At 61.3% G+C, this 57,061-nt stretch carries 52 protein-coding genes (2 of these 52 running past the window's edge); 19 read left to right on the top strand and 33 right to left on the bottom strand.

Going from position 1 to position 57,061, the window contains the following annotated elements; translation table 11 throughout:
* The 5 genes from purU to VNS12_RS15240 all read right to left on the bottom strand — a co-directional run.
* Positions 1-626 carry the 5' portion of a formyltetrahydrofolate deformylase gene (purU, locus tag VNS12_RS15260; RefSeq protein ID WP_325488710.1) on the bottom strand. Its footprint begins 229 nt before the window's first position, so only the first 626 of its 855 coding nucleotides appear in the window; it begins with the start codon at positions 624-626; the stop codon falls past the left edge of the window.
* 180 nt (positions 627-806) lie between these two features.
* The gene (metH, locus tag VNS12_RS15255; RefSeq protein ID WP_325488709.1) at positions 807-4,577 is read right to left on the bottom strand and encodes a methionine synthase; all 3,771 of its coding nucleotides are present in this window, start codon (positions 4,575-4,577) and stop codon (positions 807-809) included.
* A 239-nt stretch (positions 4,578-4,816) separates the two neighbouring features.
* Complete coding sequence (gene cydX, locus VNS12_RS15250; RefSeq protein ID WP_325488708.1) at positions 4,817-4,942, bottom strand: cytochrome bd-I oxidase subunit CydX; 126 nt, start codon at positions 4,940-4,942, stop codon at positions 4,817-4,819.
* A gap of 15 nt (positions 4,943-4,957) precedes the next feature.
* Positions 4,958-6,106 (bottom strand): cytochrome d ubiquinol oxidase subunit II, encoded by a 1,149-nt coding sequence (cydB, locus tag VNS12_RS15245; RefSeq protein ID WP_325488707.1) that lies wholly within the window; start codon positions 6,104-6,106, stop codon positions 4,958-4,960.
* Positions 6,107-6,119: 13 nt separating this feature from the next.
* Complete coding sequence (locus VNS12_RS15240) at positions 6,120-7,730, bottom strand: cytochrome ubiquinol oxidase subunit I (RefSeq protein ID WP_325488706.1); 1,611 nt, start codon at positions 7,728-7,730, stop codon at positions 6,120-6,122.
* Positions 7,731-7,870: 140 nt separating this feature from the next.
* Here VNS12_RS15240 and cydD point away from each other — a divergent pair, with 140 nt between their 5' ends.
* From cydD to VNS12_RS15225, 3 genes are read left to right on the top strand one after another with little or no spacing between them, the layout of a single operon-like run.
* Positions 7,871-9,619 carry a thiol reductant ABC exporter subunit CydD gene (cydD, locus tag VNS12_RS15235; RefSeq protein WP_325488705.1) on the top strand — a complete coding sequence of 583 codons (1,749 nt, stop codon included), beginning with the start codon at positions 7,871-7,873 and terminating at the stop codon, positions 9,617-9,619.
* Entirely contained in the window at positions 9,616-11,280 is a 1,665-nt protein-coding gene (gene cydC, locus VNS12_RS15230; RefSeq protein ID WP_325488704.1) for a thiol reductant ABC exporter subunit CydC, read from the top strand. Before cydD ends, cydC begins: the two co-directional genes overlap by 4 nt.
* Positions 11,277-11,783: a hemerythrin domain-containing protein gene (locus VNS12_RS15225; protein ID WP_325488703.1), complete on the top strand. Its 507-nt coding sequence runs from the start codon at positions 11,277-11,279 to the stop codon at positions 11,781-11,783. The genes cydC and VNS12_RS15225 overlap by 4 nt, the downstream gene beginning before the upstream one ends.
* Before the next feature lie 58 nt (positions 11,784-11,841).
* Here the strand turns inward: VNS12_RS15225 and VNS12_RS15220 are convergent, their stop codons facing one another.
* Positions 11,842-12,579: a Crp/Fnr family transcriptional regulator gene (locus VNS12_RS15220; protein ID WP_325488702.1), complete on the bottom strand. Its 738-nt coding sequence runs from the start codon at positions 12,577-12,579 to the stop codon at positions 11,842-11,844.
* A 228-nt stretch (positions 12,580-12,807) separates the two neighbouring features.
* Between VNS12_RS15220 and VNS12_RS15215 the strand changes: the two genes are divergently transcribed.
* The 4 genes from VNS12_RS15215 to VNS12_RS15200 are packed head-to-tail and all read left to right on the top strand — an operon-like array spanning position 12,808 to position 16,836.
* Entirely contained in the window at positions 12,808-13,770 is a 963-nt protein-coding gene (locus tag VNS12_RS15215; protein ID WP_325488701.1) for a metal ABC transporter solute-binding protein, Zn/Mn family, read from the top strand.
* Positions 13,755-14,540, top strand: a complete 786-nt coding sequence (locus VNS12_RS15210) for a metal ABC transporter ATP-binding protein (RefSeq protein WP_325488700.1) — start codon at positions 13,755-13,757, stop codon at positions 14,538-14,540. The genes VNS12_RS15215 and VNS12_RS15210 overlap by 16 nt, the downstream gene beginning before the upstream one ends.
* A 2-nt stretch (positions 14,541-14,542) precedes the next feature.
* Positions 14,543-15,670 (top strand): metal ABC transporter permease, encoded by a 1,128-nt coding sequence (locus tag VNS12_RS15205; protein WP_325488699.1) that lies wholly within the window; start codon positions 14,543-14,545, stop codon positions 15,668-15,670.
* Positions 15,667-16,836, top strand: coding sequence for a metal ABC transporter permease (locus VNS12_RS15200; RefSeq protein WP_325488698.1), 1,170 nt, complete (start codon positions 15,667-15,669; stop codon positions 16,834-16,836). Before VNS12_RS15205 ends, VNS12_RS15200 begins: the two co-directional genes overlap by 4 nt.
* On the opposite strand, the gene VNS12_RS15195 is transcribed toward VNS12_RS15200, so the two are convergent.
* The 5 genes from VNS12_RS15195 to VNS12_RS15175 all read right to left on the bottom strand — a co-directional run bounded on the left by VNS12_RS15195 (position 16,826) and on the right by VNS12_RS15175 (position 21,834).
* Complete coding sequence (locus VNS12_RS15195) at positions 16,826-18,097, bottom strand: glycerate kinase type-2 family protein (RefSeq protein ID WP_325488697.1); 1,272 nt, start codon at positions 18,095-18,097, stop codon at positions 16,826-16,828. The genes VNS12_RS15200 and VNS12_RS15195 overlap by 11 nt on opposite strands.
* Before the next feature lie 55 nt (positions 18,098-18,152).
* Complete coding sequence (locus VNS12_RS15190; protein WP_325488696.1) at positions 18,153-19,418, bottom strand: glycerate kinase type-2 family protein; 1,266 nt, start codon at positions 19,416-19,418, stop codon at positions 18,153-18,155.
* Between the two features lie 76 nt (positions 19,419-19,494).
* Positions 19,495-20,376, bottom strand: coding sequence for a 2-hydroxy-3-oxopropionate reductase (locus tag VNS12_RS15185; protein ID WP_325488738.1), 882 nt, complete (start codon positions 20,374-20,376; stop codon positions 19,495-19,497).
* 130 nt (positions 20,377-20,506) lie between these two features.
* Positions 20,507-21,385: an HpcH/HpaI aldolase family protein gene (locus tag VNS12_RS15180; RefSeq protein WP_325488695.1), complete on the bottom strand. Its 879-nt coding sequence runs from the start codon at positions 21,383-21,385 to the stop codon at positions 20,507-20,509.
* Positions 21,386-21,540: 155 nt separating this feature from the next.
* Entirely contained in the window at positions 21,541-21,834 is a 294-nt protein-coding gene (locus VNS12_RS15175) for a putative quinol monooxygenase (RefSeq protein ID WP_325488694.1), read from the bottom strand.
* A 203-nt stretch (positions 21,835-22,037) separates the two neighbouring features.
* On the opposite strand from VNS12_RS15175, the gene VNS12_RS15170 reads away from it, so the two are divergent.
* The 3 genes from VNS12_RS15170 (at position 22,038) to VNS12_RS15160 (ending at position 25,015) form a co-directional block, all read left to right on the top strand.
* Entirely contained in the window at positions 22,038-23,030 is a 993-nt protein-coding gene (locus VNS12_RS15170) for a TRAP transporter substrate-binding protein (RefSeq protein ID WP_325488693.1), read from the top strand.
* A gap of 176 nt (positions 23,031-23,206) precedes the next feature.
* Positions 23,207-23,725, top strand: coding sequence for a TRAP transporter small permease (locus VNS12_RS15165; protein ID WP_325488692.1), 519 nt, complete (start codon positions 23,207-23,209; stop codon positions 23,723-23,725).
* A 12-nt stretch (positions 23,726-23,737) separates the two neighbouring features.
* Positions 23,738-25,015, top strand: a complete 1,278-nt coding sequence (locus VNS12_RS15160) for a TRAP transporter large permease (protein WP_325488691.1) — start codon at positions 23,738-23,740, stop codon at positions 25,013-25,015.
* Positions 25,016-25,092: 77 nt separating this feature from the next.
* Here VNS12_RS15160 and VNS12_RS15155 read toward each other — a convergent pair whose 3' ends face one another.
* The gene (locus VNS12_RS15155; RefSeq protein ID WP_325488690.1) at positions 25,093-25,902 is read right to left on the bottom strand and encodes a FadR/GntR family transcriptional regulator; all 810 of its coding nucleotides are present in this window, start codon (positions 25,900-25,902) and stop codon (positions 25,093-25,095) included.
* 452 nt (positions 25,903-26,354) lie between these two features.
* On the opposite strand from VNS12_RS15155, the gene VNS12_RS15150 reads away from it, so the two are divergent.
* On the top strand, positions 26,355-27,272 hold the full coding sequence (locus tag VNS12_RS15150; RefSeq protein WP_325488689.1) for an NAD(P)-dependent oxidoreductase: 918 nt from the start codon (positions 26,355-26,357) through the stop codon (positions 27,270-27,272).
* A gap of 61 nt (positions 27,273-27,333) precedes the next feature.
* Positions 27,334-28,524: a LysR family transcriptional regulator gene (locus VNS12_RS15145; protein WP_325488688.1), complete on the top strand. Its 1,191-nt coding sequence runs from the start codon at positions 27,334-27,336 to the stop codon at positions 28,522-28,524.
* On the opposite strand, the gene VNS12_RS15140 is transcribed toward VNS12_RS15145, so the two are convergent.
* From VNS12_RS15140 to VNS12_RS15125, 4 genes are all read right to left on the bottom strand, one after another.
* Positions 28,521-29,582 carry a 4-oxalomesaconate tautomerase gene (locus tag VNS12_RS15140; protein WP_325488687.1) on the bottom strand — a complete coding sequence of 354 codons (1,062 nt, stop codon included), beginning with the start codon at positions 29,580-29,582 and terminating at the stop codon, positions 28,521-28,523. The genes VNS12_RS15145 and VNS12_RS15140 overlap by 4 nt on opposite strands.
* Positions 29,575-30,246, bottom strand: a complete 672-nt coding sequence (locus VNS12_RS15135; RefSeq protein WP_325488686.1) for a 4-carboxy-4-hydroxy-2-oxoadipate aldolase/oxaloacetate decarboxylase — start codon at positions 30,244-30,246, stop codon at positions 29,575-29,577. The genes VNS12_RS15140 and VNS12_RS15135 overlap by 8 nt, the downstream gene beginning before the upstream one ends.
* Positions 30,246-30,977 (bottom strand): PIG-L deacetylase family protein, encoded by a 732-nt coding sequence (locus VNS12_RS15130; RefSeq protein WP_325488685.1) that lies wholly within the window; start codon positions 30,975-30,977, stop codon positions 30,246-30,248. The genes VNS12_RS15135 and VNS12_RS15130 overlap by 1 nt, the downstream gene beginning before the upstream one ends.
* A 211-nt stretch (positions 30,978-31,188) precedes the next feature.
* The gene (locus tag VNS12_RS15125) at positions 31,189-31,734 is read right to left on the bottom strand and encodes a PadR family transcriptional regulator (protein ID WP_325488684.1); all 546 of its coding nucleotides are present in this window, start codon (positions 31,732-31,734) and stop codon (positions 31,189-31,191) included.
* A gap of 432 nt (positions 31,735-32,166) precedes the next feature.
* Between VNS12_RS15125 and VNS12_RS15120 the strand changes: the two genes are divergently transcribed.
* Positions 32,167-33,402 carry an MFS transporter gene (locus VNS12_RS15120; RefSeq protein ID WP_325488683.1) on the top strand — a complete coding sequence of 412 codons (1,236 nt, stop codon included), beginning with the start codon at positions 32,167-32,169 and terminating at the stop codon, positions 33,400-33,402.
* 41 nt (positions 33,403-33,443) lie between these two features.
* On the opposite strand, the gene VNS12_RS15115 is transcribed toward VNS12_RS15120, so the two are convergent.
* The gene (locus tag VNS12_RS15115) at positions 33,444-33,869 is read right to left on the bottom strand and encodes a Ros/MucR family transcriptional regulator (protein WP_325488682.1); all 426 of its coding nucleotides are present in this window, start codon (positions 33,867-33,869) and stop codon (positions 33,444-33,446) included.
* 837 nt (positions 33,870-34,706) lie between these two features.
* On the opposite strand from VNS12_RS15115, the gene VNS12_RS15110 reads away from it, so the two are divergent.
* Genes VNS12_RS15110 through VNS12_RS15095 form a run of 4 tightly spaced genes read left to right on the top strand, consistent with a single transcriptional unit; the run spans position 34,707 to position 38,149 of the window.
* Positions 34,707-35,357, top strand: coding sequence for an ABC transporter permease (locus tag VNS12_RS15110; protein WP_325488681.1), 651 nt, complete (start codon positions 34,707-34,709; stop codon positions 35,355-35,357).
* Between the two features lie 13 nt (positions 35,358-35,370).
* Positions 35,371-36,483, top strand: a complete 1,113-nt coding sequence (locus VNS12_RS15105) for an ABC transporter ATP-binding protein (RefSeq protein WP_325488680.1) — start codon at positions 35,371-35,373, stop codon at positions 36,481-36,483.
* Positions 36,476-37,216: an ABC transporter permease gene (locus VNS12_RS15100; protein WP_325488679.1), complete on the top strand. Its 741-nt coding sequence runs from the start codon at positions 36,476-36,478 to the stop codon at positions 37,214-37,216. The genes VNS12_RS15105 and VNS12_RS15100 overlap by 8 nt, the downstream gene beginning before the upstream one ends.
* A gap of 48 nt (positions 37,217-37,264) precedes the next feature.
* Positions 37,265-38,149, top strand: a complete 885-nt coding sequence (locus VNS12_RS15095) for a glycine betaine ABC transporter substrate-binding protein (protein ID WP_325488678.1) — start codon at positions 37,265-37,267, stop codon at positions 38,147-38,149.
* Positions 38,150-38,226: 77 nt separating this feature from the next.
* Here the strand turns inward: VNS12_RS15095 and aceA are convergent, their stop codons facing one another.
* The 4 genes from aceA to VNS12_RS15075 all read right to left on the bottom strand — a co-directional run bounded on the left by aceA (position 38,227) and on the right by VNS12_RS15075 (position 43,354).
* On the bottom strand, positions 38,227-39,522 hold the full coding sequence (gene aceA, locus VNS12_RS15090; RefSeq protein ID WP_325488677.1) for an isocitrate lyase: 1,296 nt from the start codon (positions 39,520-39,522) through the stop codon (positions 38,227-38,229).
* Between the two features lie 164 nt (positions 39,523-39,686).
* Positions 39,687-39,908: a hypothetical protein gene (locus VNS12_RS15085; protein WP_325488676.1), complete on the bottom strand. Its 222-nt coding sequence runs from the start codon at positions 39,906-39,908 to the stop codon at positions 39,687-39,689.
* 309 nt (positions 39,909-40,217) lie between these two features.
* On the bottom strand, positions 40,218-41,144 hold the full coding sequence (locus tag VNS12_RS15080; RefSeq protein ID WP_325488675.1) for an SMP-30/gluconolactonase/LRE family protein: 927 nt from the start codon (positions 41,142-41,144) through the stop codon (positions 40,218-40,220).
* A gap of 188 nt (positions 41,145-41,332) precedes the next feature.
* Entirely contained in the window at positions 41,333-43,354 is a 2,022-nt protein-coding gene (locus tag VNS12_RS15075; RefSeq protein WP_325488674.1) for a DUF4139 domain-containing protein, read from the bottom strand.
* 156 nt (positions 43,355-43,510) lie between these two features.
* On the opposite strand from VNS12_RS15075, the gene VNS12_RS15070 reads away from it, so the two are divergent.
* Positions 43,511-44,089 (top strand): hypothetical protein, encoded by a 579-nt coding sequence (locus tag VNS12_RS15070; protein ID WP_325488673.1) that lies wholly within the window; start codon positions 43,511-43,513, stop codon positions 44,087-44,089.
* Positions 44,090-44,092: 3 nt separating this feature from the next.
* On the opposite strand, the gene VNS12_RS15065 is transcribed toward VNS12_RS15070, so the two are convergent.
* Both VNS12_RS15065 and VNS12_RS15060 read right to left on the bottom strand, forming a co-directional pair.
* The gene (locus tag VNS12_RS15065) at positions 44,093-44,335 is read right to left on the bottom strand and encodes a hypothetical protein (RefSeq protein WP_325488672.1); all 243 of its coding nucleotides are present in this window, start codon (positions 44,333-44,335) and stop codon (positions 44,093-44,095) included.
* 17 nt (positions 44,336-44,352) lie between these two features.
* Positions 44,353-45,681 (bottom strand): sugar transferase, encoded by a 1,329-nt coding sequence (locus tag VNS12_RS15060; RefSeq protein WP_325488671.1) that lies wholly within the window; start codon positions 45,679-45,681, stop codon positions 44,353-44,355.
* 344 nt (positions 45,682-46,025) lie between these two features.
* Here VNS12_RS15060 and VNS12_RS15055 point away from each other — a divergent pair, with 344 nt between their 5' ends.
* Entirely contained in the window at positions 46,026-47,189 is a 1,164-nt protein-coding gene (locus VNS12_RS15055) for an O-antigen ligase family protein (RefSeq protein ID WP_325488670.1), read from the top strand.
* A gap of 13 nt (positions 47,190-47,202) precedes the next feature.
* On the opposite strand, the gene VNS12_RS15050 is transcribed toward VNS12_RS15055, so the two are convergent.
* From VNS12_RS15050 to VNS12_RS15005, 10 genes are all read right to left on the bottom strand, one after another.
* Complete coding sequence (locus VNS12_RS15050; protein WP_325488669.1) at positions 47,203-48,405, bottom strand: hypothetical protein; 1,203 nt, start codon at positions 48,403-48,405, stop codon at positions 47,203-47,205.
* A 54-nt stretch (positions 48,406-48,459) separates the two neighbouring features.
* Positions 48,460-49,173, bottom strand: coding sequence for a GntR family transcriptional regulator (locus tag VNS12_RS15045; protein ID WP_325488668.1), 714 nt, complete (start codon positions 49,171-49,173; stop codon positions 48,460-48,462).
* A 43-nt stretch (positions 49,174-49,216) separates the two neighbouring features.
* On the bottom strand, positions 49,217-50,236 hold the full coding sequence (locus tag VNS12_RS15040; RefSeq protein WP_325488667.1) for a uroporphyrinogen decarboxylase family protein: 1,020 nt from the start codon (positions 50,234-50,236) through the stop codon (positions 49,217-49,219).
* Between the two features lie 210 nt (positions 50,237-50,446).
* A complete protein-coding gene (locus VNS12_RS15035; protein ID WP_325488666.1) occupies positions 50,447-51,439 on the bottom strand; it encodes a Bug family tripartite tricarboxylate transporter substrate binding protein in 993 nt (330 codons plus the stop codon).
* A gap of 21 nt (positions 51,440-51,460) precedes the next feature.
* Positions 51,461-52,471, bottom strand: a complete 1,011-nt coding sequence (locus VNS12_RS15030) for a uroporphyrinogen decarboxylase family protein (protein ID WP_325488665.1) — start codon at positions 52,469-52,471, stop codon at positions 51,461-51,463.
* Positions 52,472-52,481: 10 nt separating this feature from the next.
* A complete protein-coding gene (locus VNS12_RS15025) occupies positions 52,482-53,264 on the bottom strand; it encodes an SDR family NAD(P)-dependent oxidoreductase (RefSeq protein ID WP_325488664.1) in 783 nt (260 codons plus the stop codon).
* Between the two features lie 28 nt (positions 53,265-53,292).
* Positions 53,293-54,804, bottom strand: coding sequence for a tripartite tricarboxylate transporter permease (locus VNS12_RS15020; RefSeq protein WP_325488663.1), 1,512 nt, complete (start codon positions 54,802-54,804; stop codon positions 53,293-53,295).
* Between the two features lie 24 nt (positions 54,805-54,828).
* The gene (locus VNS12_RS15015) at positions 54,829-55,308 is read right to left on the bottom strand and encodes a tripartite tricarboxylate transporter TctB family protein (protein WP_325488662.1); all 480 of its coding nucleotides are present in this window, start codon (positions 55,306-55,308) and stop codon (positions 54,829-54,831) included.
* A 30-nt stretch (positions 55,309-55,338) separates the two neighbouring features.
* The gene (locus VNS12_RS15010) at positions 55,339-56,325 is read right to left on the bottom strand and encodes a D-cysteine desulfhydrase family protein (protein WP_325488661.1); all 987 of its coding nucleotides are present in this window, start codon (positions 56,323-56,325) and stop codon (positions 55,339-55,341) included.
* Positions 56,326-56,420: 95 nt separating this feature from the next.
* Positions 56,421-57,061: the 3' portion of a PLP-dependent cysteine synthase family protein gene (locus VNS12_RS15005; RefSeq protein ID WP_325488660.1), read on the bottom strand. 511 nt of this gene lie beyond the right edge of the window; the window shows 641 of its 1,152 coding nt (coding positions 512-1,152); the start codon falls outside the window, past its right edge; it ends in the stop codon at positions 56,421-56,423.

The following is a 57,061-nucleotide window of genomic DNA, read 5'->3' as shown; positions in this document are numbered from 1 at the left end:
TGCGCCTGATGATAAGGCTTGGCACCCTTGAAGCTGGGAAGAAACGAGTGGTGGATATTGATCACCTTGCCGAACAGCCGCGTCGACAACTGATCCGAGAGAATCTGCATATAGCGGGCCAGCACCACCAGATCGGCATCCGCATCCAGAATAACTTTGAGAACGTCGGCTTCCTGTTCCGCCTTATTCTGCTTGTTCACCCGCAAATAATGAAAGGGGATATTCTCCGCCGCAGCTATTGCACGAGCGTCTTCGTGGTTTGAAATGATCGCCGCCACTTCAGCGCGAAGCCAGCCCACGCGGATCTGATACAACAGATGCCGCAACGCGTGATCGAACCGCGATACCATGATGATCATCCGCGGCACACGCGCTTCGTCGGCAACCGCGGTTTTCATGTCGAACCGCTCGACTACCGGGCGCAACATGCGCTCGATCATATCCTTGGTGACAGTTTCCGGAGCGCCAAACGCGATGCGCATGAAGAACCGCCCCGTATCCCGATCCCAGAACTGGTTGGACTCGGCGATATTGGCGCCCAGGCCGAACAGCTCACTCGTCACACCGGCAACGATCCCCGGCTTGTCGGTGCACGACAGGGTCAAAACGAAATTGGGCACGAACATGAGACCCCCCGGGCTGGAGCAACCAGAACCTCAAAAAAAAGGTGGAGGAAGCCCCAAAGTCTTGTTTTTCAACCGTTCCGGTGCGGGTTTTCCACCCGCCCTTTCAGGAACGACTCTGGAATTCACCCGGGTTCATAATCACTTGCGTCGCCAATGTCGAGACGGCGAAAGAAGCAGGTCTTACCCTGCTTCCTGATCGCTGCCGGCAATGTAGTTGAGAACCGGCCCCAACCAGCGCTCCACTTCGCTGACCGCCATGCCCTTGCGCTGGGCATAATCCTCGACCTGATCACGCTCGACCTTGGCAACACCAAAATAGTAGCTTTCAGGATGGGCATAATAGAGGCCCGAGACCGAAGAGCCCGGCCACATGGCGTAACTCTCGGTCAATTGCACGCCAATCTCCTTTTCCGCGTCCAGCAGCCGGAACAGCGTGGTTTTTTCGGTGTGGTCCGGCTGAGCGGGATAACCCGGAGCGGGCCGGATACCGTTGTAAGGCTCAGCAATCAATTCGGACGGCGCATAGTTCTCATCCGGCGCGTAGCCCCACAGTTCCTTGCGCACCTTTTCATGCATGCACTCGGCCAGCGCTTCCGCGTATCTGTCTGCAAGTGCCTTCACCAGAATAGACGAGTAATTGTCGTTTTCCGCGTCAAACCGGTCGGCGATCTCGATTTCCTCGAATCCTGCCGTGACGCAGAACCCACCGATATAATCGGGCGTTCCTGCTTCGGCCATGAAATCGGCCAGGGCCACGTTGGGTTTGTTGCCGGACTTGGATAGTTGCTGCCGCAGCGTGAAGAACCGCGCCAGTTCCTCTGTACGCCCTTCATCGGTGAACAGCTGGATATCATCGCCGACGCGATTGGCAGGCCAGAAACCGGCGATTGCCTTGGGCGTAAACCACTTCTCATCGATGATACGCTTGAGCATGGCCTGCGCATCCGCGAACAGCTGCCGCGCCGCCTCTCCCTGCCGCTCATCGTCGAGAATCTTGGGATAGACGCCTTTAAACTCCCAGGACTGGAAGAAGGGAGTCCAGTCAATGTATTCCGCCAGGTTGCCGAGATCCCAATCATGGAAGGCCTTTGTGCCCAGAAACGACGGCTTTGTCGGGGTGTAATTTGACCAATCGACCTTGTAGCCATTCTCGCGCGCGGCCTCGATGGTTGTGCGCCGCTTGGTTGCCTCGCTCCGACGGTGCTTTTCGGCCACCGTCTGATACTCCTGCTGCACGGTCTTGACGTAATCATTGGCCGCGTCTTTCGACAGCAGCTTGGAGACCACGTTCACCGCCAGCGACGCATCCTTCACGTATACCGCCGCGCCCCGGTTATAGCGTGGGAAAATCTTCACAGCCGTGTGGACGCGCGACGTGGTCGCTCCCCCGATCAACAGCGGAATATCAAAGCCTTCGCGCTCCATTTCCGCCGCGACATGCACCATCTCGTCGAGGGATGGCGTAATCAGCCCGGACAGCCCGATGGCATCGACCTTTTCGCGGCGCGCTGTCTCCAGAATGGTCTGGCTCGGAACCATCACGCCAAGATCGATGATCTCGTAGTTGTTGCAGGCCAGAACAACGCCGACGATATTCTTGCCGATATCGTGCACGTCCCCCTTCACCGTTGCCATCAGGATCTTTCCGGCGCTTTGATGCGAACCGTCGGCGGCATCTTCCATGAAGGGAAGCAGATAGGCGACAGCCTGTTTCATCACGCGGGCGGATTTCACGACCTGCGGCAGGAACATCTTGCCCGAACCAAACAGTCCGCCCACGATGTTCATCCCGTCCATCAACGGGCCTTCGATAACGTGCAGCGGGCGATCGAACTGCTGACGCGCTTCCTCGGTGTCGGCCTCAATGAATTCCGTGATGCCATTGACCAACGCATAGGAAATGCGATCGGCCACCGGCTGCTCACGCCAGGACAAATCTTTTTCCCGAGCTTCCTTACCGCCCTGCCCCTTATAGCGCTCCGCCAGATCGAGCATGCGCTCGGTCGCGTCCGAACGGCGGTTGAGAACAACGTCCTCGCACGTTTCGCGCAATTCGGGCTCGATCGATTCGTACACCGCCAGCTGACCGGCGTTGACGATCCCCATGTCCATGCCAGCGGCGATCGCGTGATAGAGAAACACCGCATGCATGGCTTCGCGCACCGGCTCATTGCCCCGGAACGAAAAGGACAGGTTCGACACCCCGCCTGAAATATGGACGTGCGGCAGGGTCGCTACGATTTCCCGCGTCGCTTCGATGAAATCGACGCCGTAATTGTCGTGCTCTTCAATGCCGGTGGCGATCGCAAAGACGTTAGGGTCAAAGATGATATCTTCGGGCGGAAACCCGACTTCATCGACCAGGATGCGATAGGCGCGCGTACAGATCTCAACCTTGCGCTCCTTGGTGTCGGCCTGCCCGGTCTCGTCGAACGCCATGATCACGACCGCCGCACCGTACAACCGGCACAGCCGTGCCTGCTGGCGGAAGTTCTCCTCGCCTTCCTTCATCGAGATGGAATTGACGATCGTCTTGCCCTGGACGCATTTCAGCCCCGCCTCGATCACCTCCCACTTGGAGGAGTCGATCATGATCGGAACCCGCGCGATATCGGGCTCGGAGGCGACGAGATTGAGATAGTCGATCATCACCTGTTTGGAGTCGATCAAGCCCTCGTCCATGTTGATGTCGATGACTTGCGCACCGTTTTCGACCTGATCGCGGGCGACATCCAGCGCCGTCGCGTAGTCGCCCTCCTTGATCAGTTTCTTGAAGCGCGCCGATCCGGTGACGTTGGTCCGCTCGCCAACGTTGACGAAAGGAATGTCGTCGGTCAGCGTAAACGGCTCCAAACCGGACAAGCGCAGACGCGGTTCGATTTCCGGAATCTGGCGCGGCGGATATTTCGACACAGCGGCAACGATGGCTTCGATATGCTCCGGCGTCGAACCGCAGCACCCGCCCACCACGTTGACCAGACCATCCTTGGCAAAGCCCTCGATCTGGCTGGCCATGAACTCGGCGCTCTCGTCATACTCGCCGAATTCGTTAGGCAGGCCCGCGTTTGGATAGGCGCAGACCAGCGTATCGGCGATACCCGAAATCTCCGCCAAATGCGCGCGCATCGCGTTGGCGCCCAGCGCGCAGTTCAGACCCACCGTAAAGGGTTGCGCATGCCGCAGAGAATACCAGAACGCGGTGGGCGTTTGGCCGGAAAGCGTCCGCCCGGACAGGTCGGTGATCGTTCCTGAGAGCATCACCGGCAGGCGAATGCCCTTCTTCTCGAAGATTTCCTCGGCGGCAAAAATCGCGGCCTTGGCATTGAGCGTATCGAAAATGGTTTCGATCAGAATGATATCGGCGCCGCCATCGATCAACCCTTCGATCTGCTCGCCATAAGCGATACGCAGATCGTCGAAGGAAACGGCGCGAAATCCGGGATTATTGACGTCTGGCGAAATTGACGCTGTGCGGTTGGTCGGGCCGACCGCGCCGGCGACGAACCGCCGCCTGCCGTCTTCCGCCCGCGCGCGCTCTACCGCGCGCCGCGCAACCTGCGCTCCGGCAACATTGAGCTCATAGGCCAGCGCCTCCATTCCATAATCGGCCTGCGCGATCGACGTGCTGGAGAAGGTGTTGGTGCCTATGATATCGGCCCCGGCCACGGCGTAGCTGTGGTGAATATCCTCGATGACCTGCGGGTTGGTAAGGACCAGCAGGTCATTGTTGCCCTGCAACGGCTTGTGCCAGTCGGCAAACCGCGGCCCACGGAAATCATCCTCGCCGAACTTGTGGCGCTGGATCATCGTCCCCATCGCACCATCGAGGATCAAAATCCGCTCGCGAGCCGCCTGGTTGAGCGCCGAAAGGATTTCCGCGCCTTCCTGCGCACTGCGCTGCGGAGCCGAGCCAGGTTGCAGGACCTCGATTGCAGGCTTTTCCGCCGGCATGCCGCCCATCCGTCCATCGGACGGTGAATCAAGGCGAACATTATGGGTACATCCGGGGGCGCTGCACATGCGATCGGCTCCAACTAAAACGGCGAACAGTCTTGCCGCAAAAAGACATAAAGATATCTTTATGTCAATCGCAGAGCGAACCCGCGCCCACGCGCCTGCAGGGGTCGGCGGCAGCCTGGCGACGAGCCAGGCTCAAGCGCGTGCCGCCACCATCCGGATTGAGTATTGTGTCATTCTGCGGGACGCTGCTCCTCGCCGGCCTGACGCTTGTCCTCACGCAATTCGAACCACATCGCGTTCAGAATTGCGAAAGCACATGCCAGTCCCACGCCCAAAATCCAGGAAAAATACCACATGAAGAGGCTCCCCGCTCAGTAGGCGTTCGGGTTGTTGGAAAGCGAGTCGCTGGTAACCGGTCCGCTCATGATCTTATAGACCCAACTCGTGTAGGCGACGATGATCGGCAGGAAGAAGGCCGTAGCAATCAGCATGATGAACAGCGTCAGATGGCTCGACGATGCGTCCCACACGGTCAGGCTTGCGGTCGGATTGACCGAAGATGGCAACAGGAACGGGAACATCGCTAGCCCCGCGGTCGACACGATGCCGATTACACCCACCGCGGCCGCGAAGACGGTGACGGCCTTCATTTTGGCCTTGAGGCCAACTGCCGCCACCGCCATGCCGGAAAAACCCAGCACCGGCGCCAGGATCATCCAGGGATGGGCACCGAAATTGGCCATCCACGCTCCGGTCTCACGGGTCACCGTCTTGACCAGCGGATTTGAGGGCAACGCGGTGTTAATCGTGCTGGTGATCACATACCCGTCGACGCCGAACGCAATCCACACCCCGCCCGCTGCGAACAGGACAATCGCTGCAATCGCCGCCCACTGCCCGTAGCGAATGGCCCGCGCCGCAAGCTCCCCCTCGGTCCGTGCCGCAATCACAGACGCCCCCATCACGATCAGCATCGACACGCTGACCAGGCCGCACAGCAAGGCAAACGGGGTCAACAGTCCGAAGAAATTGCCCGCATAGGACGGCCTGAGCGTAGCATCGAGATCGAACGGGGCTCCAAGCAGAACGTTTCCGATCGCGACCCCAAAGATCAGGGACGGAACGAAGCCACCGATGAACAATATCCAGTCCCAGGTCGCTCGCCAGCGCGGATCAGCAATCTTTCCGCGATATTTGAAACCGACAGGCCGCAGGATCAGGGCGAACAGGATAACGATCATCGCTAAGTAAAAGCCTGAAAAGCTCACCGCATAGAGCGGCGGCCAGGCCGCAAAGATCGATCCGGCCCCCAATACCAGCCACACCTGATTGCCTTCCCAGGTCGGGCCAACGAGGTTGAGCAGAACCCGGCGCTCATCATCGGTGCGGGCAACAGCGGGAAGCAATGTGCCAATGCCCAGATCCATGCCCCCCATCACGGCAAAGCCGATGAGCAGTATGCCCAGAAGCGCCCACCAGATCAGGCGTAGCGTTTCGTAATCGATCGGGATAAAATCCATTTCGCTCCGCTCCTTATTCGGCTGATGCCGCTCGGTTGTTACCCGCCGCCGTTCCGGGTTTGCTGCCAGCTGGCGAAGCCAAAGGGTCCGCTTCACCGCCCAGCAGAGCCACGTAGTCCTTGGGCCCGGCTTTGATCGCCCTGACCATCAGAATGACCATGACGACCGCCAAAATGGTGTAGAGCGTCACAAAGAAGCCAAGGCTGAGCGACAAGTCGAGAACCGTGAGCCCCGACGCGGCGTAAAAGGTGGGCAGAACGCCCTCGATCGCCCAAGGCTGCCGCCCATATTCGGCGATGATCCACCCGGCTTCGATGGCGAGCCACGGCAGCGGCAGCGCCGCCACCGCGCCCCAGAGGAACCAGCGATGGGTTGTCAGCGTGCCCCGCGATGCCTTCCAGAAAGCCAGCGAGAAGAACGCGATGAAAAAGAAGCCGATTCCGACCATCAGCCGGAAACTCCAGAACAACGGCCAGACGTCGGGAACCGTGTCCTGCGCCGCCGCCGCGATCTGCTCAGGCGTGGCGTTCTCGATATCCGTGCGATAGCGCTTGAGCAGCAGCGCATATCCCAGATCGGGCCACGTCTCGGTTATGATCTGGCGCGCATCCTCGTCCTGCCGGTTCGCTTCCAGCGCCGCCACGGCTTCATAAGCCTGCAAGCCATTGGCAATCCGGACTTCAGCATGGGCAACCAAATCCTCGATGCCTGGCAGCTCCGTATTGAACGACCGGGTCGTAATCAGCCCCAGAACCCAGGGAATCTTGATATCAAACCGCTCGCCACTGGGCAGTGGAAAGGCCACCAGGCTCAACCCGGCAGGCGCGGGCTCGGTTTCATACATGGCTTCGAGCGCCGCGATCTTCATCATCTGGTGTTCGGTAGCCACATAGCCACTTTCGTCGCCCAGAACGACCACCGAAAGCGCAGAGGCCAACCCGAAGCTGGCTGCCACCACCATGGAGCGCCGCGCCAGTTCAATATGCTTTCCCTTGAGAAGGAAAAGCGCGCTCACCCCGAACACGAAGACCGAACCGGTCACATAGCCGGCACTGACCGTATGGACGAATTTGGCCTGCGCCACGGGGTTGAAGATCACCGCCATGAAATCGGTAACCTCCATACGCATGGTGTCGGGGTTAAACACCGCTCCCACCGGAAACTGCATCCAGCCATTGGCGATGAGAATCCATAGCGCAGAGAAATTCGCGCCCAGCGCTACCAGCCAGGTCACGACGAGGTGGCCAACCTTGCTCAGCCGGTCCCAGCCAAAAAAGAACAATCCAATGAAGGTGGCTTCCAGAAAGAAGGCCATCAGCCCTTCAAGCGCCAGCGGAGCCCCGAACACGTCGCCCACATAATGGCTGTAATAGGCCCAGTTCATGCCGAACTGGAATTCCATCACGATCCCGGTGGCGACACCCATGGCGAAGTTGATGCCGAACAGGGTCCCCCAGAACAGCGTCATCTTGCGCCATATTTCCCGCCCGGTCATCACATAGGTGCTTTCCATGATGGCCATCATGAAAGACAGCCCCAGGGTGAGCGGAACGAACAGGAAGTGATAAAGAGCCGTTGTTGCGAACTGCAACCGCGACAGGTTTACAACGGCTTCATCGATCATGGGTCGCCCTTCATTGCCCTCACAGGAGGAAGCACCCCGCCTTAAGACGACGGCAAGCTCTGCTTTACATTCTAACACAATTTTCCAACCTTGACCTGGATCAAGGCGCTCCTGCTTCCTCCTGCGACACTGTGCACACCATGACAGCTACTCCCGATTCCGCATCATCTGGCACCAACCCGCGCAAGCTGATGGGGCTGCGCCGCTTGGCCGGCCCGGCGCTGATCATTGCCATCGCGGCCCCGCTCGTTTCGGGCGCCTTGCTGCTCGTCTATGCTGCTCTGCTAGCCCGGACGCTGGGGCTTTCGATCGAGGATGGAGCGCCTCTGTCCGCTGTCCTGCCCCTGATCGGGATCATGGTCTTGATCGCCCTGATCCGGGCCCTGCTGGGCATCGTAGGCGAGCACGCGGGCGCAGTGGGCGCGGAACGGATCAAGGAAAATCTGAGAAACCGGCTGTTCGGACACCTGCTCGCCCAGCGCCACCCCCTCGGGCTCAAACCCGCATCGGGGGCGATTGGCGCCGCGCTGATGGAACAGGTGGACGGGCTTGAAAACTTCTTTGCCCGCTACATTCCTGCGATGGTCGCCGCCGCGATCCTGCCCGTTGCTTTTGCCGTCGCCCTGTTCCCCGTGGATTGGATCGTGGCGCTGCTGTTTTTAATAACAGCACCGCTGATTCCCCTGTTCATGGCCCTGGCGGGCTGGGGCGCGCAGGCCGCCACCGACCGCCAGGCGACCGCGCTTTCCCGGCTGTCCGCCTATTTTGCCGATCGGTTGCGCGGTCTTCTCACGCTCAAGCTGTTCGGTCGGGCCGACGATGCAACCCGGGATGTATATGCGGCCAGCGAGGACCTCCGGCGGCGCACCCAGTCGGTCCTGCGCCTGGCGTTTCTCTCCTCTGCCGTTCTCGAATTTTTTGCCGCTCTCGGGATCGCCGGGGTCGCGCTCTATGTCGGCCTCACCTATCTGGGCTTTCTCGGTATCAACCCCGGCCTGACCCTTGCCTCCGGCATGTTCGCGCTGATCATGGCACCCGAAGTGTATGCGCCATTGCGGCAGTTGGCGGCGCATTACCATGACCGCGCCGCCGCGCGCTCGGCACTGGCAGAAATCGATGCAATCGTAGCCGATATCGACCACGTCTCAGTCCCCGATCGCTCCGAACCGGCCTATGGCACGCTCCGCGCCATGCCCGTTCACGTGCAGGGCTTGACCGTCTCGACCATCGATGAAACCAGAATTCTCGATCAACTCGACCTCACCATCGCCGCTGGCGAAAGCGTCGCCATCATGGGCCCGAGCGGCAGCGGGAAATCGACCCTGGTGCGCGCCATCGCCCGGTTGCTCCCCTATGAAGGGACCATTGATCTTGATGGCAAACCCCTGCCCGATTGGGACGAAGCGCATTTGCGTGGGGCGGTAGCGTTCATCGCGCAAAAGCCCCGGATTTTCGTTGGAACGATTGCCGACAACATTGCCCTCGCCAATCCTACAGCACCCCCGGAAGCCATCCGCCTCGCTGCCGAAGAGGCCGGAGTGGCTGACTTCGTCAACGCCCTTCCCGAGGGGCTGCAAACCATTGTTGGCGAAGGGGGTTATGGCCTTTCAGGCGGTCAGGCCCAGCGCATTGGCCTGGCGCGCCTCTATCTGACCGATCCGGCCCTCATCATCCTCGACGAGCCCACTGCCCAGCTCGATCCGGCAACTGAAGACCAGGCGCTCGACGCCCTGTTCCGGTTTGGCGAAGGCCGCACGATGATTGTCGTCACCCACTCAGCAACCGTTGCGAGGCGGGCCGGGACGGTATTGCGGATGGCCGGCGGGCGCCTCCTGCCTACCCCACACCGCGCGCCGGCCCAGCCGGGCAAGAAGGAGCATCGCGCATGAAGGCCCTGTTGTTCTTTGCCCCGCTGTTCAAACCCCACGCGCTGAGGCTGATCCTCGCCCTTGTGCTGTCGCTCATAACGCTGGCAGCGGGCACGGCACTGCTGGGGGTTTCCGGCTGGTTCCTGACGGCAACAGCGCTGACTGCTGCCGGATTGTCGTTCAATCTGTTTGCCCCGTCTTCGGCGGTGCGGGGCTTTTCGTTCATCCGCATCCTATCGCGCTATTTCGAAAAGCTCGTTGGCCATGATGCCACGCTGAAACTGCTGTCCGATTTGCGGCGTTGGCTGTTTTCGGCATTGTTTCCCAGGCTGCCGCTCACGGACCGGTCTCTGCGTCACGGCGATCTTGTCTCACGCCTAACCGCCGATATCGACACCCTCGACACCGCGTTTCTCCTCGCCGTTGGCCCGCTCGCCGCGGCCCTTGTGCTGGGGATCGCCGTATCCACAGGCCTGTTCCTGGTGCTGCCCGCTGCCGCGTGGATCTATCTGGCGACCATCGGCACCGCCGTGATCCTCATCCCCTTGCTGCTCGCCAGAGTGACCAATCGGATCGGGGGCCAATGCGTCGAAGCCTCCGCCGACTTGCGGGCTCAAGTGCTTGATTCCGTTGCGGGACACGAGGATATCGTGGTGTTCGGCCAGGCCGGTTTCATCACCCGCCGGTTCGAAGCCGCCACCGCCACGCTGGCCAGACTGCGCCGGCGGCAGGATCTCGCCACCTCGGTAGCGGCGGCGGTGGTGCAGGCGCTAACGGCCATCGCGCTGCTGTTCATCGTGGTCACTGGCCTCGATGCTCTGGGCCGTGGATCGATCGATGGCCCGATCCTCGCCGCCATCGTCTTTGCCGCGCTGGGCAGCTTTGAAGCCACTGCGGTGATTGTGCGATCGATTGGCAATCTGGGCACCGCGCTCGCCTCGGCGGAACGGTTGCGGCAGATTGCGACCGCCCCGATCACCGTGCGCGACCCGGCCCGGCCAGAGCCGTTCCCCAGCGACGGAACGATCGTTTTTGAGGATGTCTCTTTCGCCTATCCCTCTGGTGCACCTGTTCTTTCCGGCTTGAACCTCACGATCGAACCGGGTGAGCACATCGCCATTTCCGGCGCGAGCGGGGTGGGAAAATCGTCTCTGCTGCACCTGTTGTTGCGGCTCGACGATCCGCAGGCCGGGGCAATCCGGATCGGTGGCAAGGATATCCGCGATCTGGCGCAGGCGGAATTGCATGCGCATATCGCGCTGCTCAGCCAGCAAAGCCCTGTTTTCCTTGATACAATTCGAAACAATCTTCTGATCGCAGCGCCGGACGCCAGCGATGGCGAGCTGTTTGCGGCGTTGGGGCATGCCCGGCTTGAGGCCAGTGTGCGGGGCTTACCGCTGGGGTTGGACACGGTGGTGGGGGAAACCGGCGCGACGCTTTCGGTCGGCCAGGTGCGCCGCCTCTGCCTTGCTCGCACGCTGTTGTCCCCGGCCCCGGTGGTGCTGCTCGATGAGCCGACATCAGGTCTCGACCGGGAGACAGAGCTGGCCTTTCTCATTGATATTCCAAAGGTTTTAGCGGGGCGGACGGTGATCCTTGCGACCCATGCCCAGCTGCCCGAAGACACACCATTGCGGCGGATGGCGTTGCGCGGCGGGGTGCTGATAGAGGACCGGTCATGAAACCATCAGCCCTTGTGCCGACGCGACCGGCCGAACTGATGATAAAGACCCACAAGGATCAGCTCGTCCTCTGCCATCGCCTTGAATTCATTGCGGATTCCCTGCCCTATTTCGTCGATCGCAAGTCCTGTATCGGCGTCGCGCGGGTGCTGGGGCCGCTGATCCAGCGGGCGCATAAACTGGAGGAGGAGGTTGTTTTTCCCGCCGTCCGCGATCGCTGGAAGGCATTGGAAAATATAGATAAAACCCTCGAACGACTGCGGTATGAGCACCTTGAGGACGAGTGCTTTGCCGAAGAATTGCACGACGCGCTGATGGCGTATGGCTGCGGGGACAACCGACCCGGACCGGACGCTTTTGGCTATATGCTGCGGGGGTTTTTCGAAGGTTTGCGCCGCCATATTGCGTTCGAACAGGAGATGATCGTCCCACTGTTTTCGATGACGAACACGGCTTTCCAAACCCTGCCAAATGACCCCGAACCCATGCAAAGCTTAAGGTAAAATGCCTGGCAGAACGCCAATGTTCGTGGCTTTTAGCCTAAAATTGGCACCCTGACTTCTAGCCGCAATATTTTTCGAGTCGGGCGAGATCGGGAATGATGAAAGTACGGTTATTGACCACCGTAATCACCCCCTCCTTACGCAGTTTGGTCAACTGGCGCGACACGGTCTCGATGGTCAACCCGAGAAAATCGGCAATGTCGGAGCGACTGAGCGGCAGATCGAACTGCGCGCCCTCGTGATCACCACTCTTGCGCCCAGTCTCGGCGACGGGATTGATGTGGGTGGCGATGAGATGGAGAAAGCTGGCGACCTTTTCGCCTGCCGTCTTGCGCCCCAGCGTCACCATCCAGTCGCGCGCATTGTCGAGCTCGCGCAAGGCCTGTTCGAGCAGCCTGCGTTCGAGGGCGGGATTATCCTCCAGCATCGCTTCGAGCGCGGCGCGCGGAATCCGGCACAGATCGACATCCGAGGCCGCTTCGGCGGACAGGGTGTTCTGGCTGCCAAAGATGCGCCCAAGGAAATCGGGGGCGAATTGCAGCCCGACCACCTGCTGGCGGCCATCCTCAAGCATCTTGGTGAGTTTGACGACCCCGTGCATGATATTGGCGTAGGTGGTGACGTCGCTGTCGTCGGCGATCAGTTCACTGCCCGCTTCCCGGCGCACGATCCGCGTATGACGCGAGAGAGCCAGCAATTGCTCTGAATCCAGCGCCCCGCACAATCCGTGATGCCGGACTTCGCAGCTCCGGCAAAGGATTGGCAGGTCGGAATTGTGAATATCTTGTCTGCCCATAATCTGACCTTCCACGGGGCACTAGATAGACTGACCCTCCACTTGAAACGATAAGTGAAAAGGTCGCACGACCACAATGGGTCCTGTAGCGCCGCCTGACAAATACAAATACGCGCCCCACGCGCGGTGAAGCGCCCTTTGTTGCAAATCGTTCGCAACTGGATTGACCTTCTTGCGAATGATTGTCATATTCAGTTGCATCGCCATCCGAACAGGACCGTAAAATCCATGCTTTCCAGATTCGCCCCCGCCGCAGCCCTCGCCCTGATGGCGTGGGTCCCCGCGCAGGCCCAGTCACCGCTTTCCGTCGTCGCCACCGTGGGCATGATCGGAGATGTCGCCCAGACCATCGGCGGCAGCTGCGTCGCCGTCGAGACTATGATGGGCCCCGGCATCGACCCGCATCTCTATCAGGCGACGGCCCGGGACGTTCAGACGCTCAATGACGCCGACCTGATCCTCTATTCCGGGTACGGGCTGGAAGGTCAGCTCGGCGATGTGTTCCGCCGCTATTCCGAACGGGTGCCGACCCTCGCCGTCGCCGAAGCTGGTATCCCGGCCACGGACCTGATCGTAACCGACGAGGCCGCGGGCGTCGATCCGCATGTGTGGATGGATGTTGCGCTCTGGGCCCGGACCGTCCCGGCCATCGCAGGCGCGCTGTCCGAACTCGTGCCCGATTGCGCGCCGCAAATCGACGCCAACGCCGAGCGCTACAGCGCCGAACTGGCGGCTCTCGATGGCTGGGCGAAGGACGCCATCGCCTCCATTCCCCCCGATCAGCGCGTTCTGGTGACCGCCCATGATGCCTTTGCCTATTTTGGCCGGGCCTATGGCATCGACGTCAACGGCATTCAGGGCATATCCACCCAGTCCGAGGCGGCGATTGCCGATATCAGGCAGACCGCCGACCTGATCGTCGCGCAGGGGGTGCCGGCGATTTTTGTGGAATCCACCATCAATCCGCGCACTATTCAGGCGGTGATCGAGGCCGTGCGCCAGGCCGGCCAGCCGATCGAGATCGGCGGTGAGCTGTATTCGGATGCCATGGGGGATCCCGATACCGTCGGGGGCAATTATATCGGTATGCTGTATTCCAACACGCTGGCCATCAGCGAAGCGCTCGGCGGAACGCCGCCCGCTCTGCCCGAAGGCCTCACAGACTGGGCGAACCAATGGTCCCTCAACTAGAAAACGGCCTGCACGAACCGGGCCTTGCGGTGCACGTCGAAGACCTGACGGTGGCCTATCATTCCAAGCCGGTGTTGTGGGATATCGATTTCGATATCCCCCCCGGCGTGATGGCGGCGATCGTCGGCCCCAATGGGGCCGGGAAATCGACGCTGATCAAATCGATCCTCAACCTCGTCAAACCCACCGCCGGGCACGTCACCATCTACGGCCGTCCCTACAAGCGCCAGCGCCGCAAGGTCGGCTATGTGCCCCAGCGCTCCAGCGTCGATTGGGATTTTCCCACCACCGCGCTCGATGTGGTGACCATGGGCCTTTACGGCCAGCTGGGATGGTTGCGCCGTCCCGGCGCGGCGGAAAGGGCCCGGGCGATGGCGGCACTGGAGCGGGTGGGCATGGAAGCCTTCGCCGACCGGCAGATCAGCCAGCTTTCGGGCGGCCAGCAACAGCGGGTATTCATCGCCCGCGCCCTTGTTCAGGATGCCGACGTCTATTTTCTTGATGAGCCCATGGCCGGGGTCGATGCCACCACCGAGCGCGCCATCGTGAAAATTCTCCACGCGCTGCGCGATGCGGGCAAGACAGTGATCGTCGTTCACCACGACCTGCAAACGGTGCGCAACTATTTCGACTGGATGGTGATCCTCAACGTGCGGGTGATCGCCCAGGGGCCAGTCTCCGAAGTCTATACGACCGACAATCTGCGCCGCGCCTATGGCGGGCAGATCGCCCTGATCGATGCCGACGCCACCTTGGAGGGCGCAGACTGACCATGCTCGCGCTGCTTCTCGACTACACCATCCAGAACGTCATGATCGGAGCGGCCCTGTTGGGGATCGTTTCGGGCGTTCTGGGCAGCTTTGCCGTGTTGCGTCGGCAATCGCTGTTGGGCGACACGCTGTCCCACGCGGCGCTGCCGGGCATCTGCATCGGGTTTCTGGTGGCCGGCACGCGCAGCCTTCCCGCCATCCTGATCGGCGCGCTGGCAACCGGCGCGCTGGCGGCGCTGGTCGTTCTGGCGCTGACCCGCATGACACGCCTCAAGACCGATGCCAGCCTCGGCATCGCCCTCTCGACGTTTTTTGCCCTCGGCGTGGTGTTGCTGACCCATATCCAGAACCAGGGCAGCGCGGCGCAGGGGGGACTTGAATCCTTCCTGTTCGGACAGGCCGCCGCCATCCTGCGCAGCGACATCTACATCATGGGCGGCATTGCTTTTGCTGCGCTGTTGCTGGTCACGCTGGTGTGGAAGGAATTCAAGCTCGTGACCTTCGATGCCGCCTTCGCGCGCACGCTCGGCCTGCCGGTTCTGGCCCTTGAAACGCTGTTGACCACCATGATCGCGCTGGCGGTTGTGGTGGGCCTGCAAATGGTCGGCGTGGTCCTGATGGCCGCCATGATCATCGCACCTGCGGTCGCGGCGCGGCAATGGACCGACCGGCTGGGCACCATGGTCTGTCTTTCGGCCATATTCGGTATGGTATCGGGCGTTACCGGCGCCCTGCTCAGCGCCACGGCGCGCGGGCTGGCCACCGGGCCGCTGATCGTGCTTGCCGTCTCGGTCATCGTCATTGTCTCGCTGCTGTTCGCGCCGGGACGCGGGCTGGTGTTTGCCGCCTTCCGCGACGCGGAAAACCGGCGCAGACTGCACGGCCACCGGGTGCTGGCCGCCCTCTATCGCCTGGCCGCCGAGCATAACGACCCGGCCTACCGCACCGAGCAGAAAATGCTCGACGCCTATTTCGGCACCGGCACCTCCGGCGTGCTCAAACGGCTCCAGACGCTGGGGCTGGTTACCAGCACAAGCCACCATCCCGAGCCGACACCCCACTGGGCGCTGACCGCACAAGGCATTGCGCAGGCGCAAACCGACCTCATGATCGGAGACACGAACCGATGACCGGCTGGATTGCCGCCTTTTTCGACAGCCCCGACGCCATGATCATGCTGACCGGCGCGCTGGTGGGCATCGCCGCATCGCTGCTGGGCACCTTTCTGGTGCTGCGGGGCGCGTCCATGCTTTCGGACGCCATCAGCCATTCGATCGTCTTCGGCATTGTGGTCGTCTGGATGTTGACCGGACAGGCCAGCGGGCCGGTGCAGCTGATCGGCGCGGCGCTGACCGGGTTGCTCACCGTGGCGCTGACCGAAGCCATCGCCGCCACACAACGGGTGAAGGCCGACGCCGCCATCGGGCTGGTGTTTCCGGCGCTGTTTTCCATCGGCGTGTTGCTGATCAACCTGTTCGCCCGGGACGTGCATATCGATGAGCACACGGTTCTTTTGGGCGAGATCGGCTTTGTCTGGCTCGATACCTATACGATCGCGGGCTATCTTGTGCCGCAGGCGGTGATCTGGATGGGCGCGATGGCGGTGCTCAACCTCGCCTTCGTCACCCTGCTGTTCAAGGAACTCAAGCTCGCCACCTTCGATGCCGCACTGGCCAGCGCGCTGGGGTTTGTGCCCGCCGTGCTCTCCTATGCCCTTCTGGCGCTGTTGAGCGGAACGGCGGTGGCGGCGTTCGACGCGGTCGGGGCGATCCTGTTTATCGCCTTTGTCATCGTGCCCCCTTCCGCCGCGTATCTTTTGACCGACCGGTTATCGCTGATGCTGGTGCTGGGCGCGGCGATCGCGACGCTGTCGGCGGTCTGCGGCTATTGGATCGCGGTGTGGCTGAACGTCTCGATCAGCGGCATGATGGCGGTGATGACGGGCGTGTGCTTTGTCGTCGCGCTTGCCTGCGGGCCACGCTACGGCCTGTTCGCCCAGGCGCTGCGGCGGCGGGCCCGCCACAGCGACAATGCGGCCAGAACGCTGACGGTGCACCTGTTCAACCACGAAGGCACCGACAGCGCCCGCGAGGAGAACGTGGCCACCGCCCTGCGCGATCACCTGCATTGGAGCGAGGCCAAGGCGCAACGGGTGCTGGCCCGCAGTCTCGCCGATGGTCTGGTGACCCGCTCGGGCGAGGCGCTGCTGCTCACCCCGAAGGGGCGCACCGCCGCCCGCGAGGTGCTTGAACCCTGGGCGCGCCCGGAACGCGCAGTCGGGCACTCTAACGGATAAGAATGGCGCGGAAATCATTGACATTGGTGCCGGTGGGGCCGGTCACCAGCAGATCGTCAATCGCGGCAAACGCCGTCCACGCATCATGGGTATGCAGCGCTTTTTGCGGATCGATGCCGGCCATGCGCATGCGCGCAAAACTCTGGCCATCGGCAAAGGCTCCGGCATTGTCTTCCGACCCGTCGATGCCATCGGTATCGGCGGCCAGCGCGTGAACCCCGGACAGCCCGGCAATGCCACGGGCGACCGACAACAGGAATTCCGTGTTCGGCCCGCCCCTGCCGACGGGTCCATCGCCAAGGGCAACCGTGGTCTCTCCGCCCGAGAGCAGCACCACGGGTTTTGAAAAAGGCTGATCGAACCGCGCCACCTCGCGTGCGATGGCGGCGTGCATGCTGCCCACCGATTGCGACCCGCCCTCGATGGCATCGGACAGAACCACCGGCGTGACACCACGGGACCGCGCGAAGTCGGCCGCTGCGTAGAGCGAGGTACGGGCCGAAGCCACCACCACCGCCCGATTTTGCGCAAAGGCCGGATCGTCCGGCATGGGCGCTATCGCTGCCGGGGACCGCAAATGCGCGATGACCGCTTCGGGCAGTTTCATCCGGTAATCATCGATAATGGCGAGGGCATCGGCGGGCGTTGTGGCGCTGGGCACGGTGGGACCGGACGCGACCAGCGCCGGATTGTCGCCCGCCACATCCGAGACGAGCAGCGAGACGACGCGGGCCGGAGCCGCCGCCTGGGCCAGCCGCCCGCCCTTGATGCCCGACACATGCTTGCGCACCACATTCATCGCCGCGATCGGCGCGCCGGAGCGCAGCAGGGCCTCATTGACAGCAATCTCATTGGCGAGGGTGAGGGAGCCGCCCGGCATCGGCAGCAGGGCCGAGCCGCCGCCCGAAATCAGCGCAATGACCAGATCATCCGCCGTCAGCCCGCCCACGGCGGCCAGCAGCGCCTTTGCGCCGGCCAATCCTGCAACATCCGGCACCGGATGGGAGGCCTGAAGCACCTTGATTTTTTTCGTCGGAGTAATCGGGCCATAGCGATCGATGACCACCCCGTCGAGCGGGGCGGGCCACACGGATTCCAGCGCCGCCGCCATTCGGCTCGCCGCCTTGCCCGCACCGATCACCACAGTCCGTCCACGCGGAGGATCGGGAAGATGCGCTGCGATCGTATCGCGCGGGTCCGCTGCCCTGACCGCGCGGCGAAACAGGGCGGCGAGAAAATCCCGCGGAGTATCGTCGGTCATCGTGCCCCCACCAAACCGATTTGGAGGACCGTATCAGATTTGACCTGTTTTGCCATCAACGCACGAGAATCGCCCGGAAATCATTGACATTGGTATAGGTGGGGCCGGTGGTGACCAGCCGGTCGGCTTGTTTGAAGAAGTTGTAGGCGTCATTGCGATCGAGAAACGCGGCGGCGTCCGCCTCGCCGGTCCAGCCCGAGGCCAGATCGAACCACGCGCCCGCATTGTTCTCGGTGCCGTCGATGCCATCGGTATCGCAGGCGATGGCCGCCACCTCGCGATGGGATTTCAGCGCGAGAAAGAGGGCGAGCAGGAACTCGGTGTTGCGGCCTCCGCGCCCGGCGGCTTCCGGGCGCAGCGTCACCGTGGTTTCCCCTCCGCTGAGCAGCACGCAAGGGGCCACGAACGGGGTCTTGTACTGGATGATCGAGCGCACCATGCCCGCCATGGCTACCGCCACCTCGCGCGCTTCGCCCTCGATGGCATCGCCCAGAATGATCGGCGTGATGCCCATCCTCTCGGCCTCCCGGCTGGCGGCGTCGAGCGACATGCGCGGTGTGGCGATGGTGTGGACGATATTTTCCGGGCGGATATCAGGGCCGCCCGTATGGGCATCGAGGGCCCGGTCCACATGGGCGGGAACCTTGATGCGGAACCGGGCCAGGATGGCCCGCACCTCATGGGGATCGTTGCGCGCGATAATCGAAGGCCCCGAGCCCACAATGGCCGGATCGTCGCCGGGAACGTCGGAAATGATGTAGGTGACGACCTTTGCCGGAGCGGCGACGATGGCGAGCTTGCCGCCCTTCACCGCCGAAAAGGCCTTGCGCACGGTGTTCATCGCCCCGATCGGCGCTCCAGAGCGCAAAAGCTGGCGCGTGATGTCCTGCTTATCGGCGAGCGAAACACCCTCGGCAGGCATGGTCAAAAGCGATGACGCCCCGCCCGAAATAAGCACGATCACCAGATCATCGGGACCCGCGCCGCGGGCCAGCTCGACGATTTCGCGGGTGGCGGAAAGCCCGGTCTCGTCGGGCACCGGATGGGACGCCTCGACGATCCGCACATGGCGGGTGGGAACCGAATGCCCGTAGCGGGTGATCACCAGTCCCTCGCAGGGCGCCTGCCACGCGTCCTCAAAGGCGCGGGCCATGCGGGCCGAGGCCTTGCCGGCGCCCAATACGATGGTGCGTCCTTTAGGTTTTTCGGGCAGCAAATGGTCGAATTTCCCATCCGGAAGGGCTGCTTCCAGCCCGGCGCCGAACAGCCTTTTGAGCACTTGCTCAGCATCCAGATTGCCGATCTCGTCTGCGGCAAGCATCGCCCGGCCTCCTTACTCTCGAAGCACCCGTTCGCGCCGGCCTGTTGCCGAACGCACCGGACGCGCCGCTACATGATCAGGCGATTTCGTGACCGGCCTGCAACTCAAGGGCCCGGATCAGCGCCGAGTGATCCCACCCCTTGCCGCCATGGGCAGCGCAGGAGCTGAACAGCTGCTGGCACAGGGCCGTCGCGGGCAGCGACACATCGAGCTTGCGGGCGGAATCGAGCGCGTTGTTGAGGTCCTTTTGATGCAGTTCGATCCGGAAGCCGGGCTCGAAGGTGCGCTTGACCATCCTCTCGCCATGCACTTCGAGAATGCGCGAGGAGGCAAAGCCACCCATCAGTGCCTCGCGCACCTTGGCTGGATCAGCCCCGGCCTTGGAGGCAAACAGCAGAGCTTCGGCAACGGCCTCGATGGTCAGGCCCACGACGATCTGATTGGCGATCTTGGCGGTCTGGCCATCGCCGACCTCGCCGACCCGGGTGATATTCTTGCCCATGGCTTCAAACAGCGGCAGCACGATATCGAAATCGGACTGCGCCCCGCCGACCATGATCGACAGCGAAGCCTGACGCGCCCCAACCTCGCCGCCCGAGACCGGAGCATCGAGATAGCCACAGCCTTTTTCGGCCACCTTCGCAGCGAATTCCTTGGTGGCGATGGGGGAAATCGAACTCATGTCGACGACGATCTTGCCCGCAGACAGGCCTTCATAAAGACCGCCGTCGCCGAACAACACGGCCTGAACATGGGGAGTGTCAGGAACCATGATGATGATGACATCGGCTTGTTCGGCGACGGCGCGGGAGGACTCGCTTGCGCGCGCGCCCTTGTCGGCCAACTCCTGAGGAACCTTCACACGATCATAAACGAACACGGTATGGCCCGCGTCGAGCAGATGGCCCGCCATGGGTGTTCCCATAATTCCCGTTCCAATGAATCCAATGTTCATGATTCACTCCTGTTGGCGACCTGGTCGCGCGGTATATATCAGACTGCTGGGATGCCGATCCGCCTCGCATAAGCCAGGCGGATCGTTGGTGAGGCGATGCCGCGAATACTCACCGCGGCACCGAAGATTTATCTTATTTGGGCTCGGAATCCTCGCGAGCGGCCCGCGAGGCGGAAGCTACCAGGCTGAGATCAGCCGGACCCTGGAAGCAGGAGTAGCCTTCACGCGTATTCCGCCACCCAAGAGGACCACAAACGGCAAGCCCATTGGCCTCAGCTGCGGCAAATATGCGGTCGACCAAGGCCTCGTATTCAGGATCACCCTGCTTGTAGCCAGAGAAGTTCCCAAGGTCTCCCGAAGCAATGAACAGCGCATCGATGCCTTCGACTTTGGCGATTTCTTCGACTTCTTCGACGCCTTCAAGTGTCTCGATCATCAGGATGAGAACGATATTGTCGTTGAAGGTGGCACGATAGCCGCCCGGAACGTCGGCATAGAAGTTACCGAACTGACCACCACCGGCACTGTGACGGCCAAACGGTGGGAACATCGTCCACTTCACGGCTTCGCGGGCTTCTTCAGCAGAGTCGATAGTCGGCACGACGAGAACCATCGCACCGGCATCCAGCGCGTGCTGAATTTCGCGCTCGGTCGTTTCGGCAATACGTACGCCAGGCACCGCAGCCGCATCAGGACACTCGCGATACATCTGGGCAAGATCAGCCCAGCTGTTCTGGTCATGCTGCATCTCAACCCAGATAAAATCCCACGCGCCCGAATTGGCCATGGAACAATAAATTCGCGCATCGGGTGAACGCACGGTACCGCCAATGAGATGTTCACCGCTCAGGATCTTTTGCTTCGCGGTGTTCCAGATTTCGACTTCACCGTCGAGATCGTTTGCAGGCCCATAAACCCAGTCTGCAGCCACGAAATCCGACTGAGCTGTTGCGGCACCAGCCATGGTGACAGCCATGAGGCCTGCCAGAGCCGATTTTGCTAAAATATTCACTTCTCTCTCCCTTCATTCCCGAAACAGGAAACATTAATGACGACAACAAGGATCAGAAACTAAACCAGCAGAGTCAAATAGATTTGAACTATATATAGTAGTATAAATGTCAGATTTATATAATACTATTATCGACCAGACATCGCACTCTGCACTTACTCAATAAGATTCTTGAAAAACTCACGTTCACGCTTTTCCAGCTGTGGAACGACCCGGCCGGCAATGATCCGCTCGAAATGCGGCGTGCGCCGATGCGCATCCACCGCCGGCTCGTCGACATAGACCTCGCAGAGCAGAAACTGATTGGGGTGCTCGGTCGATTCCCAGACCTGATAGGAAATGCAACCGGGCTCAAAGGCCTCGACCTCGCGGCGCATCTCCTCAAGATCGGCCAGAACCTGGTCCCGGTGCCCGTCCCGTATGAAATAGCGTGCGGTCATCAAAATCATCTAAGCGCTCCTTGCGTTGAACTAATCGATTGCCACCACCTCCAATAATTGTCAAAGTATATTTGCTTTATATTATCATGGTATAATACTACTAATCGATTTTCTATTGACCTTTACTTCTCTTTCTTCAAGACTTGCTTACAGACCCGCCACCGGCACGACGGTCCGAGGCGACGGTTTGGTTTTTTGGAGGAGTGAAACAGATGAAACATTTTGGATTGATCCGTGGGGCCGCTCTGGCCAGCGTCGCCGCGATGGCGCTGATGGCCGGATCGGCGCAGGCCCAGACGGTCATGCGCATCAACGTATCGATGCCCCAGAACGGTCACCACGGCATCGCCATCGATACCTTCGCAGAAGAGATCGAGCGCCTGACCGAAGGCCGCTATGTCATGGAAACCTTTTATGCCGGCTCGCTGGGCGGCGAACGCGAGTCGATCGAAGGCGTTCAGCTGGGCACGCTGGAGTTGACCTTCACCTCGACAGGTCCGGTCCCCAATTTCGTGCCGGAACTGTCGATCCTCGATATCCCGTTCCTGTTCCGCGATTATGAGCACGCGCGCGGGGTGCTCGACAGCGAGATCGGCGACGAATTGCTCAGCCGCTTTGAAGCGCACGGCATCAAGGGGCTGGCCTGGGCCGATAACGGCTTCCGGCACATGACCAACGACATCAGGCCGATCAACGCGCCTGAGGACCTCAATGGCCTCAAGATGCGGACCATGGAAAGCCCGGTCCACATCGCCGCCTATCGCGAATTCGGCATCCTGCCCACGCCGATGGCCTTCCCTGAAGTGTTCGCCGCCTTGCAGCAGGGCGTGGTTGATGGCCAGGAAAACCCGCTGTCGGTGATCGAATCCAACAATTTCGACGAAGTGCAGAAATATCTGTCGATGACCGGACACGTGTTCTCGCCGTGCATCTTCCTGATGAACCTCGACGAATGGAACAAGCTCGATCCTGAAGATCAGGCACACTTCGTGACCGCGGCACAGGCTGGCGCAGCTGCCAACCGGGCCCGCGTTGACGAGGATGAAGCGACCGCTATCGCCTCGATGCGCGCTGACGGCATGGAAATCATCGAAGATCTCGACCGCGACCTGTTCGTCGCTGCCCTTGCCAATGTCAACGCGCAGTTTGAACAGCAGTTCGGGGCCGATGAAGTGCAGGCGATCCGCGACTGGCAGCCGAATTGACCTTTGGCTGCATCAAATCGGACAGGCGCCTTCGGGCGCCTGTTTTTTCCGGCACCGGAGCGTTTTTCTCACCTGCTGAACGCTACCCTTGCCCCGGGTTTTTATCGCGTTTTCCAACCCGCGACCCGACGTCCGCCGAGGGTCGGGACGCACAATTGTTCAAGGAACATTGACCTATGCAAGCGGTCATCAAGGCGTTCCTGTTACTCGACAGGGCCCTCAACAAGATCATTTCCGTCGTAGCGGTATTCGCGCTTGCCTTTGCCGCCTGCCTTGGCCTGTTTCAGGTCCTCTCGCGCTTCGCGCTCAAGCTGCCTTTGGAATGGACCGAGGTTACGGTCCGCATCGCTCTTGCCTGGATGGTCTTCGTCGGCGCTGCCCTCGTCTTCCGCGCCGGCGCGATGATCGCCGTCGACATGGTCAGGCACATGGTGCCCCAGCGTTGGAAGCGCCTGCATGACGCCTTCATCGTGCTGGTGACCCTCGGGTTTCTCGGGCTGCTTGGCTATTGGGGCTACGTTTACGCCAATCGCAGCGCCACCCAGACCCTGCTCGGGTTGAACTTCATTTCGGTTTACTGGGCCTACATCTCGATCCCGGTGGGGTGCCTGTGCTCTGCCATCGCAGTGATCGCCCGGTTCATCGAACACCAGCCAGCCGGCGACGAAACCGAAGAGCTGACGCTCGTACAATAAGGTATTTTCATTATGGCAATCGTCATGCTCGGGCTGATGCTGCTTGGCTTCATCCTGTCCATTCCCATCGCAGTTTCGATCGGTCTGGCCAGCGCCGTCGGCCTGCTCATCACCAACACCAACATGCTGATCCTGCCCAAGGAGATCTATTCGGCAATCGACAAATTCCCGCTGGCGGCGATCCCGTTCTTCATTCTCGCCGGAACGATCATGGAGCGCGGCGGAATCTCCGTGCGGCTGGTCAACTTCGCCAAATCGCTGATTGGTGGCGTGCAAGGGGGTCTCGCTGCCACCTGTGTGCTTACCTGCATGATGTTCGCGGCCATTTCCGGCTCGTCGATCGCCACCACCTTTGCCATCGGCGCGATTCTCATCCCTGCCCTCGTCCGCGACGGCTATCCCCGTCCCTACGCCGCCGCCCTGCAGGCCAGTTCGGCCGAACTGGGCATCATCATCCCGCCCTCGATCCCGCTCATCCTCTATGGGGTGTCGACTGAGACTTCGATCGGTGAGTTGTTCATCGGCGGTATCGGCCCGGGCATTTTTGTTGGCATCATGATGATCGGTGCGGTTTTGATTCACGCTCGCATGAGGGGCTTCGGCAAAGTGGCCAAGGAAGATCGCCTGTCGGTGAATTCTGCCTTCGTCAAGGCGCTGCCGGCTCTGTGCCTGCCCGTTATCATTCTGGGCGGCATCTATACCGGCATGACCACGCCGACCGAGGCGTCGATCGTGGCTGTGTTTGCCGCGCTGCTGATCGGCATGTTCATCTATCGCGAGATCAAGGTCAAAGACATCTACCCGATCCTCTACAAATCGGTGATGTCGACGGTGATGATCATGATCATCATCGCGTCAGCGGGGCTGTTTTCCTACCTGATCACCCGCGCCGGCGTACCCAACGCCATCGGTGGATATCTTCGCGACACCCTGAGCGATCCGATCCTGTTCCTGCTCGTGGTCAATATCGTTCTGCTGCTGATCGGCATGTTCGTCGAGACCAATTCCTCGATCCTGGTGCTGAGCCCCATTCTGGTGCCCGTGGCCATTTCGATGGGGATCGATCCGGTCCATTTCGGCCTGATCATGGTGGTGAACCTCGCCATCGGCATGGTGACACCACCGCTGGGGGTCAACGTCTATGCCGCGTGTACGGTGGGCAATGTGGCCTTCGAAAAGGTGGTGCCACGGCTGTTGCCGTTCCTTGGCATCATGGTCCTCAACCTCATGGTGATCACCTATGTTCCCGAGATCACCCTCTTGCTGCGCGACCTGGTCTATAGCCGGTAAGAGCAGGTTCAGCAGAAACGGGCCCCGTCTCCGGGGCCCGTTTTTTTAGTGCGCTGTTGCGTGTGTTTTGAGGCCAGTCAGCCGCGGGCTTCGAGATCGAGCGGCAGCGAAATGACCACCGGCTCGCCCGACAGCCCGAACTGGGCATTTTCAATGCTCTCACGGATGACTTCCGACATGGCCAGGCACGCCCCATGGGGATTGCCGTCCCGGATTTCCGACAGGACGCGCGCGTGGCGGTTGATCGAGCGCTTGAAGCGCTCGTCATTGTCGATGGGGGCGCTGATCGCAAAGGCGTTGAGAATGCAAGCCTCGATGATCGACGAAAAGGTCTGCATGAACGGGTTGCCCGACGCAATCAGAACCTCCTGATGGAACACCAGATCGGGTTCGGCATAGGTCTTGCGGGTGTGATGGGGCTTGTCCATCAGATTGAGGGCATATTGCATGCGCTCGATGTTGAGCGGGGTACGATGCAGGGCCGCCTGGGCAGCAGCGGCAGGCTCCAGCGCCTGACGCACCTCGAAAATCTTGCGCAGGAATCCGTTGTCGACGCCCACTTCGATCCGCCAGCTCAGCACCTGCGGGTCATAAAGGTTCCAATAGCTTTCATTGAGCACGCGGGTGCCGATCTTGGTCTTGGAAACCAGAAGCCCCTTGGCGGCCAGCGTCTTGATCGCCTCGCGCAACGCGGTGCGCGAAACTGTGTATTGCTCGATCAGATCAGCCTCAGGCGGGAGCAGCGACCCCGGCGGATATTCACCCCGCAGAATTCGCATGGCGATATCGCGCGTGATCAGCGCATGGGCGGATTTGATCGGGCCGTGCAGCAATCGCGGCAGCACGGCCACATCCTCCGAATGGATATCCTTGTGCATTACCATCATCAATCTCCTCCACAATCATGATGCGGTATCTGGCGAGGCTTGCGGCCTCGCTGTCGACGCCATGCACGAGACGCTTGAACGCTCCTGCATGATCCGGCCTACACGTGTCTCTAGCTATAAGCAGCGACACAGCGTTGCGGCGGCGGCCACCTCCTGCCCCCCTCCGAACCAAGGAAAAACTGGCGGAACCTCGATTTTTTTGGATGCCGGACACGCAGTGTGCCCATCGAAAACCGGCGCGGTCAACCGATACGGAAATAATAGTATTATAGGAAAACCGGTGGGGAGCGGCTCGCAAGGACTGGCAGGCGTTGCCAATTGCAGCGGACGTCTCCAGAGAAAACAAGGGCCAGAAGGAACCGCACGACATTGATAAGTTTTCGCTATAGCGACTTGGTGGCCTCGCCGATGGCTGCCATGATGCGGCTAAAGTATCAGTAAGGATTGCAACCATGACCGATGCGCTGGCAACCACCCCGATCCACCTGGCCCTTTGCGGCTTTGGCGAGGCCGCCAGCGCCTTTGCTTCGGGATGGCAACGGGACATCGTCGCCAGCATGTCCGCCTATGACGAAAAGATCGCGGACGCAGCGGAACGCGATGCCCTCGAAGCACGGGCACGCAGCTGTGACGTGGTGTTGCGCCAAAGCACAGCCGAAGCCTTCAGCGATGCCGATGTCGCCGTCAGCCTCGTTTACGCCGACCGCGCGGTGGACGCTGCCCGCGATACGGCACGGGTTCTCAAGCCCGGCGCGCTCTATATCGACGGCAATTCCTGCGCGCCCCACACCAAGCGCCAGGCCGCCGAAGCGCTGCAGGAAGCGGGCGTCGACTATATCGACATGGCGATCATGGCACCGGTCCACCCGCGCAAGGAAAAGACCCCCGTGCTGCTCTCGGGCCCTGGTGCAGAACGGGCGGCGAAGCTGTTGCAGGCGATGGGCATGGAGCCGCGCGTGGTGGGTGACAAGATCGGCCAGGCCTCGACCATCAAACTGACCCGCTCGATCATGATCAAGGGGCTCGAAGCGTTGATGGCCGAATGTTTCCTCACGGCCAGAACAGCGGGGATCGAAGACGAGATCATTGCCTCGCTCGAAGCCAGCGACCCCGATATCGCCTGGCGCCAGCGCCGGGACTACGCGATGGATCGCATGACCGTACATGGCGGGCGTCGCGCCGCCGAAATGGTGGAATCCGCCGCCATGGTGGCCGAGCTGGGGCTGTTTGGGGATATGGCTGCCGCCAGCGCCCGGTGGCAGAGCCGGCTCGGCGAGTTGTCGATCAACACAAGCGATATCGGCACAGTGCTGGAAGCCCTTGGCAAAGATCGGACCGTTGCCCACAATGAGGCAGACACGGCGCGCTGAAAGCATTTGCGCAGATCATAATACACGCGGCCTGCCATTCAGGATGCGGATCGGAGATGCAATGCTGGTCAGCCAGCTTAACCTGCGGCACTTGCGATTGTTGCTGGCCGTTGTGGAGACCGGCTCGGTCACCAAAGCATCGCAGACCTGCAACGTGTCGCAGCCCGCCGTGACGCAGGCGCTCAAAAATCTCGAAACCCAATTCGGCACTGCCCTGTTTGACCGGCGCGGCAATGGGGTGTTTGCCAATGAACTGGGTCATCTGGTTGCCGGGCGCGTTCGCCGGGCGATCGACTTCCTCGACAGCGCGATGGCAACGCTTGCCCCGCGCCTGCAACTGACTGCGACCACCGCCAAGCTGCGCGCGCTGGTCGCTGTCGCCAACGCGGAAAACTTTTCCATTGCCGCACGCCAATTGGGCGTTGCCCAGCCGACCATTCACCGCGCCATCACCCAGCTGGAAGCGGAAATCGGGCGCGCGCTGTTCAAACGCACACAATATGGATCGGCCCCAACCCGGGCCGGACGTATTCTGGCCGGGGCGGCGCAACTGGCCTTCGCCGAACTGACCCAGGCGGAAATGGAACTGGCTGAAGCCATGGGGCAATCGGGCCAACGCCTGACCATCGGCGGCATGCCGCTGTCCAGATCGTATATTCTGCCCGCCGCTATCGCCCGATTTCACCAAAACCACCCCAGCGTGTCGGTCCGGGTGCTGGAAGGGACATACGCCTCGCTGCTGACCGGGCTGCGGCGGGGCGAAATCGATTTTCTGTTCGGCGCGCTACGCGACCCCCTGCCCGCCGACGATATCGTCCAGCAGCACCTGTTCAATGACGAGTTGATCGTGGTGGCCGGCCCGGGCCATCCTCTCGCTGGCCAATCCGCCCCGCCGAAAATCGCGCTCGCCGATTACCCCTGGGTCGTGGGCATCCCCGGAACGCCGGTCCGCGGGCAGTTCGACGCGTTTTTTGCATCGCTTGGCGCTGGCCAGCCGATCTCGCTGGTCGAAACCAGCTCGATGATCCTGATGCGGGAACTACTGCATGCCGGCCCCTATCTGGGCTGCATTTCGCAACGGCAGGTGGAAAGCGAAATCCGGAGCGGCTCGATGACCGTCCTGCCCTTTACTCTTGCAGAGAGCCGCCGCCCGATCGGCATCACAACGCGGGCGAACTGGAAGCCCACCCGCGTTCAGGATGATTTTCTCGGGCTGATCCGCGCCGAGTTCGCGGCTGACGAGCGGGCCTAAAACGCCTGCCCGTCGGCCAGTTTGCGCGCCGTCCGCAACACGCCTGCCGAGAGCAATGTGTTGGCGTCATCGAGCCTGGCGATAACGGTGAATTCACCCGTGGGATGTTCGACCGACATGGATTTTTCCTGCCCGTCCGGAACCGCCCCATACCGTGCGGCAGGCCCTTCGCCCAACAGGCTCGCGCTGGCGACGCTGACCGCAGCCAGAACGCCGATGGCATCGTGACAGCGATGCGGGATGAAGCTGCGGGTGGAAATGGCGCCACCGGAGCGGGCCGGGCTGACCAGCGTCATCTTGGGAACCGATTTCGCCGCCACGTCGCCCAGATTCATCATCGGCCCGGCCAGCAGACGAATTTCCTCCAACCGCGCCTTGAGCTCTGTGTTGGCATCGAGTTCGGCCGGTGTTTCCGTGCCGGAGAGGCCGAAATCAGCTGCATCGAGGATGACGCAGGGCATGCCGTTGTCAATCAGCGTCACCTCGGTGCCCGCAATCGTATCAACTTCATTGCCGGTGGGCAGCAGCGCCCCGCAGCTCGACCCGGCGGTATCTTCAAAGAGGATCGGGATGGGTGAAGCGGTGCCGGGAACGCCATCAATGCGCGCATCGCCCGCATAGGTGACGACCCTGCCCGGCGTGGACACCGTGGCCGTGGCGATCTGGCCGGTATTTTCCATGAAGATGCGCACATCGGTCGTGCCATCCTCTGCCGCGACCAACCCGCGCTCGATGGCAAACGGGCCGACGCCGGCAAGAATATTACCGCAATTCTGGCCATCGGTGACGATGGGTTTATCGACGAACACCTGCAGGAACAGATAATCGACGTCGATCCCTTCACGCGATGAAGGCCGGACCACCGCCACCTTGGAGGTCAGCGGATTGGCCCCGCCCAGCCCATCGATCTGCCGCGGATCGGGCGAGCCCATGATCCGCAGCAGAATTTCATCGCGCGCCGCCGGGTCGGCGGGCAGATCCGAGGCGAGGAAATAGCCACCCTTGGAGGTGCCGCCCCGCATCCACATCACCCGCGTTCCCGACAGGCCATCAGACATAGCGCAGGCCTTTTTCAGCCAGCCGGGCGCGCATATCGTAAATATCGAGCCCAAGTTCGCCCGCCGCCAGACGCTGGCGTTTTTCTTCTTCATTGGCGACACGTTTGCGCGAGGCGGCCAGCACCTCTTCGGCCTCTTCGCGCCGAACGACGCACACGCCATCATCGTCGGCAACGATGATATCGCCGGGGTTGATCTGCGCCCCGGCGCAAACGATCGGAACGTTCACCGAGCCCAGCGTTTCCTTGACGGTCCCCTGCGCGGACACCGCCTTTGACCAAACCGGAAAGTCCATTTCCGCGAGGTCGGCGATATCGCGCACCCCGGCATCGATGATCAGCCCCCGGCATCCGCGCGCGAGGGCCGAGGTGGCCAGCAGGTCGCCGAAATAACCGGCATCGGAGGGCGATGTCGGGGCCAGCACCAGAATGTCGCCGTCCTTGATCTGTTCGATGGCCACATGCAGCATCCAGTTGTCGCAAGGCGGCGCTGAGATGGTCAGCGCCGAAGCGGCAAGACGGGTGCCGCTGTAGATGGGCCGCATATAGGCAGCGAGAAGACCCTTGCGCCCCTGCGCTTCATGCACCGTGGCCACGCCGCATTCTGCCAGACCGGCAATGATTTCGGCGCTGGCGCGTTCGATATTCTGGACGACGATACCCATCAGAGCTCATCCACCGTGCGCGGGAAAATCGACTGGAAGCCTTCGGCGTATTTGGCGGCGCGACCACCTGCCGAACCGCCTGAATTGCGGCGGAAGTGATTGGCGCGGTTTTCCGCGACGTTCCTGTAGTAGTTCCACAGGTGCTCCTGGCCTTCCATGCACTGGATGGCGGCCCACTTCTTGTCCCACACGTCGGAAATATCGAGGAACACGTCGGGCTTCCAGTTCATCTGTTCGGGCTGGTGCGGTTCGAACAGATAGACCTGCGGCGAGCCGAGGACCTTTTCACCCGGATTATGTCCCCAGGCCTGCGCCATGGCACGGCATTCCAGCGTCCACTCGGACACATACATATGGTCGGTGTTATACGGGTCATACTTGGAATGGCTCATCATGAACGATGGCTGCACCTTGCGAATGACATCGACCAGCCGGTCCTTGGCCTCGCGCGTCATATCCAGCGGATAGTCGCCCAGATCGAAGAAATCGATATCATGGACGTCGAGCGCCCGGGCGGCGTTTTCCGCCTCCCGGCGACGCTCGGACTTGACCCGCTCCATGGTCATGCCTTCCTGCTTCCACAGCTTGGCGCTTTCGCCGCGCTCGCCATAGGACAGGCAAACCACCGTCACGTCATAGCCCTTGGCGGCGTGCAGCGCGATCGCACCGCCGCACCGCCAGACAAAATCCGCCGAGTGCGCGGAAACGATCAGTGCAGTCTTGTTTGCCATGGCTGGGTGTCCTTGTTGAGAAAACTTTACCGGACAAGCTGGCATATCCGCGTGATGCACCCTAATCGGAAATGCCGGACCGCCCATAAGGACAAGCTATTGCCTGGAGAACAGGGTCACCGCGCATGTTCTTTTTAAATCATGTATTTCATAGCACTAACCGTAGAAGCAGGTCCGCAGCCAAATAAGTCGAACGGACCACGTCCGCGCGCTACATGCGCTCGATGGTGCCGGCCAATTCATCGATCAGCCGCGCGGCTTCCAGAACCTTGGGCTTGTCGAAATCGGGACGGCTGGAGGCAGAGGCCAGCACTTCGCGCAGATTGCCCAGCGCCCGGCGCAGCGGGGCCGGATCGGCATGATCGCGATGGGCAGCCAGCGCCGCAAGCCGGGCCAGTGCGGCGGCCAGCTCCTTTTCGTTTTCCACCAGATGCGCGCGCCCGGCCTCGGTGATGGCAAAACTCTTGCGCGTGCCATCGGCATCGACTTCCTCGATCAGGCCGATTTCGAGCAGCAGCGACAGCGTCGGATAAATCATGCCGGGGCTGGGCGCATAAAGCCCGCCCGACCGCTCACCGATCTCGCGGATCAACTCATATCCATGCCGGCTTTGCTCGGAAATCAGATCGAGCACGACCAGCTGCAATTCATTGGCCCCGAAAATGCGCCCGCGCCGTCCACCGCGCCCGCCGAACCCGGGGCCACGCCCACCGCCGCCAAACGGTCCGCCCCTGCGATCAAATCCATAGGGATTCATGTCATCAACTCCTGTTAGATATAATCAAGATATATCTTAGAGCGATCGAAAGGTCAAATGTCGGGCGAGAAGAGGAGCGCCCGTGGCGTCTCGTCGCCAACGCGGTCATTCCGGCCTTGAGCCGGAATCCAGTATGCGGTGGCGGTGGGGATAGACCGCAGCTCTGCCGGTTACTGGATCCCGGGTCTTCGCCCGGGATGACGCTGGAGACAAGGCAACTGATGCGCATGTGCCGGCAGGGCACGTGATTGAACATTGCGGCGGCGGCGGTTGGGGCGTCCAAAGCTTCCTCTTCGCTGCCGCCGACAGGCCTTGCGCCATTCAAAGGGCCTGCAAAATAAATTGCGAAAATGGCCCGGCTCGTCCACAAGTTGGCATGCCCTCCCCCACCCGCCTGATCCGCACCCGAACGGAGATTGCTCGTGCCTGACCATGCTTGACGACGATACCAAAACCCCGGCAGGCCGGTTCGCAGCATTTTCCAGTCCCGGATATCGCGCTTACTGGATCGCCCTGATGCTCAACGGCTTTGCCGTACAGATCCAGACGGTCGCGGTTGGCTGGTATGTCTATGATTTGACCGCGAACCCGCTCGATCTGGGGCTGGTCGGCCTGTCGCAATTTGCGCCCGCGTTGTTGCTGGTACTGGTCACCGGCTCGGTCGCCGACCGGTTTTCGCGGCGCGGCCTCATGGCGGTGAGCCTTGCTGCCGAGGCGGTGACGGCGGGAGTGCTGCTCACGGTGACCACCCTTGGGCTGGCAACGCCCCTGCCCATCTTTTTCGCCATGGCGCTGTTTGGGGTCGCGCGAGCCTTTTACAATCCGGCGCGGCAATCCATCGTGCCCAATCTGGTGCCCGGCGCGCATCTGGCCAACGCGATCGCCGCCAACTCGACGGCAAGCCAGTTCGCGACAATCTGCGGCCCGGTGGCTGGCGGCCTGCTCTACGCCATAGGGCCGAACTACGCATACGGCACCACGGTCATCCTGCTGATCATATCATCGCTGGTGGTGCTGTTCGGCGTCCCGCGTCAGGGCCGTCCCGGCAGCCGAGGCCCGGCGGGGTGGGACACGCTGAGCGCCGGGTTCCGTTATATCTGGACGCGAAAGCCGATCCTCGGCGCTATTTCACTGGACCTGTTCGCGGTGCTGTTTGGCGGCGCGATGGCGCTGCTGCCGGTCTATGCCCGCGACATCCTCGATGTGGGACCCGAGGGGCTGGGCCTGCTGCGCGCAGGGCCCGCGATTGGCGCGATCATCATGGGCGTGCTGTTCATGATGCGCCCGATCCGCAACCATGCGGGGATCATCATGTTTATCGCCGTGGCCGGATTTGGAGTGGCGACATTTGTCTTTGCCCTCTCCGACACCCTCTGGCTGTCGGTGGCCATGCTGGTGCTGATTGGCGGCTTCGACATGATCAGCGTCAATATACGCTCGATCCTGATCCAGCTCTGGACGCCCGACGATGTGCGCGGACGCGTACTGGCCGTCAATCAGGTGTTTATCGGAGCATCCAACGAACTCGGCGCATTCCGGGCGGGAGTGATGGCCATCTGGATCGGCCCGGTCGCCGCGGTGGCGCTTGGCGGGGCGGTCATTCTGGGTGTCGCCGGTGTGTGGGCCGCGCTGTTCCCGCAGCTGCGCGACGTCAAGCGCCTGCGCTGAACGGCAAACCCCCGGGGCGCGGGGGCCTGCCAATACCGAAATCAGGCCGAACGCCGTCCCAGCCCGGCCTTCACAGCCAGCTTGGACCGCTGTTCGGAATAGCTGGGCGCAACCATCGGGTAGTCGGAGGGCAGGCCCCATTTGGCGCGATACTCTTCCGGCGTCATGTTGTGGTGAGTCTGCAAATGGCGCTTGAGGGACTTGAACTTCTTGCCGTCCTCCAGGCACACGATGTGATCGCGCGTCACCGATTTGCGGACGGAAACCGCTGGCTTGGCGGGTTCGGCGGCGTCGTCGACCAGCCCCGTGGATTGGCCGAGCGCCAGAATGGCATCATGAACATCTGCGATGAGACGGGGAAGATCCGTCGGGCTGATCGCGTTGTTGCTGACATATGCCATGACGATATCGGCGGCGACACCAATCGTGTCGTCGTTGCTGGATGAATTAACAATGCTGTCGGTCATTGACTGGCCTCTTACCTTGGGAAAAGCAACTTCCAAACGGCGCAGAACCAAATCGCACACCAGAACCAAAGTCCGAATGGCACCCGCTCAGCGCGACGTCGGGGAAACAGCTGATTATTTTGTAACAGATCGGACGATGACAAACCTGCGTCATACAGAGCCGACCTTTAATCAGTCCATTACCAGAATTTTATAGCTACTGATAGCGATAGTGCAACCACTTCAATACAATTTTGCAGAAGAATTACCATACAAGGCAGCACTTCTCTTGATGACCTGCTATTGTCACACGTCCACGCCGCGCTTGATCTGTATAGCCCCCGCACAAGCCCCCGTATCTTGCGAGGGCGCAGGTACGCCACGGGCGCACCACGCGTTGCCGCTCACTATGTGAAATCCCTGACCGCCCGCCCGACGCGCCCCGGCATCACTTATGACCAATTGAAAAATCACCTGCAAATTAACTACCCATGTCAGAACCAAAACTTGGCAACACCATGGCATGACATTGGATAGACGCGAATCTATTGGAAATTTTACCTTTTGAACCGGAAAATCCGGGGTGAGCGCACCCCCTTTCAGGTTTTTTCCACCTGAAAGTGCGGCTCCGACACGCATTTAAACTGATTAATAAACCCGCAGCATTTTTTTCAGCGCGTTTCGACTGGCATAAGTCATTGATTTACATGAATCCGGAAAAACACACCATGAACAATGGCTCACAGGAAAGCAGACATATCGAAAAGATAGTTGAAATGCGGATTTTTTGGGGATGAAGGGAACAATTTCCGGACCGGGTTGTATTTTTTCGCCGGCATAGACTATAGACCCTCGTATATGGAAGTCCTCAAATACGTTATTGAAAACTGGTCACTGATCGTCAGCCGGGCCGGTGAGCATATTTCTATCGTCGGTGTGGCGGTGACCCTGGCGCTGGCCACCGGCGTTCCCATCGGCGTGGCCATCAGCCAGAACCGCCGGGCAGCGGAGGTGACCCTGTCGATCGCTTCGATCGTCATCACCATCCCGTCGATTGCCCTGTTCGGCATCATGATCCCGGTGCTTTCGACCATCGGCCACGGCATCGGCTATGTGCCCGCCGTCATCGCGGTGTTGCTGTATTCGCAACTCCCGATCATCCGCAACACCTATGCGGCGATCTCCAATCTCGACCCGTCCCTGCGCGAAGCCGCGCGCGGCATGGGGCTGACCCGGCTGCAAAGGCTGCGCGAGGTCGAACTGCCGATTGCGGTGCCGGTCATCATGACGGGCGTACGCATGGCCGTGGTGATGAACATCGGGGTCACCGCGATCGCCGCCTATATCGGCGCGGGCGGACTGGGCACGTTCATCTCGCGCGGCATCAGCCAGACCGATCCGCGCCAGCTCATTACCGGCGCTCTGGCCGTGAGCATTCTGGCGATCATCGCCGATTTCGGCCTGCTGGCCCTCCAGCGCCTGCTCACCTCTCCGGGCCTCAGAAAATAATGACAGGACATCAATGATCCGCCTCGAAGACGTTTCAAAAATCTTTCCCGGGAGCACCACGCCCGCCGTCGATCGCGTGACGCTGGAGGTGCCGGAAGGGGAAATCTGCGTGCTGCTCGGCCCATCGGGCTGCGGCAAGACAACGACGATGAAAATGGTCAATCGGCTGATCGAGCCGAGTGGCGGCAACATCTTCATCGGCGGCAAGAACACCGCCGATTACGACCCGGTACAGCTGCGCCGCACCATCGGCTATGTGATCCAGCAGATCGGGCTGTTTCCCAACAAGACCATCGAAGACAATATCTGCCTCGTGCCCGACATGATGGGCTGGGATCGCAAGAAGTCGCGCCTCCGGGCGGGCGAACTGCTCGAAATGGTGGCGCTCGATCCGGGCACCTTTCTCAAGCGCTATCCCAAGGAACTCTCCGGCGGGCAGCAGCAGCGCATCGGCGTCTTGCGCGCCATCGCCGCCGATCCTCCGGTGCTGCTGATGGATGAGCCGTTCGGTGCCATCGACCCGATCAACCGGGACATCATTCAGGTCGAATTCCTGAAGATGCAGGCGCAGCTCAAAAAGACCATCATGTTCGTCAGCCACGACATCGATGAGGCCGTCAAGATGGCCGACCGCATCGCGATTTTCCGCAGTGGCAGGCTGGTTCAATACGATACGCCCGACAATATTCTGGCGCACCCGGCCGAGCGGTTCGTGTCCGATTTCGTGGGGGGCGACCGCACTCTCAAGCGCTTGCAGCTGATCACCGTGCGCGATGCGATGCAGCACGAACCGCCGCGCGTCACCGCCGATGACAGCCTGGCCGCCGCCGTCTCGATCATGGAGGAAAGCGGCCACCAGTCCATCGTCATGGTGGGCAAGAACGGGCGCGCGCGCGGCTTTGTGCAGCTGAGCGTCGCCCGTGCCAACAAGGGCAAGGTCGGCGATCATCATGAAAACCTGCCCACCACCGTCAAGCCCGACGAGGATTTGCGGACGGCGGTGTCCACCATGTTCCGGCACAATGTGTCCTGGCTGGCCTGCATCGACAAGGACGGAACCTTCGTTGGATACGTGACGCTGCGCTCGATCACCGGGCTGCTGAGCGAGGCCTACCGCGATGGCTGACGCAGCGCCGGTTTCCCAAAGCGCCCATTGGTGGCGCAACAGCCTCTATATACTCTGCTTCGTGCTGGGTGCCTGGGCGTGGGGCAGCGGATTGCTGCCGGTGCTGGCCGACCACTGGGACGATATCGTCTATCTGGGCAACGAACATATCCAGCTTGTCGCCATCTCTGGCGGGGCGGCCATCTTGCTCGGCGTTCCTGCCGGCATCATGCTGACGCGGCCCGCGTTCCAGCGCTATGGCGACATGGCCTTGCAGGTGCTCAATATCGGCGCGACCGTGCCCACCCTTGCGGTGCTGGCGCTATCGATGAGCGTTTTCGGCATCGGCAACCCGCCGGCGCTGTTTGCGCTGTTCGTCGCCTCGCTGCTGCCGATTGTCGCCAATACGACGGCGGCGTTGCGCGCCGTTCCGCCCCATCTGATCGAGGCCGCCCGAGGCATGGGGCTGAGCCAACGACAGATCCTGTGGCAGGTGGAATTTCCCAACGCCCTGTTTGTCATCTATGCTGGGATACGAACAGCTCTTGCCATCAATGTGGGCACGGTCCCGCTGGCCTTTCTGATTGGCGGCGGCGGGCTGGGTGAACTGATCTTCACCGGCATTGCCCTCAACGAGTTCGGCACCATGCTTTCCGGTGCCATTCCCACCGCGCTGCTGGCGCTTCTGGTCGACATGGCCATGACACAGCTCCAGTTCTGGACCATTCCGCGCGGTGTCAATCCGATGCGCTGATCGGCAACGATCTGCGCGCCGATGTTTACTCTCTACAGGAGAATTCTATTGCAGAAACCAATGCGAGTTCTGGCCATCGCGGCGCTTGCCGCTTTTTCCGCCACTGCCGTGCAGGCTGCGCCCATCGTTGTGGGCGGCAAGGGTTTTACCGAGCAATTGCTGTTGTCTGAAATCACCGCGCAACTTCTTACCCACGAGGGCTTTGAGGTGGAAAAGCGCGATGGACTTGGCTCTCAAGTGGTGCGCGATGCGCAGGTGAACGGCCAGATCGACGTCTATTGGGAATATACCGGCACTTCGCTGGTAACCTTCAACAAGGTCAGTGACCGACTGACGGCTGAAGAGACCTATGCCAGGGTCAGTGAACTCGACGCGGAAGTCGGGCTGACCTGGCTCGATCCCTCCCGCACCAATAATACCTATGCCGTGGCGGTGCGCGGGTCCGACGAAAAGACCGACGCCATGGTGACTGTGTCCGATATGGCCCAGGCCTATAATGACGGCGCCAACCTGACGATGGCGATGAGCACCGAATTTCCGGGTCGTCCGGACGGTCTGCCCGGCCTTGAAGCGACCTATGACTTCAAGACCTCGCGCGCCCAGCGCCGCGCCATGGACCCCGGGCTCGTCTTCCCCACCCTGCGCGATGGCCACACCGATATCGGCCTCGTGACGGGTACGGATGGACGGATTCCGGCCTTCAACTTCCGTATCCTGGAAGATGATAAGGGCTTCTTCCCCAACTACGCGGCAGTCCCCGTGGTGCGCACGGAAGTTCTGGAGGCCAACCCTGAACTGGCGGCACCGCTCAACGCCATGTCGGCGGTGCTGACCGACGAGATCATGCGGGCGCTGAACGCGCAGGTCGATATCGACAACGCGCCGATTTCGGACGTCGCCACGCAGTTCCTCACCGAGAACGGCCTGATCTGATAATCTGACGTCCAGTTTCCGCGCGGGAGAACACGAAAGAGCGCCGCGGCAGTCCGCCACGGCGCTCTTTTTTTTCATCAGTGGAACTGGGCCGTTTCCGTCGAGCCCGCCATCGCGGTGGTCTCGCTGGAGCCGCCGCTCACGGTTGTCGCCACGGCGTCGAAATAGCTCGTGCCCACTTCGCGCTGGTGCCGGGTTGCAGTAAATCCGTGCGATTCCGCCGCGAACTCGGCCTGCTGCAACTGCGAATAGGCCGCCATGCCGCGCTCCTTGTAGCCGCGCGCCAGATTGAAGGTGGTCAGCGACAGGTTGTGGAACCCGGCCAGGGTGATGAACTGGTACTTGTAGCCCATGGCTCCCAGCTCGCACTGGAACACTTCCATCTCCGCCTCGCCCATATGCCGCATCCAGTTGAAGCTGGGCGAACAATTATACGCCAGCATCTGATGCGGATGCTCCTTGCGGATCGCTTCGGCAAACTGCCTTGCTTCATCGAGGTTGGGCGTCGAGGTTTCGCACCAGATCAGGTCCGCATAGGGCGCATAGGCCAGTCCGCGCGCGATCGCCGCGTCCATGCCGCCCTTGAGGCGGTAGAACCCTTCTTCGGTGCGCTCGCCGGTGATGAACGGCGCATCATATTCATCGATATCGGACGTGATCAGTTGCGCCGCTTCGGCGTCGGTACGCGCCATGATCAGGGTGGGAACCCCCATCACGTCCGCTGCCAGCCGCGCGGCGTTCAAAGTCCGGATGAAAGTGCGCGTCGGCACCAGAACCTTGCCGCCCAGATGGCCGCACTTCTTTTCCGAGGCCAGTTGATCCTCAAAGTGCACCGCTGCCGCTCCGGCCTCGATCATCGCCTTCATCAATTCAAACACGTTGAGCGCGCCGCCGAACCCGGCCTCGGCATCGGCGATGATCGGGACGAGATAATCGGTATCGGCATCCGAGGTGCCATCGAACCGTTCCATGGTCTGAATCTGATCGGCCCGCTGCAACGCCTTGTTGATGCGGCGCACGACAGAGGGAACCGAATCCACCGGATAGAGCGACTGGTCGGGATACATGTTGCCCGAGGTGTTGGCGTCCGCCGCCACCTGCCAGCCGGACAGATAGATGGCCTTGAGCCCGGCCTTGACCTGCTGCACCGCCTGATTGCCGGTGAAGGTGCCGAGCGTGGGCACATAATCCTCGGTGTGGAGCAATTCCCACAGCCGCCGGGCGCCGTTCTCGGCTAGCGAATGGCGAATGGGCAGCGAGCCCGACAGCCGGGCCACATCGTCCGGCGTGTAATCGCGCTTGATGGTGTCCCAGCGGTCGGGTGCCCAATCGGGGGCCTCAAAGGGCTGCGGCGCGGGGGATTTGTCGAGCATGGTGATCTCCTCAATCAATCATGGTGCATAAGGGAAGTCGGGCGCGCGCACCGAACCGTATGGCGGCGCATGGGGACGCTCCGATTGTGAAAGAAGGCAGCCCCATCCCCGGAAGGGAGGGGGATGGGGCGTATCGCTTGTCAGGGTCGCCAACGCCGGCGTCGTTACCCCCGCCGCGCGAATGTGGCCGCGACCATCTGGGCGCCGTCGAACAGCTGCTGCCCGCCGGCCATGGTGAAGCTGTGCCGCCCGCCGCGATGTACGATCGCGTAGTCCTTCTCCGCCAGCTTCTGCTCTGCAAAGCTCGCCATCACTTCGGCCATGGACGGCGCGATGATGGTGATGAAATCCTCATGCAGGGTGTCGGTGATATTTTGCGGGCTCATGGCTGTTGTCTCCAAATTCGTCCGGCGATCTCCCTCACCGGCCTGAGTAAAGAATTAACAACACTGCACCCGAACGCAAGAAGATACGCTAAATCAGCATGTTAATATGTAAAACCCTGCAAATCTGAATATCCCGGTTTGTAAATTTTCGTAAACCTTGCAAGAGAATCAAGGCGCGCGGCATCGACCACCCTGGATCGGAAGCGCGGAAATTCCGGCGATTACGGGAAAGAGTGCGAGGGCGCTGCCCCGATGCTGCGTGAGGGCAAGCCATGCCCGACGTCTATGCGCCGGGCATGGGGGGATTGGTCAGTTCAGATCGACGAACGCCAGGGCGTTGTTATTGTTCATCGGAACCACGATCTGATTTTCGACGGGGTTGTAGCAGATGGACGCTGCGCTCGGGATGCCCGCGGCGATAATCTCGGCTTCCTCGCCCGGCGCAATGCGCGAGATGCTGCCGAAGCGCACGCTGCTCACATATTTCGTGCCGTCGTCGAGAACCACCACACCGTCATTGCCGCTCTCCACCGAGTGTTCGGTCAGCAGCAATTCGCCGTCGGGGCTGAAGGTCAAAACGTCATTATTGCCGATATTGACCACCACGATATTGCCGTCCTGATCGATGGCAACGCCGTTCGGTGCGGCCAGCGGCGCGCCTTCAAGAAACACCGAAACATCGCCTTCGGCCGTGACCTTGTAGATCCGCTCGGGCTCTCTGGTGTTCGAGACATAGACCGTGCCGTCGTCGGAAGCCGCAATCCCATTCAAGAGATTGGCATCCGGGATGGCGTAAGCGTCGCCCGGCGTGCCATCGGCGAGATCGAAGGTGCGGACGGTATCGATATCGGCCACATACAGCGTCCCACCGCCGATTGCGCTCCCCAGCGGATGATTGAGCGTCAGGCCATCCCGCGTGGCTCCGATCCACTTGCTCGTGTGCACCGTCCCGTCGGGGTTGAGCAGCGAGACGTAGCCATCATTTTCCAGAACGTCCTGAGGCGCGCCGCCGTTCATCACGACCAGCAGATTGCGCTCCGGATCAAACGTGCAGCTCTCCGCGAAGTTGAAACTGCCCAGCACCCGCACATTGTCCGTTGGCGTCGTCGGCTCCCCGGCTTCGTTGACCGTGCCCAGCGGACTTCCGGCGCTGAACGGCTTGGCCTCGTCCTGGCCAAAGGCGGTGGAACTGAGCAGCACAGCCGCCCCACAGACGATAAATGTCTTGAAATTCATGCTTCTACTCCACTTTGTCTTATGCCGGCGTTGACAGGTTATTTTAGATCGCCACGCAATAAAATGCGTTTCGCCCCTCCCATCTGGCACACGAATGTGGGCCTCGCATGTCCTCCAACCGCACTTTTGTACAGGCCGGGTGGGTGATCGGGCCCCGGGAAAAAGCCGGGCCCGATCGTTCCCCCGTGTCACAAGCTGGCGATCGCCCGGGACAGGGCTTCTTGCGCCGCCGTGAGGTCCTGCTGGGCCTGCCGGCGTTTTGCATTCAGCTCCGCGATGCGGTCTTCCTGCGCCTCAAGCATGGTGAAATAACGCTCCGCCAGCGCAGTGTTGGCGACAGCTTCGAGATTGGCGCGAATGCGGTCCTGTTCATCAATGGCAATCGCGATCTCTTGCCCGATATCGGCGGCGGTCGCCTCGATGCGGGCGATGGCCTGCCGGCGCTCGGCGAGTTCGGTGAGCGCGGCCGCGGTTTGGAGGTCATCGATCTCCCCAGCCCAATAGAGCAGGTTTGCGGCATCGGTATCGACCAGCGCAATGGCGTCGATGGCCGTGCGCTCGAACCGGGCCGTGATGCGGGCCGATTCGCCCGCGCCAACCCCGGTCTCAAGCCGGTAGTGGGTAGGCGTACTCGCCGTCAAGTCGTCGGAAGAGAACGTCCACCCGTCGCGGCGGGGCTGCTCGACAATCACGGTGCGCGGGGCGTCCGGCGCTCCAGAAACCGTATAGACCGTGTCGATGCGCGTCGTGCCGTTGACGCGCAGCACACCCTCGGCGAGCGTGGCACGGTAGGAGGTCTTGGCCTGGCCGGTCTCGGTGGTCACCTCGACCTTGTGATCGGAGGCAAAGCTGATCATCCGGCTTTCCCCCGCCGGGAGCATGGCCAGTTGCGTGTCGCCTGAATATCCTTCTTCCTGCGGCGCATATATGGTGGCGATGCCCGCGGGCAGGCTGGTTCCGGTGGTATTGTCCAGCCTCAGGGCCGCGACCGGGTGCACCTCGCCGCGCTCGGGCTGGAACAGCGACACCCGCTCGGCTGGCAGATGGGCATCGACGAACGGCACCGATAGCGTGCGTCCAGCCGGAAGGTCCACCGGCATCGGCAGCCGATAGGTCGCGGCGGCATCCGCTTCATACCCCTGGGCGGCGGAAGAAGCGTATGACGGAGAGGCGGGCGCCGGCGCGGCCTGGGGCGTAGCCGCTTCGAAATTGGCAACGCTGTCCGCCATCGCGATGCTGCCGGCGCGAGCGACCGCGTTCCCGCCGAACAGATCAGGACGCACCGGCGCAATGGCCTGCGCCAGAACCGGAATTTCCGGCCGGGTCGGCCAGTAGCGCTCGTGCAGGCGCTGGGTGAGGGTCACCGGCATGCCCGAAGACAGGGTCAGTTCCACCCCGTCCCAGTCCTGCCCCGAAGCGTTCTCGATCACCGCCCACGCCTGCAGACGGGCCGAGCCATCATTGTCCACGACAACGCGATAGGCTGTTTTCCAGATCGGCGCCGCAACGACATAGCTTACATCGACATCCCGCGCCGTCGCCTCTTCCAGCGCCAGGGTGATGGTGCGCCTCCCCTCAACCCGGCCTCTCCCGCTCACCGCCGCCGCAAGGCGCACATCGTCGAGGACCGTGGGATCAAGGATGTCGAGAACGGACGTCTCTCCCAGCGCCACCACTTCAATCGCGCCCGCGTCGGTCAAAAGCGAAGCGAGGGGACGGGGCTGATTTTCGCCATCACGGCCAAGCGGTGGCTCGCTGACCCCCAGAACCACGCCCTCAACGGCGCGCCCCTCGGAGGTGATGCGAACCGAAATACCTTGCAGCGCGCCAATGAGCCGAGGCAAATCCCCCATGTCCCCGGCGGTGAACGGAAGGCCGCGAAAGGTTTCCTCGACAGGCGACAGGCTGTCGAGAATGATCGAGGAAACGCCTCCGGCAGGATCATAGACAAGCAGGCTCTTGAGAACGTCATCGACCTGTTCGAGGGGGATATCGAAGGCGAGCTCCTTACCGCCATCAACGGCAATGTTGCGCCGGATTTCCGCCAGTCCGCTCGATGACAGGGTCACCGCCTCGATGCGTCCGGCCTCCTGTGCGAGGGAGCCAGACGATGCCAGCGCGGCGATGCAGACGCCAAGCATCAAGATCATGCGCCTGGCGGGGCGCTGGGGGTGCCCGTGGGCGCGGTTATCAAGCTGTGTGCACGTCATGTCCGTCCTCATTTGATCCTCGTGGGTTGGGAACTATCGCTTGGTAAGACGGCGCGGATAGGTCCATGCTTGGTCGGCAATTGTTTTTTTATCGGGACCAAGGAAGCGGACCGCTCTATCGTCTCACTCATGCAATTCAACATCGAGGTCGTTTCCATGATGCACTCCAAACTGATCGCCGCAGCCGCCCTGACCGCCCTTATGGCTGGCCCTGCCCTCGCCCAGTCGGACATGCTCGGCGTGCCGGGGCCGGTCTCCTTCCAGGGGCAGGATTATGCTCTGGCCTGGACGTCCCAACCCACGGATGACTATTTCAAGCAGGAATATGTGCCGCAGGATCAGACGGTCGAGGCCTATACCGAAATGGTGCTGATCGAAGCGGTGGCCGGAGCGATCACCCCGATGCAGGCAGCGGCCTTGCAGGCCCAGATGCTGGACGCCCGCAAGCCGTCCGATCCGGTGGTCAATTACGAGATCATCCAGAATGAGGCAGCCGGCGAAGTGCTGCTCGACTTCGTGGTGAGCGATCTCAGCGCCGATCCGATCGTGGTCGAGTGGAATGCCTATCGCTACATGCCGCTCGCCAAGGGCGAAGGCGTGGCCCTGTTCGCCGTCAGCCGCAGGGGTTATGGCGAGGACGGAGCGCGCGAATTCCTGGGCAATCTCGGCCCGCTCCGCAGCGAAGCGATCAATGCCCTCGCCACATTCGAAACCCCCGCCGTCAGCATCCGCTGACGATCACGCGGGGGTTTGGTGCGCTTGCAACTTGCCGCCTCTCTCAGCCTCGTCCGTCCGCTGGAATGGTTCGCACCTGCGTCCGGCCTCCCACCGCTTGCTCATAGCAGCCTGAGCGAAGGAAACCGCGACCTTGTCGGCAGCATAGTGGCGCGGGGCAATCGCGCTGACATCGAACGCGACCTCATGAACCGTACCGTTCTGACGCTCGACGACGCGCACCAGCACATGGACGCGGTGCCCCATGACCCGCCGTCACGATTTTATCGCGCGCCAGTGCCGAACAGCACGGTCTTCACGGTCTTGAACAAGATCAGGAGATCGAGATCGAAGGAGAGGTGCTTGATGTAGTAAAGGTCGTAGGCAAGTTTTACCCGCGCTTCCGCCGGGTTGCTGGTGTAGCCGCTATTGACCTGCGCCCAGCCGGTAATGCCGGGGAGCACCAGGGTGCGATAATTCCATTGTGGGATTTCACGGCGATACCATCTCACGAGGTCGACCGCTTCGGGGCGGGGCCCGATGAGGCTCATGTCGCCGATGAAAATATTGTAGATTTGCGGCAGTTCATCGAGCCGCGTCCGACGGATGAAGTTGCATCCGGGAATAATTCTCTTGTCCGTGGCGTCCGTCGCCCCGCCTCCGGTGCCCTTATACATGGTTCGGAATTTAAAGACCCGGAATACCCGCCCCCCAAAACCGCAACGGTGCTGGACAAAAAGCACGGGACCGCCGTCTCGCGCAAAGATGTACAGCGCGGTCAGGGCCGCCAGAGGGACCGTCAGCGGCAAGGTCACCAGAACCGCGGTGACATCGAGCAGCCGTTTGATGCGGGCGTAGAGCATCTGGCTGGGCGTGTAGGCGAGCTTGGAAATATCGAACCCCTGGACGTGCACGCGGCCTTCGCGGATTTCAATGAACCGGGTCCAGGGCATGATGTCGACACCGGCGACATAGCAGCGGCTCAACAGGGCCGACCATTCAGGCGTGTGGTGCTGGCCCGGCTCGATGAGAACGGTATCGAACTGTGAAATATCCGCCGCCGGATCAGTAATGACAGCGACATTTGCCTTTTGCAGCAAGGACATAGGCATGTCCTGCCCTTTGAACCCGATGAGGGCGACACGGGCGGCGAGGCGTTGGTGGAAGCGGATGTTTCCGATCGCCATGGCCAGAAGGGTGAAGGGGAAAGCGGCGGCAAAACCGGCAAAACTGACCGGAATCCGTAAGGCGGATAAATAGGTTATGGCAAAACTGAAAAAGATCGCGACGATGCTGGTCGCGGCAATGACGGGTGCTTCGTGGCGTCGGAAAGCCCCCAGCGTCACCGCCGAAGCTATCGGAACCAGGGACAAGACCAAAACGACTGTGAGCGCCACCGGCCAATTGGGAACGCTGCGGGTGTAAAACGCCAGATATGCAATCGATTGCAGCAGCAAAGCGACGAGCACCGGCACCAGAAAGGACCGAAGTTCGCGGAACAGCCGATGGCCCCGCGTGCTGGCGCCCAGATCGGTAAGATGGGAAAGATTCTTGTTTTTCGGGAGCTTGGCCAGACGAGACGGCACTTTTCTAGCGTTGGGTCGATCTGTCATCGCATCGGTTATCCTGGCCCGAACCGTTCATTACCATATTTCTTGCGCAATGGATGTCCCGCAAGCATCGGTCCATGTCAACTCAGGCACGTACAGCCTGCATATCCAGCCCGAAAATCAGAATTCGCGTTCGAGAACAGCAAACCGATCAAGAAACTGCCAACGCTTGGGCATAATTGCCCTGTCCCGCGTCTATCGCCGTCCGTGAGACCTGTCGCTGCCATTGCCAGGGCCAGCGCTTTCCCATAGCAAGCTTGCGGATCTTACATTGGGTAGTCGCAGACTTGGAAAATCTTTCGCGCAGCATTTGGGCATTTCTATCGCTCACGCTCCTTGTAGCAGGATTGGTCGCTCCACCCCTTGCCGGATATGAAGCGGTTTATGTTGCCATGGGCGCCGCCTTGCTCCTGAGCGTCCCTGCCCTTCTTGATGCCGATGCCGCGGCCATGCGCGCCGGCCTTTGGCCGGTGGTTGTCGCTGTAATCCTGATGTGTCTGGCCACGCTGCCCCACGCAGTCACGCCGCTGAACTGGGTCGGCGTCGGCATCGTGGCGCTGGCTTTGCTGGCGGCTGGGCCGGTTGGCGCCTTGCTCCATACGCCGCGTCTCGTTACCCCCATCATGATCGCGGCCCTCTGCCTCGCAGGCGCATGTCTGGGCGCAACCGCAGGCTTGCTGGAGTATTTTTCCGGGGCCGGTCGCTCGGGTGTCGGTAACAATCCGATCCATTATGCTGGCATCGTTGTCATACTGGGGTTCAGCGCGCTGGCGGGTTTTCCATCGACCAGGAACCCGTGGCGCTATCTCTTTTTTCTCGGCCCTGCCTGTGCCTTTGCCGCCGCCCTCGTCTCCGGATCGCGAGGGCCCATGCTCGCCGCCATCGCGCTAACGGCGGTAACCGGCACCATTCTTTTGGTTTGGAACCGCAAAGATCACCGCTTTCTTCTGGCAGCAGGTCTGTTCGCTTTGGCGGGCGGCGGCGCGATTTACTTGGCCGGCGACGGCGCCCGAGCGATATCGGGCCTTTACGGCCTTATTTCAGGTGCAGATGCCGGGACCGCAGGCAGCGACACAATCCGCAAGGCCATGTATGAAGCCGGTGTTTTGGCTTTCCTCGACTCTCCGGTGTGGGGCCATGGCTACGCCAATCTCATGGACGCAGCGACATCGGCCTCGCCGAACGGCGACCTTATCGCGCGTTTTGATCATCTTCATAACGATGTTGCCGATTTCGCTGTGGCGGGCGGCGCACTTGGAATCGCCGCCTATGCGATGCTGCTGCTTGCCCCGTTGATGCCATTGCGGCGCCTTGGCCAAACGCCATCGCGACCCGCAATCCTGCTTGGCATCGTGGTATCGCTCAGCTACCTGACGCTGGGCATGACCAATGCCATGATCGGCGTCCTTCCCCAGACGATGTTGTTTGCCGTGCTGGTTGGCGCGGTGATCGTCCTTGATATGAGCGAGCGCGATCCCCGCGCCTTGATGCAAAGGGACGGCGCGCAATAACAAGAGCGTTCCCCTATCCCGACTTGATCGCAGCCAGCCACTCGACGTCGGGCACATGCCGGGCAGGATCGACAGCGGTGTCGTCTGTCCGCTGCTCTTTCCAGTTCGTATTGATCCCCTTGAAATGCCAGAAATAGGCGTTCCGAGCCAGGCGGCGCCCACCAGCGGGCGCGCCGTGAATCCGGTGAAGATAGGGGTGCACGTTCAGCTTCTGCACCCAGTCGCGGCTCGGATCGAGCGTGCATTTGGGCGGAGACAGGCGCGAACGCAAATCCTTGAGTCGATACTGAAAGCCATAATGATCAACAGGCTCATCGCCCGCATAGGCAGCCTCGATCCACCGCCCCGGCATACGCAGGCTGCCGAGTTCGCTCTGCGCCGTCAGATCATAGACCGAGCCGCCTCCGGCCCAGACCAGTTCATCGATATCGCAATTGATCAGTCCCGAAGCGTTCATCCCGAAACGGCGCAAGGCGATGGTGCATGCCGAAATCTGCAAGAAGCGTGGCCAGAAATGATAAGCCATCACCCAATGGTCGATCGGGCCGAATTTATGCGGCAGCGAGATCACCGCAATCTTGTTCAGCCCCCGGACCGTTGCCAGCGTCTGCTCGATCTCTTCGGTCCCGTATTGCGTTGAGCCATTGTCGAACAGGATGACAGCATCGGTGCCATGGCGATCCACATGCCACTGCGCCCAGGTCCGTATCCAGTCCAGGCGATTGTTCTTGTTGATCGTGAACAGAATTCTTGCGCCAGAAAACATCGGCGCAGCCAGCCCGCCAAGGCCCATCCGCACCGTCGTTTCACCAAGGGTGACCTCAATCTGATCGGTCCCTTCGGGCACCCGATCCAGCGCGGTGATCATCGTGGAACGGGAGGGAAACAGCCGCGCCTGCAACACAGTGCCGGAAGGGAGCGCGCGATATACCGCCTTCTCAAGGTTGACTCTGAGGTTGTGCGGCGGCGGGCCGACCAGCAACGCGGTGTCGCCGTCTCCATACAAAAACGCATCGTAATAGAGGGCACGATCTTCAAAGGCGGCAAAAAATTCTGGCGGCCGCTTCCGTCGAGGCGCTCGGGGCAGACGCACCAGCGATCCCCCTTCAGGCAGATAGGCCGGCGACGTCTCGAACCTGAGGATGTGTGGAGTGTCTCGGTTGTCCTGATACAAGCGCTGTCCCTCTCCTGCAATATCGCGCTTGTGCCCGTTCATGCGCGGGGTCCGCAAGCGCGAACTGCCTGGCCCTCACTCACGCATCACCTGCCCTCAATCCCTAGACGATCCGATCGGCAGGTCGGCAACGCCTTGCATCAGCGCTTCGGTCACGATGCGCTCGGAGGTTGCGAGTTGTTGGTGCGCGATGTCCTGGGCCCCGGCAGCGTCGCCCGCCCGGATGGCGTCGATGATGGCTTCGTGTCCGTGTTGCCAGTCGATCGACCAGTTCAGATGCTGCATGCCAAACCGCAGGATGCGGTCGCATTCGTCGTGCAGGTTTTCGATGATCTGGACGAGGCGCAGATTGTCCGTCGCTTGCGCGATTCCAACATGGAATGCGCGGTTGGCGGCAAAAAACAGCTCGTTATTATCCTCTGCACTCACATCGGCCAGATAGCTGACGCCGGAAAACCCCTCAAGTTCGGTCAGGCGCTCGGGCGTCATGCGCCCGGTCGCCATGAACGCCGCCTGGGGTTCGACAATCTTTCTCAGCCCGAAAATATCCTGCGTATCGCGCAGCGTGATCGGCCGGACTTCATAGCCGCGGCGGGCGGAGACGGTAAGCCAGCCTTCGTGCTCCAGACGCCGCAGCGCCGAGCGCACCGGTGCTTTTGTCAGCTCGAACGTCTGGGCAGCGTGGTTCTCACTCAGGATGGTGCCCGGTGCGAACTGGCCGCGGCAGATGGCCTTGCGCAACAGCCTGTAGGCCCTGTCCTGCAACGGCTCCTTGTTCTCAACCTGATCCAGCACTGCACCGTCCGTCATGCTCCGTCCCCCACCCAACCACCTATAACCGGGTTGCCCCGATTCAGGCAGTGCCTGACTGGGACAACAGGCGAGCCGCCTTTTCGGGCGCGGCGCGAAGCGCCTTGAGGTTTTCGCTCGACGTCGCTGCCACGCGCAGCGAGCAGCCCGGCGAAAGGATCATCCCCGTCCCGCCGGTATCGACGATTGCCCGAACCGCCTTGGCGTCCACCGCATCGGGGCCCTCCTCGGCCAGCGTGCGCGCATCGACGCCGCCACTGACGCACAGGCCTGTCGACACCCGGCCCGCACGCAGGCTTGGATTGTGGGCGCCATTATCGTCCCAGTGCAGCACCGACGTGGGATAATCGCGGAAGGTATCGAGAAAAACCTCGTTCTCGCACGCATGCAGGATGTTGAACGGCAGCGACGCGGCAGGAGACATCATGTTGAGATCATGCGCCAGGCACAGGCGGCGATACTCTGCCGGGGTGAGCTTGGCGGCATTGGCCCATTTGGTCGAAAAGAAAATACCGTCAACGCCGAATTCCACCAGCTTGCTGACAAACGGTTTGAGGGTCTCGGAAAAAACCGACAAGGCATGGCCAACGGCTTCGGGCGCGGTCTTGATGTGCTCGGCAAGTTGCGCGGCATTTCTGTCGAGCATCTTGTCGGCGATATCGAGGGGCGTGAACACAGTCATGATGATCGGCACATCATCGGGCAACTGGCTGCGCATCCGCGCGAGGGCGTCCAGTTGCTCCTGAAATGCCGGAGCCGAAAGCGGCGCGGGGCGAAGTTTTAGCCAATCTTCCGGGTGCACAACCGGCGTATGGGTCAGCACATGGCCCTTTTCCGCCGCCTTGGACGGCTCATAGGCAAAGCCGAACGGCTCGACATGGTAGCTCGCGCGAGCATGAACTTTGAGGAAATCCCAGTCAAACTCCTGCTGGAACGCAACCATGCGATCAGCGAACCGAACTGGTTCAACCTCATCGAGAAAGAAATGCCCCCAGGCAGAAACCGGAACCCGATCAACCGGAGCCCCGGCAATTGCTGACGAAATGCGATCTCTCTTTTTCATTCTTGCTCCGGAATTTCTGGGGCGCTTCCAGCCACGGCGGAACCGGCTTTCCGGTTCGGAAGCGCGATAAAACAAAGCGTTAGAGCCTCTGCTCTACAAACGGCCCGCGCAGTGGCCGTTCATCACGCCAATACGGGCCCCGGACAATTGCTTGTGCCCGGGACCCATTCACCTGCTTATAGCAAAACCTGCAAGCTTGCAGGTCCGGTCTTAGTCGAGGCTGATGTCAGCCTTCTCGACAACCTGCTTCCACTGCTGGACTTCCTGCTGGACGACTTCTGCAAACTCCGCAGGGGTATTGCCAACGGGAATCTGCTGCAGTTCGGCCATGCGCGCCTGCTCTTCGTCGGTCGCGAGAACCTGCACAAAGGCATCGTTGAGCTTCTCAACGATGTCTGCAGGTGTGCCGGCGGGGGCAAAGAAGCCAACCCAGTACACGGCGTTGAACTCGGGCAGAACGCCGGATTCCGCCACAGTCGGCACATCGGGGAAGGCTTCCGTGCGCTCTTCGGCACCGATCGCCAGCGGCTTGACGCTGCCGGTTTCGATGTAGGGCTGCATGAAGGACACGCTGGCGATGGTGGCGTCGACGCGACCGGCCATCATATCGCCCATGGCTTCCGCGCCGCCCTGATATCCGACGAACGTCGCTTCGGTATCAGTCTCAGCGTGCAGCCACTCACCCCACATGTGGTTGATGCCGCCCAGCCCGCCAGTACCGGCAAAACGGATGGCACCCGGATTTTCACGCGCGTATTCGATATATTCGTTGACGGTGTCAACGGGCAGGTCGCTGCGCACACCCAGAAGGCCGTAGGTGCTGTACAGCTGGACGACGGGCTCGAAGCTGTCGATCGGATCGTACGGCACGTTGTCACGAATGGACGGGGCGATCGTGATGGTGGGGGTGGTTGCCAGCAGCGTATATCCGTCAGGGGCCGAATTGGCCACATAGCCGGTTCCGATCAGGCTGCCACCGCCGGCGCGGTTTTCGACCACAACGGGCTGACCGAGGATTTCGGTGAGCTTGGCGGCATAGATGCGGCTGTTGATGTCAACAGCGCCACCCGGCCCCGTCGGCACCACGATGGTGATCGGCCGCTGGGGATAGTTGTCAGCGGCCTGAGCCACCTGAATCGCCGCGACACTCGTTGCCGCACTGACGACGACGCCGATAAGCACTTTTCCCATTTTATCACGCATAGCGCTTCTCTCCTATTGCACTTATTGCTCTGAACTTAGACGCCTGACTTCGTGAAGAAGATCAGGATCCGCTGAAGGTGGGACTGCACAGGTCGGTCCCAGTATTAAACGCTCCCATTGCTGCGAGGCGTCACGAGCGGCGCTCACTTCGTCCCGCAGTTTTTCCACATCCCCTGACGCGAGCGTTTGAATGTCGATGCCGGACCAGAGCACCTTGTCGGTGAGCTCCCGTGCTTCGGCGATCGTGGGATTGCGACCGGACAAGGCGTCGTAGCTGATGACCTCGACCGGATAGTCTTTCACGATGTCGAAATGGGTATGGGCCCGACAGGCATGGATGATGTTCAGCCACGCCCCTTCGTCTCTGGCCGCCTCGAACAGCCGGCGTTCGTAGGGCTCTGCCCATTCACGATAAAGGTCCGGCGCGAAATGGTCGGCATCCCACCCGGTCGTCGTGATGAAAATGCCGTCGCCGCCAGCGCGGATCAGCGCCCGCACGAACTCGACGAGGGTCGCCGTGACAGTTTCCAGCCCCGCCCGGATGGCGTCGGGATGCTGTTCGATTTCCACCCGCAGCCGATTTGTCTCGTCTTCGGTGCGCCGCTGGGCGCCACCAAGACGGTTGAGGATCGTCAGCGGGGCAAACACCGTATGAACATGCGGCGTGCCGTCATCGATGTCCGCTGCAAGCCCTTCGGCAACGCGGACGTGCTCGGCCAACGGTCCCTGCGTGATGTCGAGCTTGGGCAGCGTAAAATAATCGGCGGCGTCCTTGATGACGTGATCGACCATCACCGGGCCCTGCTGCGCATCGAAGATGTGCTCGCAACCCCAGGCTTCGCCGTAATAGGTGGCCCTGCTCTGAACCTTGATGAAATCCCAGCCAAACAGTTTGTTCTGCTCGATGAGATGGGGCACCAGCGTTTCCGGGCTCTGCTCAAGGGCATGCTTGTGGCCGAAAAAGCTCGCCACCGGCGGATGGACGCGCTCGCCGGCCAGCAGCGCCTTGATACGCTCGATCTTGTTACTCATTTCCACTCCCTTACAAAACACCGGGATAGCCGCCGCCGTCGCAGACGATATTCTGACCCGTGATGAACCCGGCCTGACGCGAACACAGATAGACACACAGTGATGCGAACTCTTCCGGCGTGCCAAAGCGCTTGGCGGAGTTGGTCTGCTCGCGCTCGTGCCAGATTTCCTCGAACGTTTTCGACGCGGCCGCCGCCAGGCGATGGCCGAATTCGACTTGCGTCTCAGTTTCGATGATGCCGGGAAGCGTGGTGTTGACGGTCACGTTGTAGGGCGCAACTTCCTTGGACAGGCCCACCATGAAACCGGTCAGGCCCAGCCGCGATCCCACTGACTGGGAGAGCCGCAATGTCGGCTCTTTGACGAAGCGCGAGGTGATCGCAACGATCCGCCCGAAGCGGCGCTCGATCATGCCGTCCACGACGCCGGTGATCAACTCGATCGGCGCCATCATCATCGCATCGATCGCCGCCATCCACTCGTCGTGGGTCCATTCGCGGAAATCGCGGTCGGCGACCGGCCAGCCGCCATTGTGGATCAGAATATCCACTGCACCACAATTTGCGATGACATGCTGACGCCCTTCGGTGCCGCTCAGATCGACCGCAAGCGTCTCGACGTCGACATCGAACCGGCTCCTGAGCTCTTCGGCGGCCTGTTCGAGCCGTTCGGCACCCCGCGCCACCAGCACGAGATTTGCGCCTTCCGCAGCCAGCATTTCCGCGCAGCTGAACCCGATGCCGCGGCTTGCACCGCAGACCAGAGCACGCTTGCCCTCAATTCCAAAATTCATACCAGATCCTCGAATACCGAAATCAATGTCACTTGCTGGCAAGCGCGGGCCGGCGCTTGAAGGACAGCCATGACCGCCAGAGGGCGTACAGGAGAATTCCTGCGACGATCGCGAGCAGCGAAATGCTGAGCTTGGAGCCAACGAAGGTTGAAAATTCGCCATAGGAAAGCACCATGGCGCGCCTGAAATGCTGCTCCACGAGGGGTCCGAGCACATAGCCAAGCAGCAACGGCGCTGCCGGGAAGTCCAGGGTCCGCATCAAATACCCCAGGACGCCGAAACCGCAGACAAATGCTACGTCGAGGACGCTGTAGTTGACCGAATAAACCCCGATGCAAACGAGAACCAGAACCGACGGATACAGGATGTGATAGGGGATGGTCAGGATTCTCATCCACACCCCGATCAACGGGATATTGAGGACGAGCAGCAAGATATTGCCCACCCAGAAGCTCATGATCACGCCCCAGAACAACTCGGGCCGCTGCACCATCAGCGTGGGGCCGGGCGAAATGCCGTGGATCATCAGCACGCCCAGCATCAGCGCCATGCTTGCGGTGCCTGGGATGCCGAGGGCCAGCGTGGGAATGAAGGACGTCTGGTCTGCCGCGTTGTTCGCGGTCTCGGGAGCCATGATGCCTTCGATGGCACCCTTGCCAAACCGTTCCGGTTCCTTGGCGACCCGGGTTTCCAAGGCATAAGCCATGAAAGACGCCAGAATTCCGCCGGTTCCGGGCAATGCGCCAAGGAATGAGCCGATGGTTGCGCCGCGCACCATGGGCATCGGCGTCCGCCGCCAATCGTCGCGCGTCGGCAGCATCGTACGCATGGAGATGTTTTTTTCGACCTTGGCCGATTTCAGACCCCGGACACTCGCCATGATTTCCGAGACACCAAACAGGCCCATCGCCAAGGCAACAAGACTGATCCCATCCAGGAGCGCGAACGTGCCGAAGGTGAAACGCGGTGCACCGCTGTTGATGTCGACGCCTACCAGTCCCAGAAGAACCCCCAGCACCACCATGGCGATGCCCCTGATCGGCGCTGCGTTGGCGACCACGGCGGAAGCCAGAAGCCCCACCAGCATCAGAAGGAAATATTCGACCGAGCCGAATTCCAGGGCCACCGAGACAACAAACGGCGAGAACAGCATGATGACCACGATACCGATCGACCCTCCGACGAAGGAGGCGATCGTGGTCATGAACAGGGCGACACCGGCCCGGCCCTGCTGGGCCATCGGGTAACCGTCAAAACAGACGACGGCGTTGGACGGCGTTCCCGGCAGGTTGAGCAGAATGGAGGCGGTAGAGCCGCCATAAGTGGTGCCGTAATAGATACCGCCAAGCATCACCAGCCCGGCAATAGGATCGAGATAGAAGGTCAGCGGAAACAGCAGCGACATCGCTGCCAGCGTACCGATTCCGGGAATGACCCCTACAAGCGTCCCGAGCGTCACGCCAATCGCGCAATACAGCAGGTTGTTGAGGGTTAAGGCCGTGGTGAGCCCAAGCGAAATATTTGCAAGAAATTCTGACATCTTAGCGCTTCACGATCTTGGGGGTTACCAGGGCCAGGCAAACAGCGGCATTCTCAGACCCAGCCCAACCGCAAAGGTGAGATAGGTCAGCAGCGAGAGCACCGTGGCGAGGCTGATAAGGGCAACAGGACCGTTGACCCTGTCAGACTGACTGGAAGAGACAACCACCAGCGTTACCGCCGGCACGAGACCGAAATACGGGATGGTCGCGGCAAAAAGCAGGATGGACAGGCTGATCCAGATAAACGACCGCACGTCCAGCTTCTTGAGCGGATTGGAAAATCCACCCTTGAGCAGCGATGGCATCGCCATCGCCAGCCCGAGCACGAACAGCAATACCCCAAGAGCGAGCGGGAACATGCCCGGCCCCATGCGGTCTATCGTCCCCAGCGACAGACTGCTCAGGGAAATGTAGGAAGCTCCAACCCCCAGTAAAGCCAGAAAGCCCCCGGCAACGACATCCTGGCCGCGCCTGTTTGATTCTTTGTGCTCAGCGTCGCTCATACTACCTCCCGGTCCTTGAGCAGATATCTGTCACGCCGCCTTGAAAGCCGACGTGTAAGCAAAAATGCCCGGCATCCCGCCGGTATGGAGAAATACGACCGTATCGCCCTGCGGAATCTCTTCCGTGCGCAGGAGGTGCAATAGGCCGGCGAATGCCTTGCCCGTATAAACGGGGTCGAGCAAGATGCCTTCGGTTTCGGCCAGAAGACGGACGGCGTCGAGCGTTTGCTCATTGACGACGCCATATCCGCCATCAATGAAGCCGTCTTCAACGATAACGTCCGTTGCCTTCTCGCCCAGCGGCAACCCGAGCCGTTCCCGGGCACCGTTGGCAATGGTGTGCACGGTCTCTTGCAGCGCCGGCGCCGGCGCCAGAACGCTGATCCCGTGAACCCGTGCGCCTGTCAGCGACCGCTCGCATCCGGCAATCAACCCGGCCTGCGTGCCGCCCGAGCCGCTCGCATGCACTATGTGGTCAACCCGGATGCCCCGGCCTTCCGCCTGCTGCGCGATCTCCTGGGCGCAATCGGCATAGCCAAGCGCACCCAGCGCGTCCGAGCCCCCGAAGGGGATCACATAGGGCTTGCGGCCCTGCCGAACCAGCGCATCCTTGAACTCGTCTGCACGCGCCAGCGGGTCCTGGTCGTCTTCGAGGACATGGATGTCAGCGCCGAGCAGGTCGTTGAGCAGGACATTCCCGCTCTCGGTATAGAAAGCATCCTGCCGGTCAACCCGCTTGCTCAGGATAAGCACGCAATCGAGGCCGCAATGAGCCGCAACCGCCGCGGTGAGCCGGGCATGATTGGACTGGAGCGCACCGAACGTAATGAGCGTGTCACAGCCCTGTGCCAATGCTTCCGCAACCGAATATTCCAGCTTGCGCAGCTTGTTCCCGCCGCCGCCGATACCCCCGATATCGTCGCGCTTGAGCAAGATCGTATGCTTGCCACCGAGGTGCTGCTCCAGCCTGTTGAGCGCGATGAGGGGGGTGGTATCGACGAGGTGAATTTTAGGCACGATGACACGGGTCCGCAAAGTTTAAACAGATTGAAATGTTAGCGCATCTTCCTGACATGTCAACATTACAGTGCGCTGCTTGTATCAACCCGTTCTCAGGCCGTGCATAAATTGTTGGCCAGCTCGACAGGGGTGGCTTTTTCATGCCGGCCCAGGATCAGGTCGGGCGCCATCTGCCCGATCTCGATCGACCGCTCGATCATGGCTTTGGCCGGAGCGATATCGAAGCCCTGCTGGTCGAGCCAGGTATCGCTGTAATAGGTGTCGGCATACCGTTCGCCATGGTCGCAGATCAAGGTGGCAATCGGGCCGCGCTCGTTGTTGCGGCGCATCTGATCGGCAGCCCAGAGCATACCGATGAAGTTCGTGCCGGTCGAAGCACCCACCCGCCGGCCAAGCAGGCCCGACAGGACGTGGGCCGCCGCAATCGAGGTCGCGTCCGGTATCTTGACCATGGCGTCGATGACATTGGGCACGAATGAGGGCTCGACCCGGGGACGCCCGATCCCTTCGATGCGCGAGCCGCGCGGAAACACAGCGTCCGGATCGCAGTTCACCCAGCCGTCAAAGAACGCGGAATGCTCCGGATCGGGAACGCACAGCTTTGTCGACAGGCCGTTATAAAGGATATAGCGGCCAATCGTTGCGGCGGTGCCCCCGGTCCCCGCGCTCATGATCATCCATTTGGGGTCCTTATGCCCCGCCTGCGCCATCTGCTCGAACAGGCAGGCCGCGA

This window comes from Pelagibacterium sp. (genome assembly GCF_035555455.1).
GTDB lineage: Bacteria > Pseudomonadota > Alphaproteobacteria > Rhizobiales > Devosiaceae > Pelagibacterium.
This window is presented reverse-complemented; position numbering and strand designations above follow the sequence as displayed.

Excerpts from the sequence above, each read along its gene's own strand:
- VNS12_RS15135 (WP_325488686.1), bottom strand. The coding sequence starts at position 30,246 with ATGGGTATCGTCGTCCAGAATATCGAACGCGCCAGCGCCGAAATCATT.
- aceA (WP_325488677.1), bottom strand. The coding sequence starts at position 39,522 with ATGCTCGACAAATCCCCCGCGCCGCAGCCCTTTGAGGCCCCCGATTGG.
- cydC (WP_325488704.1), top strand. The coding sequence starts at position 9,616 with ATGAAGGCCCTGTTGTTCTTTGCCCCGCTGTTCAAACCCCACGCGCTG.
- VNS12_RS15035 (WP_325488666.1), bottom strand. The coding sequence starts at position 51,439 with ATGCGTGATAAAATGGGAAAAGTGCTTATCGGCGTCGTCGTCAGTGCG.
- VNS12_RS15120 (WP_325488683.1), top strand. The coding sequence starts at position 32,167 with ATGCTTGACGACGATACCAAAACCCCGGCAGGCCGGTTCGCAGCATTT.
- VNS12_RS15065 (WP_325488672.1), bottom strand. The coding sequence starts at position 44,335 with ATGGGGCACCGCGTCCATGTGCTGGTGCGCGTCGTCGAGCGTCAGAAC.
- cydB (WP_325488707.1), bottom strand. The coding sequence starts at position 6,106 with ATGGATTTTATCCCGATCGATTACGAAACGCTACGCCTGATCTGGTGG.
- VNS12_RS15140 (WP_325488687.1), bottom strand. The coding sequence starts at position 29,582 with ATGTCTGATGGCCTGTCGGGAACGCGGGTGATGTGGATGCGGGGCGGC.
- VNS12_RS15040 (WP_325488667.1), bottom strand. The coding sequence starts at position 50,236 with ATGAAAAAGAGAGATCGCATTTCGTCAGCAATTGCCGGGGCTCCGGTT.
- VNS12_RS15105 (WP_325488680.1), top strand. The coding sequence starts at position 35,371 with ATGATCCGCCTCGAAGACGTTTCAAAAATCTTTCCCGGGAGCACCACG.
- VNS12_RS15170 (WP_325488693.1), top strand. The coding sequence starts at position 22,038 with ATGAAACATTTTGGATTGATCCGTGGGGCCGCTCTGGCCAGCGTCGCC.
- VNS12_RS15020 (WP_325488663.1), bottom strand. The coding sequence starts at position 54,804 with ATGTCAGAATTTCTTGCAAATATTTCGCTTGGGCTCACCACGGCCTTA.
- VNS12_RS15050 (WP_325488669.1), bottom strand. The coding sequence starts at position 48,405 with ATGAACGGGCACAAGCGCGATATTGCAGGAGAGGGACAGCGCTTGTAT.
- VNS12_RS15025 (WP_325488664.1), bottom strand. The coding sequence starts at position 53,264 with ATGAATTTTGGAATTGAGGGCAAGCGTGCTCTGGTCTGCGGTGCAAGC.
- VNS12_RS15165 (WP_325488692.1), top strand. The coding sequence starts at position 23,207 with ATGCAAGCGGTCATCAAGGCGTTCCTGTTACTCGACAGGGCCCTCAAC.
- VNS12_RS15110 (WP_325488681.1), top strand. The coding sequence starts at position 34,707 with ATGGAAGTCCTCAAATACGTTATTGAAAACTGGTCACTGATCGTCAGC.
- VNS12_RS15015 (WP_325488662.1), bottom strand. The coding sequence starts at position 55,308 with ATGAGCGACGCTGAGCACAAAGAATCAAACAGGCGCGGCCAGGATGTC.
- VNS12_RS15205 (WP_325488699.1), top strand. The coding sequence starts at position 14,543 with ATGCTCGCGCTGCTTCTCGACTACACCATCCAGAACGTCATGATCGGA.
- VNS12_RS15125 (WP_325488684.1), bottom strand. The coding sequence starts at position 31,734 with ATGAATCCCTATGGATTTGATCGCAGGGGCGGACCGTTTGGCGGCGGT.
- VNS12_RS15045 (WP_325488668.1), bottom strand. The coding sequence starts at position 49,173 with ATGACGGACGGTGCAGTGCTGGATCAGGTTGAGAACAAGGAGCCGTTG.
- VNS12_RS15225 (WP_325488703.1), top strand. The coding sequence starts at position 11,277 with ATGAAACCATCAGCCCTTGTGCCGACGCGACCGGCCGAACTGATGATA.
- VNS12_RS15085 (WP_325488676.1), bottom strand. The coding sequence starts at position 39,908 with ATGAGCCCGCAAAATATCACCGACACCCTGCATGAGGATTTCATCACC.
- metH (WP_325488709.1), bottom strand. The coding sequence starts at position 4,577 with ATGCCGGCGGAAAAGCCTGCAATCGAGGTCCTGCAACCTGGCTCGGCT.
- VNS12_RS15240 (WP_325488706.1), bottom strand. The coding sequence starts at position 7,730 with ATGATCGATGAAGCCGTTGTAAACCTGTCGCGGTTGCAGTTCGCAACA.
- VNS12_RS15190 (WP_325488696.1), bottom strand. The coding sequence starts at position 19,418 with ATGCTTGCCGCAGACGAGATCGGCAATCTGGATGCTGAGCAAGTGCTC.
- VNS12_RS15195 (WP_325488697.1), bottom strand. The coding sequence starts at position 18,097 with ATGACCGACGATACTCCGCGGGATTTTCTCGCCGCCCTGTTTCGCCGC.
- VNS12_RS15160 (WP_325488691.1), top strand. The coding sequence starts at position 23,738 with ATGGCAATCGTCATGCTCGGGCTGATGCTGCTTGGCTTCATCCTGTCC.
- VNS12_RS15175 (WP_325488694.1), bottom strand. The coding sequence starts at position 21,834 with ATGATTTTGATGACCGCACGCTATTTCATACGGGACGGGCACCGGGAC.
- VNS12_RS15145 (WP_325488688.1), top strand. The coding sequence starts at position 27,334 with ATGCTGGTCAGCCAGCTTAACCTGCGGCACTTGCGATTGTTGCTGGCC.
- VNS12_RS15215 (WP_325488701.1), top strand. The coding sequence starts at position 12,808 with ATGCTTTCCAGATTCGCCCCCGCCGCAGCCCTCGCCCTGATGGCGTGG.
- VNS12_RS15100 (WP_325488679.1), top strand. The coding sequence starts at position 36,476 with ATGGCTGACGCAGCGCCGGTTTCCCAAAGCGCCCATTGGTGGCGCAAC.
- VNS12_RS15070 (WP_325488673.1), top strand. The coding sequence starts at position 43,511 with ATGATGCACTCCAAACTGATCGCCGCAGCCGCCCTGACCGCCCTTATG.
- VNS12_RS15060 (WP_325488671.1), bottom strand. The coding sequence starts at position 45,681 with ATGACAGATCGACCCAACGCTAGAAAAGTGCCGTCTCGTCTGGCCAAG.
- cydD (WP_325488705.1), top strand. The coding sequence starts at position 7,871 with ATGACAGCTACTCCCGATTCCGCATCATCTGGCACCAACCCGCGCAAG.
- VNS12_RS15030 (WP_325488665.1), bottom strand. The coding sequence starts at position 52,471 with ATGAGTAACAAGATCGAGCGTATCAAGGCGCTGCTGGCCGGCGAGCGC.
- VNS12_RS15080 (WP_325488675.1), bottom strand. The coding sequence starts at position 41,144 with ATGAATTTCAAGACATTTATCGTCTGTGGGGCGGCTGTGCTGCTCAGT.
- VNS12_RS15200 (WP_325488698.1), top strand. The coding sequence starts at position 15,667 with ATGACCGGCTGGATTGCCGCCTTTTTCGACAGCCCCGACGCCATGATC.
- VNS12_RS15115 (WP_325488682.1), bottom strand. The coding sequence starts at position 33,869 with ATGACCGACAGCATTGTTAATTCATCCAGCAACGACGACACGATTGGT.
- cydX (WP_325488708.1), bottom strand. The coding sequence starts at position 4,942 with ATGTGGTATTTTTCCTGGATTTTGGGCGTGGGACTGGCATGTGCTTTC.
- VNS12_RS15075 (WP_325488674.1), bottom strand. The coding sequence starts at position 43,354 with ATGACGTGCACACAGCTTGATAACCGCGCCCACGGGCACCCCCAGCGC.
- VNS12_RS15210 (WP_325488700.1), top strand. The coding sequence starts at position 13,755 with ATGGTCCCTCAACTAGAAAACGGCCTGCACGAACCGGGCCTTGCGGTG.
- VNS12_RS15220 (WP_325488702.1), bottom strand. The coding sequence starts at position 12,579 with ATGGGCAGACAAGATATTCACAATTCCGACCTGCCAATCCTTTGCCGG.
- VNS12_RS15130 (WP_325488685.1), bottom strand. The coding sequence starts at position 30,977 with ATGGCAAACAAGACTGCACTGATCGTTTCCGCGCACTCGGCGGATTTT.
- VNS12_RS15155 (WP_325488690.1), bottom strand. The coding sequence starts at position 25,902 with ATGATGGTAATGCACAAGGATATCCATTCGGAGGATGTGGCCGTGCTG.
- VNS12_RS15150 (WP_325488689.1), top strand. The coding sequence starts at position 26,355 with ATGACCGATGCGCTGGCAACCACCCCGATCCACCTGGCCCTTTGCGGC.